This window comes from Bacillus cereus group sp. BfR-BA-01381 (genome assembly GCF_022663555.1).
GTDB classification, from domain to species: Bacteria; Bacillota; Bacilli; order Bacillales; family Bacillaceae_G; genus Bacillus_A; species Bacillus_A pacificus.
In genome coordinates, this window is the sequence record NZ_JAKUFR010000043.1 from 1 (window position 1) to 43626 (window position 43626).

Consider the following 43626-nt stretch of genomic DNA (forward strand, 5'->3'; position numbering starts at 1 on the left):
CAGATTTAATTGGGCGTACAGTTTTCACCCCACTTGAAATTCCAGCAGGGGTATTTACATCAGCAATTGGTGCACCTTATTTTATTTATTTACTTTATAAAAGTCGGAATTCATAAAGGGAGATGAATATGCAAAAAGCATTGGAGACGAAACGTTTGACGTTGTCTTATGGTGAAACAATTATTATTGATGAGTTGAATTTAGAAATTCCAAAAGGCGAAATTACAATCTTCATTGGTTCTAACGGTTGCGGGAAATCAACTTTATTACGTTCACTAGCTAGATTATTAAAGCCAACAACTGGTGACATTTTGTTAGATAATCAAGCGATTCAAAGTATGCAAACGAAGCAAATTGCCCGTCAAATGGCAATTTTACCGCAAGGACCGCAAGCGCCAGAAGGTCTTACAGTATTGCAACTTGTAAAACAAGGGCGTTATCCATATCAAACATGGCTGAAACAGTGGTCAGAAAAAGACGAAGAAATGGTACAGAAGGCACTTGCAGCAACAGGGATGACAGAATTTGCTGAGCGTGATGTGCATGCTCTTTCAGGTGGACAACGACAACGCGCTTGGATTGCAATGACGCTTGCACAAGATACAGATATTATTTTATTGGATGAGCCTACTACCTATTTAGATATGACTCACCAAATTGAAGTACTAGATTTATTATTCGAATTAAATGAAACAGAACAAAGAACAATTGTTATGGTACTACACGATTTAAATTTAGCCTGCCGTTATGCAGACAATATTGTAGCCATCCAAGATAAACAAATATATGCACAAGGTAAGCCAGAAGAAGTAGTAGATGAGAAGCTAGTACGTGATGTATTCCGAATGGAATGTCAAATCAGTAGGGATCCATTATTTGGGACGCCACTTTGTATCCCACATGGAAAAGGAAGACGTGTGCGTAAAGAGATTGCTCAGACAATGAGATAATGAAAAGACGATGAGAGGGTCATCGTCTTTTTTATTTTCGGCAAGAGAATAAGAGGAATAGGGGGATACGTAAACGCCGTTCATATTCTTCCGCGTTTTGAAAATAAGTTTGATCTGGTGTAGCTTCTTTTAAATTTGTAATTGTAAATCCAGCTTGTTGTAATAGTGTAAAATATTCTTCCGTTGTACGATGGTATTTAATAACTTCTTGGTCAATCCATGGTTCAACCCGTTTGCCTAGTTTAAAGTAATCATCGACGAGCCAACTCGTTCTTTTGCCGCTCGTTTGCAAGCTTTCAAATGAAGAGGTAATAATAGGGTGTTGAACGCTAAAAGTAAAGGTTCCATTTGTCTTTAAAGTTTCGTACACATTTTGAAAAATGATAGTAAGATGTTCGATATAATGTAAGGCGAGTCTAGATGTTACTAAATCAAAAGTAGAAGGAGGGTATGTGTAGTCTTTGAGGTTTAAAAAATGAACGGCGCCATTTTTGTTTTCTAGTTGTTTTTTAGCTTTTTCATACATAAGTTCGGAGCCTTCAATACCAGTGTAAGAGTGGCAGCCTTTTTCTAATAACTCCTCACCGAACTTAGCATCACCGCAGCCTAAATCGAGAATTCGCTTTCCTTTAACATCACTAATGAGTTGAAAGAAGGCTGGTTTTTCAAGTGACTCATTTGGGCTATTTTCTCGATATCTTCGCTTCATATATTGTTCAAAAAATGCTTCGTTATTATATACATCTGATTCAGTAAATGCCATGATTGAAGCCTCCTTAAATATTTTTTTTATTCTACCAAATATGAAAAGTAAATGATAGATTTCTTGTAATGAATCATATATAATCTAGAATTGTAAGCGGTTACTTTAAACTATTTTTCTATAATAAATTCTGAAAACGTGTTAAGCTAGTAGAGGGATTATTAGAACTATTAAGACAATAATTCGCTTACATGAACGATGGGAGGCTTCACGATGTCTAGTAAAACACTTGCAAAATTTTTAGAAGAAAATTTAGAGGATTTAAAATCAAAGGGGCTTTATAACGTAATTGATCCGCTTGAGAGTTCAAATGGACCGATCATTACAATTGGCGGAAAAGAATATATTAACTTATCTTCAAACAACTATCTTGGATTAGCAACAGATAGCCGTTTGCAAGAAGCAGCAATTGGTGCAATTCATAAGTACGGCGTTGGAGCAGGAGCTGTTCGTACAATTAACGGTACTTTAGATTTGCATATTAAATTAGAAGAAACACTTGCAAAGTTTAAACATACAGAAGCAGCAATCGCTTACCAATCAGGATTTAACTGTAATATGGCAGCGATTTCAGCCGTTATGGATAAAAATGATGCGATCCTTTCAGATGAGTTAAACCATGCTTCTATTATTGATGGTAGTCGTCTATCAAAAGCAAAAATTATTGTTTATAAACATTCTGATATGGAAGATTTACGCCAAAAAGCAATCGCGGCGAAAGAATCAGGGCTTTACAATAAATTAATGGTCATTACAGACGGTGTCTTCTCAATGGATGGAGATGTTGCAAAACTACCAGAAATCGTTGAAATTGCAGAAGAGTTAGATTTAATGACATATGTAGATGATGCACACGGTTCAGGTGTACTTGGAAAAGGTGCAGGAACTGTAAAGCACTTCGGTCTATCTGATAAAGTTGATTTCCAAATTGGTACATTATCAAAAGCAATTGGGGTAATTGGTGGATATGTAGCAGGGAAACAAAACTTAATTGACTGGTTAAAAGTTCGTTCACGTCCATTCTTATTCTCTACAGCATTAACACCAGCTGATGCAGCTGCATGTATGCGATCCATTGAAATTTTAATGGAAAGCACAGAGTTACATGATCGCCTGTGGGAAAATGGTAGCTATTTAAAACAAGGGTTAAAAGAACTTGGCTTTAACATCGGAGAAAGTGAAACGCCAATTACACCTTGCATTATTGGTGACGAAGTATTAACACAAGAATTTAGTAAACGTTTAAATGAAGAGGGCGTATATGCAAAATCTATCGTGTTCCCAACTGTAGCTAAAGGAACAGGACGTGTTCGTAATATGCCAACAGCAGCTCATACGAAAGAAATGTTAGATGAGGCAATTCGTAAGTATGAAAAAGTAGGGAAAGAAATGGGCATCATTTAAGTAAAGACATCTTTTGAATAGCTTGCAAATGAGGAGTGGGGAAAATGAAAAAAATTCTAGTAACCGGTTCTTTAGGGCAAATTGGTTCTGAACTAGTAATGAAACTTCGTGATGTATACGGCGCATCAAATGTTATTGCAACAGATATTCGTGAAACAGATAGTGAAGTAGTAACATCTGGTCCATTTGAAACGTTAGATGTAACAGATGGACAAAAACTACATGATATCGCAAAGCGTAATGAAGTAGATACAATTATTCATTTAGCAGCTTTACTTTCAGCAACAGCAGAAAAAAATCCATTATTTGCATGGAATTTAAATATGGGCGGACTTGTAAATGCATTAGAAGCAGCTCGTGAATTAAACTGTAAATTCTTCACGCCAAGTTCTATCGGTGCATTTGGTCCATCAACACCGAAAGATAATACGCCACAAGATACAATTCAGCGTCCTACTACGATGTATGGGGTAAACAAAGTAGCAGGAGAATTACTATGTGATTATTATCATCAAAAATTTGGCGTTGATACGCGCGGTGTACGTTTCCCAGGTTTAATTTCTTATGTAGCTCCTCCAGGAGGCGGAACAACTGATTATGCAGTTGAAATTTATTATGAGGCGATTAAAAAAGGCACATACACCTCATATATTGCAGAAGGAACATACATGGATATGATGTACATGCCAGATGCTTTACAAGCGATTATTTCATTAATGGAAGCTGATCCAAGTAAGTTAGTGCATAGAAATGCATTTAATATTACAGCAATGAGCTTTGAGCCAGAGCAAATCGCAGCATCAATTCGTAAACACATCCCGGCGTTTACGATGGATTACGCTGTAGATCCTGCTCGTCAAACAATCGCTGATAGCTGGCCAAACTCTATTGATGCAACAGCAGCAATGAAAGAGTGGGGCTTTAAAGCAGAATACGATTTAGACAAAATGACAACGGACATGTTGGCTAAATTAAAAAAAAAGCTCACAGCTGAGTTAGTGATGAATTAATAGGAAGGGTCGATTCTTAGGAATCGACTCTTTTAATTGAAGGAGAAAAGGAACATGCAAAGAGTTGACGTCGTATATGCACTAATACATGACGAAGAAACGGATAAAGTATTAATGGTACATAATGTAGAACAAAACGTTTGGTCATTGCCAGGCGGGGCTGTTGAAAAGGGTGAAACGTTAGAGGAAGCTTTAGTAAGGGAAGTAAAAGAAGAGACAGGTTTAACAGCTACGGTAGGTGGGCTTGTTGCGATCAATGAAAAATTTTTTGAAGAATCCGGGAATCATGCACTATTATTTACATTCCGAGCGAATGTAGTAACAGGTGAACTTATGGCAGAAGATGAAGAAGAAATTTCTGCAATAGAGTGGGTGGACAGAGCAATTGCAAATGAACGATTCCCATTCTACGATGGTGGATTCGAGGCATTATCAGAAGTAGCCATTCCATACAAGTTTCAGCCAGAAACAAAGTGATTGAAAGAAAAAACAGGAGCGCAAAGCTCCTGTTTTTCTATTCAATCGTCTTCAGTAATAACTTTTTCAATAGTGGTTTAATCTTCAGACGTAAATCTTCAGCGTGATTTGCAACTAAGAAGTGATGGTTATAAATGTTCTTCATTAATTGATAAGTTGCTTCTTTCGCTTCGCCTTCTTCGATAAAAATACCAATTACTTCCATACCGCTTTTGCGAGCAAGTTTGACAGCTTCGTGCGTATCTAAAATACCGTCTTGTTGATAGTCTAGAGCAGAAGGTTCACCGTCTGTGAAGACAAGTAAGAATTTATGCTTTTCGGGTCTTTTTGCAAGCTTTTCTGAAACGATACGAATAATATATCCGTCGCGATTATCTTCTTCTTCGCGAAGCTGCATAATTTCGGGACCAACGTTTGGTAATGTTGAGTTTTTATACGTTACAACTTCATGGATAACGTTCGGTTTATCTTCAGGTTTAGCACTAGAAGCATCTTCCCAAAATCCGCTAATAGCATGCGGGATTTTTAACGATTTCAACGCTTCATGGAATAGGACCACACTCTTTTTCGTTTCTTCCATTTTGTTATACATAGAACCAGAGCAGTCCACTAGTAGTTGGAATGCAACGTCGAGCTCTTGTGATTCTTGCCCTTTTTTATAAAACATGCGAGGCTGCTTTTCAGTATAAATACGAAGGAATTTCTTACGAAGTCTTCCGTAATATTTATCACTATTTGCGTTTGTTTTATTTTCAATCGTTTTTTCGATAATTTTCTTTAATTCTTTTACATCTTTATTAACGACTGATTTAATAGCTTGGTAATCCTTTTTCTCGTCAGGATTTGGTTTACGTGCTTCTTTAAATGTATGAGAAGCGCCAGTGTTATACTTACCGTATGCACCATCATTTTGACTAGAAGCGTGAGAAGCTCTTGCTTCCTCTGTATCAGCACCATCAAAGTTGGATTGTGTACTTTTTTGAGAAGTACCTTGTACAGAGCCAAGCGCTTGGTCACCATCTTCTGATTCGCGAGCAGTATCACCCATCATATTTGTTTTTGTTCCGCTTTCTAATTCAAAGCGTAAAAAGTTCTCGTTTTCGTTATTTTTATTTTCACGATGCCATGTGGAGAAACTTTCATCCATTTTGTTTTTATTTTCATCATCATCTATGAGTTGTGTATCATCATTTGCTAAATCTTCGACGCGACAGTTCCTTTCGTCTGCAATAACAGATAAGTAGAGCGGAGCATGTCCGAAATAATTGTTTAGCATATCACTTTCAAGAAGTCCTTCTAAACGATAGCGGATTTTCTCAACGATATACATAATATCTTCCGTATTACGAGCTTGGAATGTTTCATGCAGAATAGCTTCAATTTGCTCGAAATATTCATTATTAAACATTTCATATTTATCGCTCGTTAATGAAAGATAGCATAGACAAAATAGACGATCACCGTGATAGTTACGAACGCGATTGATTTCATTTTGTGAGCTAAAGTAATTGCGATACATTTCTTTTCTTCTTTTAAAAACATGCTTTGTGCCAGGGCGTAAGTTTTTTACGATTTCCTCAACACGTAAATCTTCTAATAGAACAAATAATTGTGTTAAAAACTTTTTTAAGGGTGATTCTTGTAATTCAATCGCATAAGAACGAATTAAAGTCATGTCCGAGTAATGTTTATTACCAAGTGCTTTTAAAAACACTTCGCTTTTTAATCCGATTACTGTATCCTCTTCTTTTCGATCATCCCAAAAGTGACTAATGACAACCTTTTTTTCAATTTCGTCGTAGTATGCTTTATAGCCATACTCAAGGTAGGCATCATCTTCTTTGAGAAGGGCATACATTAAGTTTTCCATTTGTAGAAACAGCGACGCATCAATTTTTTTGTCACTAAAAATTTGTCTCATGAATTATCCCTCAAAGAAATAACTTTCTGCTAATTCACGGACAGTCATTTGTTCTGTTTCATCGTTTAATTTTGCGATAATACTACGTTCAATTGCGCGCATAACAGGAATATATACACCTAAATCACATGCATCGATAATGCCACGAATACTTGCGGCTTCTTCACTTACGCGGCCATCACGAGCTAAAGGCATAAGATCGCTTGCAAAAGCAACGAACTTTTCAATTGTTGCAACATCTTTTAATTTTGATTCTGCTAATAATAATTCTTTTAATGTATCACCTTGGATGTAAGGAACTTCAATAATAACGAAACGGTTTTTTAACGCTTCGTTTAGTTCACTTGTTCCAACGTAACCTTCATTAATTGCTGCGATTACACGATACTCATCATCACCGTATACAACTTCTTGTGTAAACGGGTTTGTAATCATTTTACGGTAATCTAATGCACCGTGAAGAAGTGGTAACGTTTCAGGTTTTGCCATATTGATTTCATCAATATATAGGAAATGACCGTTCTTCATTGCTTTCATAAGAGGACCGTTAACGAATGTAACTTCAGATGCGCCATCTTTCGTTTGTAGTGTGTTGTATCCTAAAATACCTTCTACATCTAGGTCGACAGAACAGTTAATGCTATGCATTGGTTTTTGGAATAAAGAAGAAAGAGTTTCAGCTAGTACTGTTTTACCACTACCAGTTGGCCCTTTTAATAGAATGTTTTTGCCAAGAAGAAGTGCTGTAATGGCATCTTCGATAATGCTATTATCAGATGCTTTATATATTTTTGTACCGATTAAATGTGCATTTTCACCAGCTTCTTGCTTATTCTTTTCGTGAATTGTAGAAAGCTGCTGTTTTAAATCAGCATGTATATGAAATTGTTCTAACATGTATTTCCCACCTAACATTATTTTCATAAAGTAATACATCTTATGATAACTTGTTTTAATATGGTATGCAAAGAAAAGGAGAGGGGACAAATATAAAAGAAAAAGCAATCAATAGTACATTGATTGCTTATAGTAAAGGAGAAATGAGCCTCATAAAAGACTCTAATATTCGTTTTTTGATACTTCTTTTTTGGAAAGCGTTCCATTTAATTTCAGTGGAATGCTTAAAGTCTTCTTCAAAATCACGTTTAATATCATGAACAGTTTCTGATTCATACAGTACGCTAATAATTTCGTAATTCAATTCAAAGCTTCGTACATCCATATTTGCTGTTCCGATTGTTGCAATTTTGTCATCAACAAGTACAATTTTTGCATGCATAAAGCCATCTTTATAACTATAGATGGAGGCACCAGCTTTTAAAAGTGGAGTGAAGTAGGACTGGGATGCTTGATCACTAATAATACTATCACTTTTACCAGGATATAAAATGCGTACATCTATGCCAGATATTGCACTTAAACGTAATAATGTTAAAGTTTCTTGATCTGGAATAAAATATGGTGTAGCAATCCAAATAGATTTTTTTGCAGAGCCCATAATAGCTAATAACGTATTACGAATGCTCTTATCATCTGAGCTTGGTCCGCTTGCTACAATTTGCACAGCACCTTCTGCACTTGAAATTTCTTTTCCTGGGAAGTATTGTCTATTCATAAATTGATCCCAGGAATAGGTTTTCAAACCACTAGATGCATAGAGCCAGTCCTCTAGAAAAATTGCTTGTAATTTATATAACGCTTTTCCTTCGATTTTTAAATGACTATCACGCCAAACGGGAAACTTTTTTGAACGGCCAAGATATTCATCACCGACGTTAAGTCCTCCAGTAAAACCAATTTCCCCATCGACAATGACGATTTTACGGTGGTTACGATAATTAACTGTTTCAAGTAACCAAGCTGAAAAAATAGGGTCAAATTCAACAATTTCAATCCCAGCTTCTTTCATAGGTTTTAAAAAGCGTCTTCTTAACGTATTACTTCCTAATCCATCATAAAGGAAGCGTACAATAACACCAGCTTTTGCTTTGTTTATTAAAGCATCTCGGACTTTTGTACCAATCTCATCAGATTTATAAATATAGTATTGAATATGTATGTGATGTTTTGCTTGCTCGATAGCTTGCAAAATTTCTGAAAATGTTTGATCTCCGTTTGTTAAAAGTTTTGTAGTTGTTCTATCTGCGGCAGGCCCGCCTCCAAATTTTTGTACAACCTCTGTTAAATGGGCAGAGCGTTCACTTAATGGGACTTTGAGTGATAACTCTAGTCGTCTTCCTTCTAATATTTCACGGAATAATTTTCTCTGTTCTTCTGAACGATGGAGATGCTTTTTTCTTCTCCAACGACTACGCCCGAAAATAGAGTATAAAAGTACACCTACAACGGGAAGAAGTGCTAATACTAAAAACCACGCTAAGGTACTTTGAGGAGACCTATTTTCGATAAAAATAACGAATGAAATTCCTACAATTGTGATGGACCAGAGAACGCCGACAAATGTATATAACGAAATATACGATGTATTTAATAGGAAAAGAACGATAGATACAATTGTAAATATTAATAGTAATTGGACAATAGGTTTCTTCATTTCTATATAATTCCTCTAATCTTTCTTCAATATAGACTTCCTAAATAGCAGATGTAATGTGACATTTTTATTATAAAGTGTTTTTTGTTTTTTACAAAATGTAGGTATTTCCCCATACTTTCCGCATTTGTCCTACATACAGTGTATTGTTACGTTTTTTAAGAGAAAAGGAGGGTGAATAAAATGTATAGTCGTCCAATTGGAGGATTTGGTCACGGTGGTTTTGGACATTCACCATTTTTGGGGGGAGGTTTCTTCCCAGGTTTTGTAGCAGGTGCTTTACTCAGCCCTGGGTTTGGTTATGGCGGATATGGTTATCCGTATTACTCGGATTATTCTTATTATACAGGTTACCAACAAGATCCATATTATTCATACAATACCTATTAAGATGAGAACATGAAAAAGGAGAGGAAAAACATGAATTATATAGAAAATAACGGATTGTATTATCGTCATAATCATGGAGGTCACCATCATAATGGGGGACATCACCACCATGGAGGGCACAATCATCATGATTACCACCATCATCATCACGGAGGTGGATGGGGCTGGGGTGGAGGCTCATGGGGCGGTGGATTTTTCCCTGGAAGTTTTGCTGGAGGTGTGTTAGGTGGGCTTACAGCAGGTGCATTAACGGGTGCAGCAGGTGGAGGATACTATCCAGCACCGTACCCAGTAACTTATCCAGCGCCATATCCAGTTCCATATCCAACACCATATCCGGGGTATCAACAAACGCCATATCCGTATTAAATAAAAAAAGAGGCTATCCTCTTTTTTTGTTTAATACGGTATGTATTTATAAAATACTTCCAAAATTAAGGTGAAAATATGTTAATATTTTGTTATTATAATTCAAAAAACATATATAATAATTTTAATTTATCACGCATTAACGGGCAGTAAGACCCCTACCTCAAAATTCAGCGGAAGCAAAGAAGTTAGGCGGAGATCCCCCACTGATTAAAGTTTCACTATATATATGTTCCTGAAGAGTTGTATAGAGTTAGCTATAAGAAACTACTACGTATAATTGAAACGGTATTATATTGCTTTTTATTACAAATAATATTATGTTATTTTAATCGGCATATTTCAAAACATGATGTATGTAAAGGGCGATTATTAGGAAATGAAATATCTCTATTTCTATGAAAAGAAACAAGTTGTGTTTTAGTCAGATAGGAAGCAAGGAGAGATGCGCATGCTAGAACAAAGAGGTCATGCATTATATGAATCTTCATTGCGAGATTTAAAGTTAGCATTAGATGAGTCTTCAATTGTTGCGATTACAGACCGAAAGGGTCTTATTACATATGTAAATGATAAGTTTTGTGAAATCTCCAAATATACACGAGAAGAGTTAATAGGGAAAGATCATCGTATTTTAAATTCAGGACATCACCCGAAAACATTTTTTCAAATGTTATGGAAGCGTATTTTGAGCGGAAAAGTATGGAGAGGTGAGATTCGAAATCAAGCAAAAGATGGTACATATTATTGGGTTAAAACAACAATTGTTCCATTTTTAAATGAAAAAGGAGAGCCATATCAATTTATTGCGATCCGAAATGATATTAGTAGTAGGAAAGAAGCAGAACAGAGGTTACGGTTAAGCGAAAGTCGTTATAGGGAGCTTGCGTATCATGATGCTTTAACGAGTTTACCGAACCGTTTACAATTAATAACGACTGTTAACGAATTAATTGCAGATAAAAGAGAGTTTGGTATGATTTATTTTGATTTGGATCGTTTTAAATTAGTAAACGATACGCTAGGTCATATGATAGGAGATTTACTTTTAAGCGAAGTTGCTTCACGGTTGCATTATGTGCTAGGAGAGAAAGATGTTCTGGCTAGGCTGGGTGGCGACGAATTTGTGTTGTTAACAAAAAATCATACACAAGATGAGATGAGGCAGCTAGCGACATCTGTGCTGTCATGCTTTCAGGCGCCATTTATACTTGAAGGTCATGAAGTATACATTTCAGCTAGTCTAGGACTGTGCTCATATCCGCAAGATGGACAAGATGTAGAAACTCTATTGAAGAATTCAGATTTAGCTATGTATAGTGCGAAAGAACAGGGAAGAAATGCAGCGTGCTTCTTTACAGATGAGTTACGTGCGAAAATAAATCGTAGAATGAAAATTGAATTTGCTTTGCAAAAGGCAATTCGTGATGAAGAGTTAGATGTGGCACTGCAGCCTATTATTGATTTGAAAACGAAGAAATATACTGGTATTGAAGCTTTAGCGCGTTGTTCGACAGAAGAAGGACCTATTTCACCAGGCGAATTTATCCCAGTGGCTGAAGAATCTGGACTTATTATAAAATTAGGAGACTGGGTATTAGAAAAGTCATGTCGCTTGTTTAAAACATTGCCAGAGTACGAAGAAGGACTAAAGTTATCTGTGAATTTATCCATACAACAATTAATGCAAAAGCGTTTTATTTTATCTGTACGTAGCATTTTAAGGAGAACTGGATTTCCACCGAATCGTTTAATTTTAGAAATAACGGAAAGCATTGCTGTTCGTCATTTTGATTATATTATTGCTACATTACAAGAATTAAGAAATATGGGTATTTTAATTGCTTTAGATGATTTTGGAACGGGTTATTCTTCCTTATATTATTTAAAACAACTACCGCTAGATATAGTAAAAATTGATCGTAATTTTATTCGTGAATTTCATTATGATCATGCACAACCAGAGCGAACGATTGTAAAATCTGTTATTGAAATTGCCCATAGCTTACATTTAGCAGTAGTTGCTGAAGGGGTAGAGACAGTAGAGCAAGAAAGTTTATTACAATCTATGGGTTGTGATTATGTGCAAGGATTTTATTATGCGAAACCTTTATCTGTAGGAGAGTTAAAAGAAAAGTTAACTACAGATTTCATATAAAAAAGAGAAGCGTAGCTTCTCTTTTTTAATTCATTTTTTGTGAGTTTTTCATTAGTATTGGATAGAGAATAAGACCTAATACGAACAGTCCGATTCCTAAGAAGAACGTTTTTAAATCAGCAGTTCCCGTTTTGATAACCCAAATAGAATATATGAATGCTAATGTAGTAATGATGCCGTCCTTTATTCGAGAGCCAGGCATTATATCATACGTTTCTCCTGTAATAACTAATTTGAATTGGTACAGCGTAGAAACAAGGTATGGAATTAAATAAGCTAATGTTGCTACAACGATAGCGAAATTATAAGCTTCTGATACGGTACCAGAAATCGTTGAGAATAAGAAAATTTGCGTCATTACATTTGTAATCAATAATGATTTTGAAGGGCTACCTTTTTTATTTGTTTTCGCGAAAAACTTAGGGAAAAGTCCATTTTTTGCTGCCTGGTAAGGTACCTCTGAACTAACAACGATCCAGCCAACTGTAGATCCAAATAAAGATACAAGTGCAAGTAAAGCCATTATATATGCACCTTTATTGCCAATTGCTAAATTTAATGCGTCTACTAATGGCTTTTGAGACTCTTTTAAAGCATCTTGCGGGAGAGCGCCCATTGTAAGTAGAGTAATTGACATGTAAATAAGAAGAGCGATAATTAATCCAAAAATGGTAGCTTTTTTTACATCGCGCTGAGATTTTGCACGATTAGAAAGCATGACCGCCGATTCAATACCGATGAACGCCCAAAGTGTTGCAATAGCAGCTGAATTGATTTGTCCACCTAAAGAAATGGATTGTCCTGCTTCATTCATAAATGTTTGCCCATCTCCGAAATTAGAGGCATTGAAAATGAATAATGTGATTACAATAAACATTGTAAATCCGATAATTTTTGCAATAGTAGCAAGAAGATTCATATTTCCAGCACGATCAATATTTTGAGAAAGAATATATTGAATTCCCCATAACATAAGGCTACATACGAGGAACGTTAATCCTTTTCCAAGTTCTAGTGAAAATCCGTTCGTTGAAAAGAGAATTTGCTTACTTTGTAAAACTGGAAAGAATGTTGATAAATATCCAGCAAAGGAAATAATAACAGATGCTGTTGCAGCCCAGTTCGCAGCCCAATATCCCCATGCCATACTATATCCTGCAACTTTACCCGCTTTTTTTGAAGGAAACATCGCTTGAGCATAGCTTTGTGGCCCCGCTTTTAATTCTGGTTTTCGGATTGCTAAATTTCCAAATACGAGTGCAATCATAAATACGCCAAGTCCTGTAATACTCCATGCAAGTGTAGAACCCATTGAACCTGATACTTGTGCTAAATTTGCTGGGAGCATAAATACGCCACCACCAACCATATTTCCGATAACAAAAGCTGTTAAAATCCATAATCCCCATTTTTTCGTTTCCATTTTTGTTAACTCCTTTGTAGTAAGTTTTGCTTAAATATCATTTTTTACTAGCTTTTTGGCAATAAAAAAAGAGCCATGTAGATAAAAAATACCTACATGGCTCTTCGCCTAACGTAGGTACAACGGGAATAACCCTTGTACCTACGCGTAATTTTTCCGCTAGGTTTCAAGGGTTACGTATGATGATGATGTTTTTGTGCAAATGTAACTACAATTGTTGTATAAGTAAGCATAGTTCTTTGCTCCCTTTCTCCTCTGATTTTGAAGTTAGTATACTACATGTTTTTTTGAATGAAAAGAAAAATATAAAAATTTTTATAAAAATACGTTTTAAAGATTAAATATTTACCTGTATTTTTCCTATACTGGAAAATAAGTGAGAGATTGGCAGAAGAGAGTAGCATGGTATAATACATATAGAATTAGAAGGTGACAAGGGGCTATTGTAGATGATGAGCAAGTATGAACAAATTTATACAGAAATCAGTAAGTCTATTGATAATAAACAATTAAAAGAGGGATGCAAAATCCCATCAGAAACTGAATTAATGAAGCAATATGAAGCGAGCCGAGGTACAGTAAGAAAAGCTGTAGATTTATTACAAGAGCGTGGATATGTTCAAAAAATACATGGAAAAGGTGTCTTTGTTTTAAAGCGAAAAAACATTGAATTCAACTTTGGTGGCATTGTAAGCTTCCAAGAAGAAAATGAACGTTTAGGACGCCATTGTATTACAGAAGTCGTGGAAATGGAGAAAGTAAAAGCGACAAAAGAGGTTGCAAAGCTATTAAATGTGAAAGAGAAAACAGAAATAGATCATATTAAACGCGTACGGAATATTGATGGAGAAAAAGTAATTTTAGATATTAATCATTTTGTATCGGAATATATCCCTGGATTAACGAGTGAAATTGCAGCGCAGTCCATTTATAAATACATTGAGAAAGAACTAGGTCTTCATATTAGTTATTCGCAGAGAGTAATTGAAGTACAGCCATGTACAGAGGACGATAGAAAGTATTTAGATTTAAATGGAACAGACTATGTTGTTGTCGTGAAAAACTTTACGCATTTTTATGATGGAAGTCAGTTCGAATATACAGAATCCCGCCACCGCTTAGATATTTTTCATTTTTCAGATGTGGCGCGGAGAAAATAAGGAGATGGAACGTAATAACGTTTCATCTCTTTTTTTATAAAAAAATGACAAACTCGTATATACGAGTGTTGACTAACTTATATATACGAGTTAATATGTAATTGTAAACGGTATCAAAAAAAGAAAAGAGGGACGGGAATATGGGGAAAGACTATCGTAAAACAGCAGAGGAAGTGTTGCAGTATATTGGTGGGAAAGACAATATTGAACAAGCTGCACACTGTGTAACGAGACTCCGTATCGCTTTAAAAGATGAAAGTAAAATAGACAACGATAAATTACAATCTGTTTCATTAGTGAAGGGAGCGTTCCATAACGCTGGGGTATTTCAAATTGTAATCGGTCCAGGAGATGTTGATCGAGTATATGCTGAATTGATAACGCTTGCAGGTATGAAGGAAGCGACAGTAGCTGACGTAAAAGATTCTGGAAATCAAAAGTTAAATCCAGCTCAAAAGTTTGTAAAAGTATTTTCAGATGTATTTATGCCGATATTACCAGCAATCGTAACAGCTGGTTTACTAATGGGAATTAACAACCTATTAGGGGCGAAGGACTTATTTTTTGAAGGTAAAAATTTATTAGATGTGTATCCAAACTTAAGTGGGCTTTGGGATTTAATTAATATGATGGCGAATACAGCTTTCGTATTCTTACCAGCACTTGTCGGTTGGTCAGCAACGAAGCGTTTTGGTGGTAGTCCGATATTAGGAATTGTTATGGGATTAATGCTTGTGCATCCAGCATTATTAAACGCGTGGGATTACGGAAAAGCAGCAACTGGTTTAGATGGACAAAAGATTGAGTACTTCGATATTTTAGGATTATTTCAAATTGAAAAAGTAGGGTATCAAGGTCAAATCCTACCGGTCTTAGTAGCAGCATTTGTATTAAGTAAAGTGGAGATCTTCTTAAAGAAACATGTACCAAATGCAATTCAATTGTTAGTTGTACCAATTACAACGATTGTCGTAACAGGTGTGCTAGCATTAGGGATTATTGGTCCAGTTACACGTCATATTGGAGATTTATTAACAGCTGGATTAGTAGGTGTATATGAAACAGTACCAGTAGTTGGAGCAGTATTGTTTGGAGCATTATATGCACCGCTTGTAATTACAGGTATGCATCATATGTTTATTGCTATCGACTTACAATTAATTGCACAACACGGAGGTACATTCATTTGGCCAATGATTGCTCTTTCTAACATTGCGCAAGGTAGTGCGGCACTTGCGATGTTCTGGATTTCTAAAAATCAAAATGATAAAAGTATGGCATCTACATCAGCAATCTCAGCATATTTCGGTATTACAGAGCCAGCTATGTTTGGTGTAAACTTACGAAATAAATTCCCGTTCTATGCCGCAATTATAGGATCGGCTGTGGCAGCAATATTTATTACGTTAAATGGTGTATTAGCACCGGCTATCGGAATTGGCGGATTACCCGCATTTATTTCTATCATTCCGAAATCGATTCCAATGTTTATTGTCGGAATGATTATCGCAGTTGTAATCCCATTTACGTTAACGTGGTTATTTGCAAAGCGAGTAAAACAGAAGTAGGAGGAAGTTAAACATGAAGGATTGGCATAAAAGTGTAGTTTATCAAATTTATCCGAAGAGCTTTAATAGCTATTACAATAAAGAAACCGGTGATATAAAAGGGGTTACAGAGAAACTAGATTATTTAAAAGAACTCGGAGTAGATTATATTTGGTTAACACCGATATACCAATCACCACAAAATGATAATGGATACGATGTAAGTGATTACTACCGTATTGATCCATCTTACGGAACGATGGAAGAGTTTGAAGAGCTTTTAGAGGAGGCGAAAGCACGTAATATTGAAATTATGCTTGATATCGTTGTAAATCATAGTTCGACGGAGCATAAGTGGTTTAAGGAAGCGAAGGAAGATAAAAATAGTCCATATCGAAATTATTACATTTGGCGTGATGAAAAAAATAATTGGCAATCTAAGTTTGGTGGATCTGCTTGGAAATATGATGAGAAGACAGAGCAATATTATTTACATCTATTTGATGAAACACAAGCGGATTTAAACTGGGAAAATGAAAAACTTCGTGAAGAAATATATGATATGATGCGCTTTTGGCTTGATAAAGGGGTAACTGGATTCCGATTAGATGTTATTAATTTAATTTCAAAAGATCAACAATTCTTAAATGATGACGGAAGTACAGCGACAAGCGATGGACGTAAATATTATACAGATGGCCCGCGTGTGCATGAATATTTACAAGAAATGAACCGAAATGTTTTTGAAGGGAAAGATGTAATTACAGTTGGAGAAATGTCATCTACGACAATTGATAATTGTATTAAATATTCAAACCCTGAGCGTAATGAATTAAGTATGACGTTTAGTTTCCATCATTTAAAAGTTGATTATCCGAATGGTGATAAGTGGACGAAGGCTGATTTTGATTTTATTAAATTAAAAGAGATTATGTCTAATTGGCAAATTGAAATGCAAAAGGGCGGGGGATGGAATGCGTTATTCTGGTGTAATCATGACCAGCCTCGTATTGTGTCACGCTTTGGTGATGATAAAGAGTATCGAAATGAATCTGCGAAAATGTTAGCGACAGCCATGCATATGTTGCAGGGCACACCTTATATTTATCAAGGTGAAGAAATCGGCATGACGAATCCTAAATTCGAGTCTATTGAGCAATATCGCGATGTAGAATCGTTAAATATATACGATATAAAGCTGGAAGAAGGATTATCAAAAGAAGAGATTATCGGGATTTTAAAACAAAAATCTCGTGACAACTCCCGTACTCCAATGCAGTGGAATGAAAATATGAACAGTGGCTTTACAACAAGTACACCTTGGATTTCGGTGGCTGAAAACTTTAAAGAAATAAATGTAGAGAAGGCACTAGAAGATAAAGAGTCTGTATTTTATCATTATAAAAAGTTAATCGAACTTCGAAAAACGTATGATGTAATTGCAGAAGGAGAATATGCTATTTTGGATGAAAATGATCCTAAAATTTGGGCATATACTCGTACTACAGAAAGTGAAGTGCTACTTGTTATAAATAACTTCTATGGAGAGGAAATAACGTACTCTGTTCCAGCGCACGTTCAATTAGATGGAATGAAACAAGAAGTATTACTGTCGAATTATAAAGATTCCAGCAAGGATATTACAAACCTTGACTTAAGACCATATGAATCAATTGTATATCGATATACGAAATAAAAGGTTGTATGCCTGCGTGGCATACAACCTTTTATTTTAAGACACCACTATACAAAATGCTTACTTCTACCTCAGGCTTAAATTTTACTTTTGCATAATCTTTATTCCAATTTTTTTTCTTCCATAGGTCAGGATGATAAGCGATAAGATGTCTACCAATTCCGAAAGCATCACAATTTGCCTTTTGTAAATTTTTCGTTATTTTTTTCGCTTCTTTCGTGAGCTGTTTGGATAGTTCCTTATTTAGTTTTTTTCTTTCATCCATTTTGTAAAGATTATCTCTCGGAGCTTCAAGGGCTATAACTTTTAATTGAAGCTTAATGTGAGCATAAACATTTCCTTTTTTATCTGTTGTTATTTTTAAGTCTCGTTTTAGTTTTCTATTGCTAATTTCCATTGTTAAATAATCGGATGTCTTCTTCGATTCATCACTAGTAAGTTTTTGAGTTATACGTGCGCTTGTTCCCATTTTTCCAGTTAATAAAACGAATAAAACAGATTGTTTCAAAGGTAAATGCCCAGTTAATTTGTCTTTATTAAATAAAGCCAACCCGTCTGTAATAACTTCTTTTCCTTTTATTTTTATAGAAGGGAGGGTAAAGTCTTTACCGGGGTCTAACATTTTTGTAGCGGCTGTCTCCAAAGTTTCTTTTGGAAATACACTCATATCTTCTAAGCTTTTCACTTTTTTCTTTAGAAAATCTCCAATTAGTAAATTTCCTACTTTCTTTTTTTCTAGTATCTCGGATGTTTCACCATCTACTGCAATAAGTTTTACTAAAGCAGTTGGGTTTGTTGGGTCCCGAAAGCTGACATCTAAATAAGGTAATATACCTTTTTTTAGAATTTTGGTTCCTAGTAATTGAACACCATATTTGAAATAGCGAATATTTCCAGTCACATTTTTTTTTAGAGCATCGCTTGTATCCCTTATGTTATGCCCCGTTGCTGAATGTATTTCATTCTCAAATGAAGATTGCTCGCCGCTTGAACTTTTTACGAGCTCAATTGTTTGCTGGAGTTTATTCTCTTCCGTAATATCAGATCCAATACTATAAGCTAACCTTGCTTCTCTTAATGGTTCTTGATCCCAACAGCCAGAAAGGAGGGAACTAGCACATAATATAGAAAGTAATTTAGCTTTTCTTTTGAACATACTGTTCTCCTTTCTTATTTCGTATCACAGAATAAAGTAGAAATAAAAGAGGGAGGACAACTATGAAAATATAGGTGAACTTATCAGTGAAAGTTGAGATTACTTTTAATTCTTCCGGTGTATCTATAAACAAGGCTACACTAAAAGCAATAATACCAACGATTGGAACAGCCTTTTTATGATTAGTAAGGTTGAATATATGTCCGATTCCGATAGAAGCAGCACAATAATAACTAGCGATAGAAGCAGCAACAGTTATCATCCAAATTGGTATGAAGAGTAAATCAGTCCGGTCTATAATTCCGATGTGTAAAGAGCGTAATAAGTAAGCAACTGGTTCAGGAATAAGCTCAACTTGTTTCGGACTAAATACGATAAAGCAAATCCAAACAGTAAAAGTATAAAAAAGAGTTACAAATCCATTCGCGATAGAAATTGCTTTTAGTCGTGCCACAGGATTCCCATTTACTTTTGGGAAAGCGATAAGAATAATTTCAAAACCATACATAGCTGTAATTGTTTCCTTGGATGCTTGAATAATATTCCACCATCCGGCTTCTGTAATAGGAAAAATATAAGAAAAATCAGCTCGCGTGAGTCCTAGGGCAATTAAAAGAGCCATTGGAATAATAAGAATAGAGGCCATGACATAAAATCGTACGATGACTTTAAACGTGTTATAAGCTATATAACAGCAAGCTATTGTACATAGTATGAGAATTGCAGACCATGGAGTTGCTTGTAAAACCCATACTTTAATGACATTACAAGCATTTAACATAACTGTCATACCGATAAGCGTAAAATAAAGAACATATAAAAAACCTAATAGTTTTCCGAATTTATTACCAAACATTATAGAAGAAATGTCATACATAGTTGCATCGGGAAATCTTCTTAATAAAAACCACATAAGTAAAATAATAAGTTGAATCGCAAGCCCGGCGATGAGTGCAGAAATCCATCCACCACCTTTTGCTATCGGGTGAAGACGGTTAGGTAGAGAAAGTATCCCCACTCCGATTTGGCATTGAATAACGAAAAAGGTAAATTGAACAAGTGAAATTTTACTTTGCGTGTTTGTCACCATTCTCATCCTCTCTCGTTACGTGTTGGCGTTGCATTTTTTTCGGTTTTGGATCATGTGGTCGTTCCCAAAATGACCAAATTGGTAGTCTTACAAAAGAATCTTTCATATCTTTAATCCGCATTGGTGCAACAGGAGAAAGATATGGTGTATGAAAAGAATGAAGCTGACATAGGTGAACGAAAGTTATAATGAGACCGAATGATATTCCTAAATATCCGAATATGGCAGCAAGAATCATTAATGGAAAACGAAGAATTCGAACTGCTGAACTCATATCGTTTGATGGAACGAGAAAAGATGAGATTGCAGTTAAAGCTACAACGATAATCATTGTGTAAGAAACGAGTCCAGCTTTTACAATTGCATCACCAATTACTAAACCACCTACAATACCGATTGTTTGGCCAACTCGGCTTGGTAAACGAATACCAGCTTCCCGTAATAATTCGAAAATCAATTCCATCAAGAGAGCTTCAAAAATAGGAGGGAGCGGTACTTTCTCTAATGAAGCTTTAATTGTATACACAAGTTCAAGCGGCAATACATCAGGATGAAAGGCTACGGTTGCGATATATATAGCTGGTAAGAGAAAAGCAATCAAAAAACTGACTAAGCGAATCATTCGGACGAAAGAACCGACAATCCAGCGGTTATTGTAATCATCTGGTGATTGATAGAAAGCAAATAACGTAACAGGAACGATAAGTGCTGTTGGATCACCGTCAGATAAAATAGCAACTCGTCCTTCCATTAAATTTGCTGCGACTCTATCTGGACGCTCTGTATTTAATTGCTGCGGAAATGGTGAGAAAGACGTATCCTCTATAAATTCTTGTATATATCCTGGAGGCATAAGTGCATCCGTTTTAATCGTTTCTAATCTTCTTTTCACTTCTGTAATTAAATCGTCATTCGCTATATTTTGCATATAAGCAATTGCCACTTTCGTGTGCATTTCTTCACCGATTGTAAAATACTTAACAACTAAATTTGGACTCTTAATGAGTTTACGAATAGAGGTTAAATTAGTTGCTAGATCCTCTACAAAACCAGTATGTGGACCGCGCACAATCCCTTCATTATCAGGCTCTGCTATATCTCTCTTTAAAGATAAAGCTGTTTCGAAAATACAAAAACTGTCGACGTGTTCATGAAAATATAAGGATTTACCTTGTAATAAGAGCTGCACGCCATAATTTAAATTCGTTTCCTTTTTCATATTTAATGTAGAAAAAGCTTTATCTAAAGCTAAATCTGACCGCGTCAATAAAGGCTCAAGGGCTAATTGATGAATTAGATTTGGGTCTGCTAAAGATTCGATATATAGGATTGTTCCTTTTCCGTTTTGAAAAGGGAGATCTAATTTTTTTATATCGTCTGAATGACAGAACTTATTTTCGATATAATTAATGTTTTCTGAAAGTGATGGAAACATATACTTTTTACTATTATCTTGTTTTGAATTTTCCTGTTCAGTCATAATTTCCACCTCTATTAGAATAAAGTTACTCCTGTTAATTTTTGCTTTTTGTGAGAAATTTATGCTTGGGTTATTTGAAAAAAATAAACTTGAAAGTTACGTTACGTCACCTTCTATACTTAAAGAAACACGGAGTGGAGGGATGGAGTATATGATTTTGAAAAGTATGTGGGGATGGAAAGAAATTTTATATTTATTAGTTTTCGTATTTCTTATTGTCCCAGTAACAGTTGAAGCTCTTTTTTATGAATATGCTTTAAAAATAATAGGGAACTCATTATATGCTGGAGTATTAATGGGATTTATAATGGCAGTGATATTTACTACTGTAGTTTATCTTTTTTGTATAAAAAGATATCAACTGTCTTGGAAAGATATTGGAATTCGAAAGCTTTCATGGAAAGATTTTTTCTGGACAGTTATAGCATTGATTGCCTTAATTGTAGTTAGTATTGCTGTATTAGTGATAATGGAGAAAATGGGGATTTCTTTTGAAAATAGTAAAACGGAGACGGTCCAAAATGATAAATCAATATATTCGTTTTGTATCGCGGTAATTGGAGCAGCGATTATATCACCGATTTATGAAGAAATTTTATATCGAGGTGTTTTTTATACATTTTTTCGTGATAGGTATGGTATGTGGGGCGGTATACTTATAAGTTCCATAATATTTACTGTTGTTCATATTCCAACATATAACACATTACCAGTAAACTTTTTAAGTGGAGTAGTATTTGCTTGGTTATATGAGAAAACAAATTCTATTTTATCGGCTATGATTGTCCACACATTATTCAATTTCATAGCAGTACTTCTCACATTTGTGTCGAATTAAGAAGATATATAGGAGGGATACATATGGAAATAGCAGTAGAACGAGTTTTTACAAAAGAAATTTTAGCAAGAGCAGCAAAGACATTTCATGTAACAGTGGAAGAAAAGCCACTTGGAGATTTTGAAAATTATATTTTTAAGGCAAAGGGTGATCGTGGCGAAGATTACGTATTGCGTTTAACCCACTCTTCTCATCGTTCTAAAAAAGAAGTCGAAGCTGAACTAGATTTTTTACGATATGTTGCGGAGAATGGGGCAAAGGTAGCAGGACCCCTTTATTCAGCATCTCAAAATCTTGTAGAAGAAATCAGAGCAGAGGATGAAACTTTCTTTTTCGCTTCTTTATTTACATATGCAAAAGGTGAGCAAGTAAAAGGAGCGGAATCGCCTTATTGGGGAGACGCTTACTTTGAAGCATGGGGAAAAGCGATTGGACAACTGCATCGCCTTACAATGGATTATTCTAAAACAGACTACCGTGATACGTGGGAAGAAGATGAGAGTGGGATTGTTAATGAATTAGAAGATGATCAAGTGAAAAAGATCGCTGCGGTATTAATGGATGAGATAAAAGCTCTTCCAATTGAAAGAGAAACGTTCGGCCTTATGCATGGGGATATTCATCCAGGAAATTTTCATTATGATGGTAAAGAGCTAACAATCTTTGATTTTGATGATGCGGCTTATAATTACTTTATACACGATTTAGCGATGGTTCTTTATTACTCTGTTCTATTTACACCGTGGACAGCGGAAGAGAAGACCGATTTTGCTCGTAAACAATTACAAGTGTTAAGAAAAGGATACGAATATGAACATAAGCTAGCGGATAGTTGGTATGAATCGTTGCCGTTATTTTTACGTTTACGCGATATAGGTTTATATGGCACGATCCAAAAGAAATTTAAAGGGAAAGATATGCCAGATAATTTCCGAAAGTTATCAGAAGAGCTATACGAAAGAATTATAAAAAAAGAAGCAATTGTGAATATATAATACATTCTGTTCAAAACAAAGTATATAAAACAAATATATACTTTGTTTTTTTATACAAAAATATGTTTATTTTATTAAAATAATATTGTCATAGATTCGGTATACATTTATAATTTTTATATATTCTGAATATTCTTGATAAAAAGGAGGGGGAATATTGGAAGCTTTCGTAAATTGGTTAAATAATATTGTTTGGAGTCCAGCACTTGTTTATTTATGTTTAGGAGCAGGTTTATATTTTTCAATTCGAACGAGGTTTTTACAAGTAAGGCATGTAGGAGAAATGGTGAAGCTGACATTTAAAGGAGAAAAATCAGAGGCGGGTGTTTCTTCATTCCAAGCGTTAGCGCTTTCGTTATCTGGACGCGTTGGAACAGGGAATATAGCTGGGGTAGCAACGGCGGTTGCCTTCGGCGGACCAGGAGCTGTATTTTGGATGTGGGCAGTAGCCTTTTTAGGAGCAGGATCAGCTTATGTAGAATCTACATTAGCACAAATCTATAAGACAAAGCATCAGGGACAGTTTCGCGGTGGACCTGCTTATTACATTGAAAAAGGTTTAGGTGTGAAATGGTATGCTCTAGTATTTGTTGCAGCGACAATTCTTGCAACGGGGCTTTTATTACCGGGTGTGCAAGCAAATAGTATTGCTGTAAGTTTAGAGACAGCTTTTGGAATTAATACTACTCTATCAGGGGCTTTATTAGTTGTTGTATTAGCTCTTATCATCTTCGGTGGAGTAAAGAGAATTGTTAACGTAGCGCAAGTTGTCGTACCGTTTATGGCTGTTGGGTATATTTTAGTAGCTTGTGTTATTGTCGCTATGAATATTGAAAAATTGCCAGAAGCATTTATGTTAATTATAAGAAGCGCTTTTGCATTAGAAGCAGCATTTGGTGGTATTATCGGTTTAGCAATTTCTTGGGGAGTAAAACGAGGTATTTACTCTAATGAAGCAGGGCAAGGAACAGGGCCACATGCAGCGGCAGCAGCTGAAGTATCACATCCAGCTAAGCAAGGTTTAGTGCAAGCATTTTCCGTTTACATTGATACATTATTTGTTTGTTCAGCAACAGCATTTATGATGATTATTACAGGCATGTATAACGTATTTGATGCAAGCGGAAAAAACTTTATCGTAAATAAATTAAATGGTGCTCAGCCAGGGCCGGGATATACACAGGCAGCGGTAGAATCTGTTTTCCCTGGATTTGGAAACGGTTTCGTTGCAATCTCGTTACTATTCTTTGCATTTACAACAATTATGGCGTATTACTACATTGCAGAAACGAATATCGCGTACTTAAATCGTGATAAAGACCGCCCTTGGCTGTCTATGGTACTAAAGTTTGTATTTTTAGGAGCTGTATTCTACGGTTGTATCAAAACAGCAGCAACGGCTTGGGCTTTAGGCGATATCGGTGTAGGAATTATGGCATGGGTAAATATCATTGCGATTTTACTATTACAAAAACCTGCATTAGTTGCATTAAAGGATTATGAAAAGCAGAAAAAAGAAGGAAAAGATCCAGTATTCGATCCAGGGCCATTAGGAATTAAAAATGCTGATTTCTGGGAGCATGAATATGGAAAAGATAAGAAAGAAGAAGTATCGTAATGGAATAGAAATGAAAAAGCAAAGGGGAAATTCCTTTGCTTTTTTTATGGACAAAATGAGGCTGGAAGTTATTTTTTTGCCTATTTTTGAATATAAAAAGAATGTACATGCTTTGTTAGGGGAAGGGGTGAGTATGGTGATAGAGTTTCGTAATGTAAATAAATATTATGGTAACTTTCAAGTTTTAAAAGATATTAATGTGCAAGTGAAAAAAGGTGAAGTGGTAGTAGTTGTTGGGCCTTCTGGATCAGGAAAAAGTACATTACTTCGGTGTATAAACCAGTTAGAGTCAATTACAGATGGAGAGTTAATTGTACAAAATACGGAGGTACACAATGCGAAAACAGATATGAATGAATTACGCCGAAATATCGGAATGGTCTTTCAACATTTTTATTTATATCCACATAAAACAGTTCTTCAAAATATTACATTAGCACCTATTAAAGTAAATAAAATTTCAAAAGAGGAAGCAGAACAAACAGCGATGTTTTATTTAGAGAAAGTAGGAATTCCAGAGAAGGCTAACGTGTATCCACATCAATTATCCGGAGGACAACAGCAACGGGTGGCTATTGCTAGAGGGCTTGCGATGCAGCCGGAAATTATGCTATTCGATGAGCCTACGTCTGCTCTTGATCCGGAGATGATCGGGGAAGTACTTGATGTTATGAAAACGCTAGCTAAAGAAGGGATGACGATGGTTGTTGTCACGCATGAGATGGGATTCGCGCGGGAGGTAGCCGATCGGATTTTATTTATGGATGATGGCAAAATCATTGAGGATACAACACCGGCGCAATTTTTTGCGAGCCCTGAACAAGAAAGAGCGCGTCTATTTTTAAGCCGAGTGTTAAACCATTAAAGGAGGAATTTTATGCTTAAAATGAAAAAGTTGTTTACCTTAATTGTATTTTCATGTTTATTCGTACTTGTCGTTGCTGGATGCGGAAGTAAAAAAGATGAGGCGAAAGAAACCAATACGAAGCAAGGCGGAGCCGTTGAGCAAATTAAGAAGCGCGGGAAGTTAGTAGTTGGGGTGAAGAATGATACGAACTTATTTGGATTGAAAAATCCTTCGACAGGGCAGGTAGAAGGATTTGATGTTGATGTTGCAAAGGCGCTTGCGAAAAAGATTCTTGGGGATGAAAAGAAACTAGAGTTGAAAGAGGTAACATCTAAAACGCGTATTCCACTACTGAAAAACGGTGACATTGATGCGATTATTGCAACAATGACAATTACAGAAGAACGTAAAAAAGAAGTCGATTTTTCAGATGTATATTTTAAAGCAGGGCAATCGTTACTCGTGAAAAAAGGGAGCAATATTAAAAGTATTGATGATGTGAAAAAGGGCGTAAAAGTGTTAGCAGTAAAAGGTTCAACATCGACAAATAACATTCGTCAAAAATCACCAGAAGCGACTGTATTAGAATTTGAAAATTACAGTGAGGCATTTACAGCGTTAAAAGCAGGAAAAGGTGATGTTTTAACGACAGATAATGCAATTCTTTACGGCATGGCAAAACAAGATTCAAATTATGAAGTTGTCGGGAAAATTTTTACGGATGAGCCGTACGGAATTGCAGTGCAAAAAGGTGCAGATGATTTAACGAAAGAGATTAATAGCTTAATTAAAGACATGAAAGCAAGCGGAGAGTATGACAAATTATATGAGAAATGGATTGGGCAAAAACCAGAGAAGTAAAGTGATAAATAGTAAAAGTGAGAGGATGAGAGTACTCATCCTCTTCTTGTAAAGAAAGAGGGGAGAATATGTGCCTGATTTTTCTATATTAACGAATAACATTGATATGTATTTAGAGGGTTTTAAATATACAGTGTTGTCTAGTGTAATCGCATTAATAGGCAGTTTTATTTTAGGGGTAGTATTGGCGGTAATGCGTATTGCACCGATTCGCATTTTAAATTGGTTAGGAGCTGCTATTGTAGAATTTGTAAGGAATATTCCGCTCGTATTAATTGCATTTATATTCTATTTCGCTTTACCTGTAATAGGAATTACTTTAAATGGTCTTGTAGCAGGAACAGTTACGCTTACCATATATACTGCAGCGTTTATTGCGGAAGTTATTCGAGCTGGTATTTTATCAGTTGCGAAAGGGCAAATGGAAGCAGCGCGTTCTTCAGGACTGACGTATACGCAAGCAATGTACTATGTCGTTTTACCCCAGGCGATGAAAATTGTAATCCCTCCTCTAGGAAATCAATTTCTCAATTTAGTAAAAAACTCTTCCATACTCGGAATTATCGCTGGTATGGATTTAATGTATCAAGGAGATTTAATTTCAACGAAGACGTTTGTTACGTTCGACGTTTATATATTTGTCGGGATGTTTTATTTAATATTAACAATTCCGCTCAGTATGCTAGTGCGTTATTTAGAAAAACGCTTAGCAAAGGAGGCGGTGTAAATGGATTTTAAGGGAGCAATAACAGGTGATCATATTCTGTTTTTATTAAAAGGATTACTTATAACGTTAGAGGTAGCGCTCGTAGCGATTATACTTAGCTTTATTATCGGTAGTGTAATAGGGATATTGCGCTACATGAAAATCCCTATCGTCTCACAAATATTAGGAGTTATCGTTGAAGTAATTCGAAACTTACCACTACTTTTAATTATATTTTTCACGTATTTTGCACTTCCAGAAGCAGGCTTGAAATTAGAAATTATAACGGCTACAATTGTTGCTTTAACAATATTTGAATCAGCAATGATATCTGAAATTGTTCGAAGTGGCCTATTATCTATTGAAAAAGGACAGATTGAGGCTGCAAGATCTTCAGGATTAACGTATGTGCAAGCACTTTGGCACATTATTTTACCACAAGCATTAAGAAGAATGGTCCCGCCACTTGTCAGTCAGTTTATTTCATTGCTGAAAGATACAGCACTAGCAGTCGTTATATCACTACCGGAGCTTATGCATAATGCTCAAATTATTAGCGGACAAAATGTAAATTATATGATTCCAACGTTTATAGTAGTAGCTTGTATGTACTTTATTGTAAACTATAGTTTATCAATTTTATCGAGAAGGTTAGAACTTCGTTAACTCTTACAATATATGTAAGGGTTTTTCCTTGTTTCTCCTTATTTTCCTCTAAATAGAATCTAAATCTTGCAATAATTCGATTTTTTATATTATTTTATCAGAAAAGTTTTAATTTTATATAGAAAATGTAATCGCTTTCGTGTATATTTTTATTATCAGAAAATTTTAACAAGATATAGGGGTATTGGTAGGGGGAGGATTTAGATGCAGCAACAAACGAATGAGAAATTACATCGTACGATGAAGAGTAGACATTTATTTATGATCGCACTAGGTGGTGTAATCGGAACTGGTTTTTTCTTAGGTTCAGGTTACACCATTAATCAGGCTGGACCAGGGGGAGCCATCCTTTCCTATTTAGTAGGCGGATTTATTATGTATTTAACAATGCTTTGTCTGGGAGAGTTAACGGTAGCAATGCCAGTTTCAGGTTCTTTCCAAAAGTATGCGACGAAGTTTATTGGACCAGGAACGGGATTTATGATCGGCTGGCTATATTGGCTTGGCTGGGCAGTAACAGTAGGACTAGAATTAACGTCAATCGGTTTAATGATGAAAAGATGGTTTCCGAATGTTGATGTTTGGGTATGGTGCCTTGTATTCGGCGTTATTTTATATGCTTCAAACGCTATCTCAGCGAAGAGTTATGCTGAATTAGAGTTTTGGTTCTCTAGTATTAAAGTAGTTACAATTCTTGCATTTGTTGTTCTTGGTGGTAGTGCATTATTAGGGTTTATATCATATGACGGAAAAGAAGCAGCACCTCTTTTCTCTAACTTTGTAAGCGATGGTGGATTATTCCCGAATGGACTAGCTGCCGTATTACTTACAATGATTACAGTTAATTTCTCGTTCCAAGGAACAGAGTTAATCGGAATTGCAGCGGGAGAAAGTGAAAATCCAGAAAAAACAATTCCACGTGCAATCCGTAATACAGTATGGCGCATCATGTTATTCTTCATTTTAACAATGACGATTTTAGTAGGATTAATTTCTTGGAAGGAAGCAGGCGTAATTGAAAGTCCATTCGTAGTCGTATTTGATAAGATCGGTATTCCATACGCAGCTGATATTATGAACTTCGTTATTATTACTGCGTTATTATCTGTAGCGAACTCTGGATTATATGCAGCGACGCGTATACTATGGTCACTTGCAAATGAAGGAATGGCACCAGCATCTTTCCAGAAAGTAAATAAGCGTGGTATTCCAATTACAGCACTAGTTGTAACAATTGCTGTAGCTGCTTTATCTTTATTAACAAGCTTCCTTGCAGAAGATACAGTATACATGTACTTATTATCTATAGCTGGTTTATCAGCTGTTTCAAGTTGGATCATTATTGCTTTATCGCAACTTCGCTTTAGAAGTCAGTATATAAAAGGCGGAGGAAAGTTAGAGGACTTAAAATATAAAACACCATTATATCCAATTGTTCCCATTTTAGCTTTAATTACAAATAGTATCGTTGTTATTAGTTTAGCGTTTATTCCAGAACAAAGAATGGCGTTATATTGTGGTATTCCATTTATCATTTTCTGCTACATATATTATTATATAAATAAGAAACGGCAGAAACCGATGAAGGTGGAGACAACAAATGAAACTAACCATCAAACAAGATGATATTGAGGCAGATTTATCGTATGGTCAATTAGCGATTGGAAAAGAAAACGGGTATTCACCTTTACAATTACTCGTTTCTTCTATCGCAGGATGCAGTGCAATTGTCTTTCGAACAATTTTAGAAAAGAAACGTATTACATACGATACGTTTACAATTGAAACGGAAATTGGTAGAAGTGAAGCTTTATCAAAACCAGTTGAAAGTGTTCATTTGCACTATAAAATTAAAGCACAAAACATTACAGAAGAGCAGTTGGATAAGGCACTGCAACTGGCAGTGAAAAATTGCACGATTGTTCAATCTGTAAAAGATAGTATAAAGGTTACGGAAACAATTGAACTAATAAAATAAAACATAAAAACGTGAGAATACGGCTCTCACGTTTTTATGTTTTTAATAAAGGGGGAAATATGATGGAATGTTTAGGGTGTAAATTAGCCAACGAAGAAGAAATTATATATAAAATATATGAAGATGACTATGTAACATGCTTTCTAGATCATGAACCTTTCTATACAGGACATACTTTAATTGTGCCAAAACAACATGTTGTAGAAGTGGACGAATTAGATGACGTTGTAGCGAAATCCATTATGGATGTTTTTAAGATTATTGCAAAAGCGATTAAGGCAGTATATAAACCAGATGGAATTACAGTTTGCCAAAATGGTGGAATTTTTAATGAACTTACGCACTATCATATGCATGTCGTACCAAGATATAAAGAGCGCTCGTTTGCTGAGTTTTATATGGTACAATCGGGAGAAAAACAGAATCATAACTTTGAAGAGACAAAGCATTTATTAAAAGAAGCGATAGAGCAAATACTACATATTGAAAAGGTGTAAAAGAATTTTTCTTAGAGATACAGTCAGGAAAATTCTAATATTAAAAAGCCCAATTTCTCAGTTAAAATAGAGAAATTGGGCTTTTGTTTATTCTATTATTAAATTTTATCTATAAAAAGATTTTACAGTGTCACAAAGTTTAGCGCTCATTCGTTATATAGAGTGAGAGGAGGAATTATATGAAAGTTACAAACAACGATTATGAAAAGATGGAAGAGCTATATGAGTTGTATGAACAAAAAGTTTATTATGTAGCGTATTCTATTTTAAATAATATTCAGCAGGCCGAAGATTCGGTTCAAGAGACGTTTATTACTCTTTATAAGAACTTGGAAAAGCTCCATAGCTTGAGTACTGAAGAGCTTAAACGATACATTTTGAGGGTTGCGAAAAACAAGGCGATTGATAGCTACCGGAAAAATAGACGACATGAAACATTTTTAGAAGAATATGAAAGAGAATCAACAGAAACAGTAGATGAAAATATTGAAAAGTGGGAAAAACGTGTAATGTCCGAGGTTCAAATTGATACATTGCTAAAAGAGTTAAATGAATCTAACAGACAGGTGTTTAAGTACAAAGTCTTCTATAACTTAACGTATCAAGAAATTTCAAGTGTCATGGGGATAACGGAGGCCAATGTCCGCAAGCAGTTTGAACGCGCTCGAAAACGAGTCCAAAATATGATAGGAGGTATACAACATGACGAATTCAAAGAACTCCAAAGAAATATATGAACTTGCTGAAAAAATTGCTTTAGATGATTTCGATAAACTCGAAGAACAACATGAATTTTCACATACATATACGCGCAAAAAGAAACAGTTTATGGAGGAAATGAAGCTGAAAGATGGACAACCTCAGAAAAAGCGTAAAAAACATCGTATGTTAATCGCTGCTGCTTGCTTATTAATTGGTATGCCGACAACAGTTTTTGGTGCAGTAAAAGTCTACAATATGATTGTCCAAAAACAAAATTACGAAGTAAATGTTTCGGTAACAAACAAGGACTCAAAAAAGAGTGATAAGTGGTATAGGTTGAAAATAGGTAAATTGCCAGAAAATATGGAAGCAATTGATGATTCTGCTATGAAATATTCATTTAAAGATAACGACGCAATGGGTGGATTTTCATTCGCTCTTTCGAGAGTGGGAGAAAATGCGGATTTTCAAACTTTATATTCAAAAAGTTATGAAGAAAAAGAGATAAATGGTAGGAAAGCAGTAATTGTTCATAAAGAAACTGGAAAGAACAACGTAATGTTTGACAGAAAGGTCTTTCTCTTTTTTGAGAAAGAAGGGATTATGTTAGAAAGTTATATTGGATCCGATGTAAACGAAGAACAAATGATAGATGTGTTAGGGAGTATTTCACTTGAGCCTACGTCAAAAGAAAAGGCATCATATATAGCAGATTATGATGAAAATCGCTTTACCAAAGCAGCTGAACCGAAAGAAAATAAGGTGATTCCATTGAAAAAAGATAGTAAACGACTATTTCATATAGGACAAAAGGTGCCAGTAACGATATCTATGGATAACAGCCAAATTGAATATGTGATAGAAAAAGTTGAAGTCTTTGATTCAATCAAAGATTTTAAACAAGAGAACTTTAATGAACTTGGCCTAGAGATATTAAGCAAGAATAAGGCTTTAGATCAGACGGGAAAATTACTATCGTACAGACGAGATGAATATAAATTAGGGAATGGTAAAGATTCAATTGATACATTAGTAGATTCGAAATTAGTTAATGTTAAATTTGTCTATTTAACAACAACAGTGAAAAATATTGGTAAAAAGTCGACAGAAGAAATCTATATGCATCCATCTATAAAACAGCTTAAATTTGAAGGGAATGCATGGAACTACGCTAAAGAAGAGGGAATGGACGCAACGCGTATTATGACGGGTGAAGTTGATTACTTGGAACCTCACGGAGACGGAAAAAGCTTTTATAATATTGGCAGTATCCGACCAGGACAAACGGTGAAGGTTAACTTAGGTTATTTTGTAGATGAGGATAAACTAAATTCAATCTTTTTAGATGCTTTCCATTACAGAGGGAATGGCGACACTGAAAATATGAATGCGAAACATCGTTGGTGGTTTGATATTCGTCAACAGTCAAAATAATAGAAACAAATGGACGAAAAAGGCTGCTTATATTTTGCAGCTTTTTTCGTCTCCATACATATGTAAAATTTCTTTCGCACGTATACGTAAACCATCTATCAATTCTATCGGTTCTAACACTTGCGCATCTTTTCCAAGCCTATAAAATAAAGGCGTAATAAAATTGATTTCTCCTTTATCAATTGTTGAATGTATATATCCTGTCCCGTCCTCATTTACTACAACGAATTCTTCAAGGTAAGGCACGCTTTTACATTGGCGCACACCTTCTGTCGTTAATAAAACATGTAACTGAGTAGGAATGTTTATGACGTTAGAGCTAGAGTCAAACCATTCTTCTAAATTCATGAACGTACTTTCACTTTCTTCTTTTGATAATATAGAAAGAATACGATCAACGCGATACAGTAATACTTTTTTTCTACTGAAGTCGTAGGATGGTAAGTACCATAGCCCGTCATGAGCATATACACCGATAGGATGAACATGTTTTGTTTTTACCCCCGATTTAGATTCGTATTGAAAGTGTAAATTTTTATTTTCAATAGCCGCGGTTAACACTTCATTTAAAAGAGGTGTATCAATTGTTCTCTTCGGATTCCAGAAAGCAATATAAGAGCGTATTTTATCAACTTTCGCTTTCGCATCATGTTGTAGAGAGCTGTACAGTTTGTGTGTAACGGAATCGATTTCTGTATTAAAAGGTAAGTCTCGGTAGTAGCTTAAAGATTGAAATGCAAAAAAGATGGAGACTGCTTCTTCTTCCGTAAATAAAATAGGTGGAATGACTCTATTCGTTAATACTTTATAGCCGCCGTTACGACCTTGTTCTGCGTAAATGGGTAATCCCATATCACTCAAGTCTAAAATATATCTATGAACCGTACGAACGGAAATATTAAATTCATCAGCTATTTCTTGCGCTGTAAATGTCTTTTTTGCAGAAGCAAATATAAGAATATCTAATAAGCGTTTAGCTTTTGACAAATGTATCACCTTTTTCTTTTTAACATGACATAAATTGTCATGTTTTATTGTTAGTATATTGTTTACATCATATATTATCAAGATGAGATGCAAGGAGGAAAAGAGATGTCACGTGAAATTGTTTTATTTATTGCGGCGAGCTTAGATGGATATATTGCCAAAGAAGATGATGATTTACAGTGGTTAATGGAAACAGAAGGAGAGGGAGATAACGGTTATACAGAAATGTATGAAACAATTGATACGATAATCATGGGAAAAAGAACGTACGATTATGTAGTAGAGCATATGGAAACATTCCCGTATGTAGATAAAAAATGTTATGTTTTCTCTAACTCAGAAAAAGGTTCAAATGAATACGTGGAGTTTGTAAGTGAAGATGTAGTGGAGTTTACAAAAAGGTTGAAAGAGCAAGAAGGATCTAAAATATGGATGGTCGGTGGAGGGAGTCTACTGAGGGAGTTCTTTAAGAATAATTTAATTGATGAATATGTTGTTACGATTACACCTCATATATTAGGTTCTGGAGTTCCGTTATTTCAAGATAAGAATCCCGAAATTCATTTAACTTTAACGGATACGAAACGTTTTGGGCAATTTGTAAATTTATATTATACAGTAAAATGATAAAGAAACACGACTACTGATGGTAGTCGTGTTTCTTTACAGATGGTAATGAAATGATAAAGCAAGATCCGTGATCGACTTCGCTCGTTACAGTAATAGTTCCACCGTGTAATTCTACAATTTCTTTCACGATAGATAATCCTAAACCAGTTCCGCCTGTAGCTCGTGATCTCGCTTTATCAACTCGATAAAAGCGGTCGAAAATGTGAGGGAGGTCTTCAAGCGGAATACCTTCACCTTCATCTTCAATTGTAATGGAAATACTTTTATGTTCTTCAGTAACAGCAATGTGGATAAGAGAATACTCTTTTGAATGTCTATAAGCGTTATTTAAAATGTTCACCACAACTTGTTCGAAGCGTTGTTCATCTAGGTTCACTAGCAGTGTAGGAGGACAAGAGAAAGAAACTCTAATGTTTTTTTCTTTATATATGGCATTTACTTTTTCGGCTATGCGAGTCAGGAAGGTGTGTAAATATACTTCCTTTACTTGAATAGAAAAGTTATGTTGTTCCATTTGTGCCAGTGAAAACAAATCTTGAACTAAGTTTGTAATGTAATCAGACTCATCTTTTATAATAGATAAATATCGTAAACGTTGCTTGGGAGATGTGGTTTCTTTTAAAGCAATGTCTGCGTAACCTCTTACGTATGTTAAAGGTGTTCGTAATTCATGAGCAACACTTGCTAGAAATTCACTTCGCTCTGTTTTCATATAGTGTAAATCATTAGCAAGCGTTTGAATTGATGAGGCTAGTTCACCAATTTCATCATTTCGAGTAGTCGTTAACGAAACGGATAAATCGCCTTTACTCATTTTTTCAGTGGCATGTTTCATGTGTAACAATGGTTTTGTTAATAACCGAGATAAAAGAAAAATGGTAATGACTGTGAGTAGAAATGTGATGGCACCAGCAATAATGAATTGTTTCGTTAATCCATTTACCAACTTTTCAATGGATTCTGTCCCAAGAAACATATACACATACCCTTCATGTTTTCCAGCTACTATGATAGGACTAACTGTACATATATAATTAGATGTTTTCCAATGATTTTCTATAATTGCTCCGTCATGATCTGTCCGTGTTTGCATCTTTTCAATATGCTTTTTTATAGTAGTATTTATTTCATTGGATTTAGCTAGTACTTCCTTATTTGCATTTGTAATAACAACAGTCGTTTCGGCTTCGGATTCCATTAGCGCAACATGGGAGATTGTTTGCTTATCAAAATACTTTTCAAGGACATCTCTGTGACTATTTCCGCGCTTTAATAAAGCTGTCATTTCTTCATTTACTCTATTGTTGACAAGGCTATAATAAAGCAAAACAAATAGAACACTTTCAATTAAAAGTGTAACAATTAAAAAATAAAATCCGAGCTGAATAGAAATTCGCTTCATTGCTTTGCTCCTTAATCTAAAGTATCAACCCATCGATATCCGATTCCGTACACAGTTTTTAAATGATTATCAATAGGGAAATTTACTTTTCGTAATTTATCACGCAAATTACGAATATGTGAATCGACTGTTCGATCTTCTGTATTTGTATTTAATCCCCAAATTCGTTCAATGAGCTGATCGCGGCTCAATACGTAGTTCACATGACGTAAAAATAATCCAAGTAAAGAGAATTCGATTGGAGTGAGAAGAAGTTCTTCATTATATACAGAAACGAAATGCTTTGCCTCATCCCATAAAATGCCGTCATATTGGATTTGCGCGTGTTGATTTGTTCGCCTTAAAACAGCTTCAATTCTTGCGAAAAGCTCTTCTTCATGGAAAGGTTTCGTTACGTAATCATCCGCTCCGAGTTTTAATCCTTGGACGACATCGATGGTTTGATCACGAGCGGTAACCATAATAATAGGAACGTTACTAAATGAACGGATTTTTTTGCACGTTTCCCATCCGTCCATCTTTGGCATCATAATATCGAGTAAAATAAATTTAAAGTTTTGATTTTCTATATGTGAAATCGCTTCTTCTCCGGATCGTGCACATATGCAGTTATATCCAATTGGAGTAAGATAAAGCGTTAATAATTCAAGCATTCTCGGTTCATCGTCTACGAGCAGTATATCAATCATAGAGGGCCCTCCATATATAATCTTTACTTAAATTGTAATGCAAAATCATGAAGAAATGGTGCAGATTGTAATGCGTCTGCATAATTTCTTCAGAATTGCTTGTTATTGTAAAGTTGAAATTCCATTTTAGGTAATGATATTGGCTCGAAAATGATTCATACGGAGGCGGTATAGTGAAAAAAATGACCCGAGTTTTTGGGATAACAATAATTACAGCAGTTGGTCTTGCGGCATGTGGACAAACAAATACAGATCATAAAAATCATGAATCTAAAGAAGAGAAGAAAACAGAGCAGAAGGAAATGAAAATGAATCAGGAGGTAACTGCACCGAAAGAAATGAATCAAGGTGCATCAAATGATTTATTAACGACAAGTTTAAAAAATGTAACGAGATTAAACACAAATGATCCTCTTCAAATGGCAGTATTAACTTCGCAGACGATATGGCCAGCAACACATAAAGAGAATCAGCCAGGCGCTGTTATTTTAGTACCAGTAAACGACTGGCAATTAGGTATTGCAAGTGCAGACCTTATTCATCATCCGAATAACGGACCGATTCTATTTATAGAAAAAGAAAAGGTACCCGAGATGACGTTAAAAGAAATAAAACGGCTAAATCCGCTCGGAACGAAAGATGGAACACAAATTATGTTGATGGGTGATATAGGCGGAGTCGCACTCGAACAATTAAAAGACTATAAAGTAAAGCAAATAAAGGAAACGAATCCAGCTATCTTTGCAAAAGATGTGGATAAAGAATATGCCGATATAACAGGAAGCTACCCAAATAGTGTTATTATCGGTTCGTCTGAAGAAGAAGGGCTTTTATATACAACACCAGCTGTAAACTGGATTTCTCATATGCCAGAACCATTACTTTATACAGAAAAGAATAAAGTGCCAGAAGCGACGATAGAGGCATTAAAGATGAGAAAAGATAAAGCAAATATATATGTACTAGGACCAGAAAAAATCATTTCAAAAGAAGTAGAAAAAGAGTTAAGCAAATACGGGAAAGTAACGCGTATTAGTGGAGAGACTCCAGTAGAAAATTCTATTGCATTTGCAAAGTTTAAAGATGAAAAAACAAAATTTGGATGGGGGTTCACAAAACCAGGTCACGGTGTATCATTTGTTTCAAACAAAACACCAGACTTAGCAGTTGCAGGAGCACCATTTTCACATATGGGTAAACATGCACCTGTTATCTTATTAGAGGAAGGAAAAGCTTCACAACCAGTGTATGATTTCCTTGCTACTATTCAACCGAAGTTTAAAGATGATCCAACACTTGGTCCGTATAACCACGGCTTCTTATTAGGGAGTACGAGTGATATTTCATTTGAAACACAAGGTATATTGGATGAGAGGTTAGAGATTGTGCAAGAAAGTGGTCAAGGTCACGGTGGACATTAATAAAGGGAGCAAAGGCGCTACTGAGGTAGCGTCTATTTCGATAGGAAACTTTTACATAGCAAAAATCTCTCTACTCGTTATATAATAGCCTTCGTGCAGTCGGCTTAGATTTTCTTATGGAGAAAATCAAATGATAAAAGAGTAGAGGAGTGGTATTTTGTTTCAGACGATAAAAAATGACTGGTTCTCCAACGTGAAAGGAGATGTGCTATCAGGAATTGTCGTTGCTTTGGCGTTAATCCCTGAAGCAATTGCTTTCTCTGTTATTGCAGGCGTGGATCCGACCGTTGGGTTATACGCAGCCTTTTGTATTGCAGTTACCATTTCATTTGTTGGCGGAAGAACTGGAATGATTTCAGCTGCAACAGGTGCAATGGCATTGTTAATGGTAACGCTTGTTAAAGATCATGGTTTGCAATATTTATTTGCTACAACAATATTAACGGGGATTGTCCAAATTATTTTTGGTGTGTTCAAACTGAGCTCATTTATGAAGTTTGTTCCGAAATCTGTTATGAGTGGTTTTTTAAATTCACTTGGAATTTTAGTTTTTACAGCGCAATTGCCACATTTTAAAAATGCAACTTGGCAAATGTATGCACTTGTCGCATTAGGACTTGCAATTATATATGTATTTCCACGTATTACGACGGCTGTACCGTCTACACTTATTTCAATTATCATCGTGACAAGTATTGCACTTATGAGCGGATTACAGTTAAAAACAGTCGGGGATATGGGAAGTCTGCCGAAAGAATTACCGTTCTTTAGCATGCCTGACGTGCCTTTTACACTTGAGACATTAGGGATTATTTTACCGTACGCAGTTATGCTTGCAATTATCGGTTTACTAGAGTCATTATTAACAGCTTCAGTTTTAGATGATATGACGCATACGGAAAGTGATAAACATAAGGAAGCACGTGGACAAGGGATTGCAAACATTGTTGCTGGTTTCTTCGGAGGAATGGCAGGATGTGCAATGATTGGACAATCTGTTATTAATATTAAATCAGGTGGACGCGGGCGATTATCGACGTTTGTAGCGGGCGGATTTTTAATCATATTACTATTTGTTTTAGGTGATTATGTCGTTCATATTCCGATGGCAGCTTTAGTTGCAGTTATGATTATGGTTTCAATTGGAACATTTGATTGGAACTCTGTAACAACGATTCATAAAGTGCCAAAAGGGAATGCATTTGTTATGATCGTAACAGTTGTGGTTGTCTTAATTACACATAATTTAGCATTAGGTGTAATTATCGGAACAGTAATTAGTGCGGTTTTATTTGCATTCAATATGGCAAAGATTCACGTGAAACATTTATATATTGAAAATAAGAAAATATACGAAATTCATGGTCAACTTTTCTTTGCATCTACGGCAGATTTTATAAATAATTTTTCATTTGAGGAAGATGTAAAAGAAATTGAGTTGAATTTTTCTCACGCACACATATGGGATGATTCAGCAGTGGCATCAATTGATAAAGTTATTATGAAGTATGAACAAAGTGGCGTGAAAGTAAGTATAACGGGATTAAATGAACGTAGTGCAAAACTTGTTACTAATTTAGCTACTTATAATAAAAGAATTGCTAGTTAGAAGCCTCCTTTTTAGGGGGCTTTATTATATAATACGAGTAGGATAACGAAAAGGGGATTCAGCATATGTATAAACAAATTATATTAGCATGTGACGGTTCTGAACATGCACTTCGAGCAGCGGAACATGCAACATATATTGCGAAATGTAGCGAAGAAGCAAATGTTGAAGTTGTGTACGTAGTAGATAATAGAACAGCAAAATCAGATATTATACAAGGTCAAACGGATTTAGAAACAATATCGGCTAGTCGAAAAGATAAATTGAAAGAGATTGAAGGTTTATTAAAGAAAGAGAACATTTCTTATACAATTACGATATTACATGGAGATCCAGGAGATACGATTGTTCAATATGTAAATACAGGAGATATAGATCTTGTTATTGCTGGAAGTAGAGGATTAAATACATTGCAAGAGATGGTGCTTGGTAGTGTGAGTCATAAAATAGCAAAGCGTGTGAAATGTCCGGTGATGATTATCAAATAAATTGAGTGAAATATTTTGTAGTGTAAGCAAGACCTTGATATAATTCGAGGTCTTTTTTGACGTATAAAAAGGGAGAGTGTGGACATAATAGATACATAATTTCTAGAAAATATTAACTTACAAATTTGTAAGTTTGTTGTCAGAAAAATCGATGTTATGAAAATTATTCCATTGGTAAAATAAACATATCGAAGGGGAGATAGGGAGGATGAAAAAGATGAAAGCACTTCAAAATTTATCATATAGCCAAGGTGTCGGTCTTATTTGTTTAGGGGGATTTGCTGCATCTGTTACGTTAGCTGTTGTAATAAAGATAATTCATCAAATCTTTTGATTTTAGAGTGGGGAAGGAATTGGTTGTTATAAATAGTAAGAGAAGGATTGTAAATAAAAAATAGCTCCTGGCATGTATCTCAGTGCCAGGAGCTATTTTTTATTTTTCTGTTTCTGCTTTATCGCTTGTTACTACAACGTCTTTCCATGTTAATTTTGCACCAGGAGCAACATCATAGTTTTTCACACGATTATTTACGCCTGTTAATTCAAATTGATAGTGAAGTGGGATCATAGGCGCTTCATCATGGATTAATTTTTGCCATTTATCGTATACTTCTTTACGATATTTTTCATCACCAGATTTTTCTGATAAACCTTCGTTTAATAATTTAGTGTTTTCATCGTTTACCCAGCGACCGTAGTTGAAGCTTGCATCTTTTGCCCAAAGACCAGATAAGTCAGGATCAGAACCAGTACCCCAAGCTCCACCAAAGATATCAATCTTTGGATCATCTTTCTTAATCATATCATAGAATGAGTTAAACTCGTGTAGACGACCATCAACAAGCTCTACTTTTAAGCCGATATCTTTCCAAGATTGAATAAAGAATTTTGCAAGTGGTTCACTTGTATCGCTACCGCTACTAGCTAAGTAATTAATTTTGAATTCTCCGCCCTTTGGATCCTCACGGAATCCATCACCGTTTTTATCTTTATAGCCAGCTTCATCTAATAATTTCTTCGCTTTTTCTACATCGAAGTCATATGCACCAGCTTTGTTATTATGGAACTTCGGCATAGATGGCGGAATTGGTGAGTTAGCTGGGAAGCGAAGGCCATGATATACCTTCTGTCCAAGTTCTTCACGATTCACTGCATATGCCATCGCTTGACGTAAACGAACATCTTTAAATTTATCTTTATCCATTACAGCTTCTTTTTTGTCTTTGTCCATATGTCCAAATTTAAATCCGATATAGCTATAATATAAGTCTGTGACACCGATTAATTGTGTATTCTTTAGTTTGCTCACATTTGGATATTGATCTGCAGTAACTTTTGCGATATCAATGTCACCTTTTTTCAGTGACGCGTTTACGATTGCAGGGTTTACTACTTTTAAAGTTACATTTTTTAATTTAGGTTTACCGCCCCAGTAGTCATCGAAGCGCTCAAATTCAACTGATTCACCAGGAACAATTTTCTTCACTTTAAATGGCCCAAATCCAATTGGATTTTTACGAACTTTATCTGATTCAGCTAATTTTTCAATTGGTACATCGCCTAAATATTTTTTAGAGGTAGGATATGTCCAAATACCAGTTTTTAAAGATGGGTTAACAGTTTTATAAGTAATAGAGATTGTTTTTGGATCAACAACTTTAATACCTGAAATTTTATCGGCTTTTCCAGCGTGGTATTCTTCCATTCCTTCAATCATTTGCATTTGTGTGTCGTAACGTACTCCAGTGTATTTATCATTACCAATTATTAAGTAAGAAAATTCTAAATCCTCAGCTGTTACAGGGTTACCATCATGCCATTTTACATTATCTTTAATTTTAATTGTAATTGTTTTTTTATCTTCAGAAAGTGTATAAGTTGCTGGTCCTTCATTATTGATTTCCCAGTTTTTATCTGTATATAATAAGCCTTCATCGAAGAAGTTAATAACTTCAGCATCAGGATTACCATCATATACAACTCTACTTAAAACACCTGCGAATGGTGTATTTGAAACAAGAGCGTATGTTAATGAGCCGTCTTTAATTTCTTTTTTATCATTTTTAACAGCAGCATTAAATTTTTGCGTATCTACTTGTTTATTAGTGCTAGAAGTGCTAGTCTTTTTGCTTCCACTATCGGCACCCCCACATGCAGATAGTAGTAGTGTTGAAGCTGCTAATGTACTTAATACTTTGTAAAGTTTTGGCTTATTCATAAATTCTCCACCCCTTATCCTTTTCTTTGTCTTGCATCAGCCGAACGTTTTAACGCTTGACCAATAAAATTTATACACAGCATCAACACTAAAATCATGATTGATGCAGGTAACCAAATCCACCATTTCTCTTGTAAAACATCTGGGTTTGTTGCATAACTTACGAGTGTACCAAGGCTAGGTGTACTTTCTGGTAGACCGAATCCTAAGTAAGTTAAACCAGATTCAATACCGATGTTCCCTGCAAGGTTTAATGTAACACTTACGATAATAATAGAACTTAAGTTAGGTAACACTTGGAAAAGGATAATCTTCCAGTTAGGTGTTCCCAATGTTTTTGATGCAGCTACATAATCGAGTTCTTTTTCAGTTAATACTTTTGAGCGAATTAATCGCGCTTTTCCTGTCCATAAGAAAGCAGTCATAATTAGAATAAACGTTGTGATATTAAAAGTAGGTACAAGTGTGATAAATACGATAATAAGCATTAATGTTGGTAGTACTATTACGAAATCAATGAAGCGCATAATAGCATTATCAACTTTCCCTCCGAAATAACCTGCAATTAATCCGATAGAAAGGCCAATTAAACAAGAGAGAATCGTTATTGCTAGTCCGATAGTAAATGAGTTTCGTGTACCAATGATAAGTTGTCCAAAAATATCACGTCCTCCATAATCAGTGCCTAACCAATGTTCAGCAGAGGGAGGTGCGTAGATAGAAAACAAATCTACGCGTACAATATCTTCTTGCTTCATAATAAAAGATGTTACATAGACTGCTAAAAGTAAGATTGCTAGAAAGACTAGTGAAAACATTGCTAATTTATCTTTACGAAATTCGCGCCACATAATGGAGAAACCAGAGGGGCTTTTCTCGTAATGAATGACTTCGGTTTGTTTTTCAGGATTTGCTAACATGATTTTTTCCTCCTTCCCATTAATCGATTCGAATACGTGGATCAACGATGCTTAAAATGATATCGGAAAGAAGTGTTCCGAGTAACGTTGCGAATCCAGTAAATAAAACAATGGCAGTTACTACACTAAAGTCACGTTGTCCCATAGATTGGATGAATAATTGTCCAATTCCTGGATAGCTAAAGATATTCTCTAAGAAGAGTGCTCCAGTAACTAAACCTGTAATTTCATAACCTAAAAAGGCCGCAATTGGTAAAAAGGAATTTCGTAAAATATGTCGTGAATAAACTTTAGATTCAGGAACACCTTTTGCTCGGACTGTTCGTACAAAGTCTTTATGTTTCGTATCAATAATTTCACTACGTAAATATTGCACAGTACCTACAGTGGCAATTAACGCACCTGATAGGGCCGGTAATAAAAGGTGATTAAATTTACTTACATAATAAGCAAATGTACCAGTATCAATTTGTGGATCTACGCTACCCCCGGTTGGAAAAATTGGAAACTGGAATCCGAAAAGGAAGAGCATAATTAATCCGAAAATAAAGAGCGGTGTAGCAAACCCTAAA

At 35.3% G+C, this 43626-nt stretch carries 42 protein-coding genes; 28 read left to right on the forward strand and 14 right to left on the reverse strand.

Features of this window, described 5'->3' with window-relative positions; translation table 11 throughout:
* Both MR079_RS15905 and MR079_RS15910 read left to right on the forward strand, forming a co-directional pair.
* A partial coding sequence (locus MR079_RS15905; protein WP_242294288.1) for an iron chelate uptake ABC transporter family permease subunit occupies window positions 1-116 on the forward strand: 116 nt, incomplete at its 5' end.
* 6 nt (window positions 117-122) lie between these two features.
* Window positions 123-950, forward strand: coding sequence for an ABC transporter ATP-binding protein (locus MR079_RS15910; protein WP_242294265.1), 828 nt, complete (start codon window positions 123-125; stop codon window positions 948-950).
* Window positions 951-981: 31 nt separating this feature from the next.
* Here MR079_RS15910 and MR079_RS15915 read toward each other — a convergent pair whose 3' ends face one another.
* On the reverse strand, window positions 982-1713 hold the full coding sequence (locus MR079_RS15915) for a class I SAM-dependent DNA methyltransferase (protein WP_000885952.1): 732 nt from the start codon (window positions 1711-1713) through the stop codon (window positions 982-984).
* A 213-nt stretch (window positions 1714-1926) separates the two neighbouring features.
* Here MR079_RS15915 and MR079_RS15920 point away from each other — a divergent pair, with 213 nt between their 5' ends.
* From MR079_RS15920 to MR079_RS15930, 3 genes are read left to right on the forward strand one after another with little or no spacing between them, the layout of a single operon-like run.
* Window positions 1927-3117, forward strand: coding sequence for a glycine C-acetyltransferase (locus MR079_RS15920; RefSeq protein ID WP_242294266.1), 1191 nt, complete (start codon window positions 1927-1929; stop codon window positions 3115-3117).
* A gap of 44 nt (window positions 3118-3161) precedes the next feature.
* Window positions 3162-4127, forward strand: coding sequence for an L-threonine 3-dehydrogenase (locus MR079_RS15925; RefSeq protein ID WP_000723136.1), 966 nt, complete (start codon window positions 3162-3164; stop codon window positions 4125-4127).
* A gap of 54 nt (window positions 4128-4181) precedes the next feature.
* The gene (locus MR079_RS15930; protein ID WP_139869380.1) at window positions 4182-4604 is read left to right on the forward strand and encodes an NUDIX hydrolase; all 423 of its coding nucleotides are present in this window, start codon (window positions 4182-4184) and stop codon (window positions 4602-4604) included.
* Window positions 4605-4641: 37 nt separating this feature from the next.
* Here the strand turns inward: MR079_RS15930 and MR079_RS15935 are convergent, their stop codons facing one another.
* The 3 genes from MR079_RS15935 to MR079_RS15945 form a co-directional block, all read right to left on the reverse strand.
* Window positions 4642-6525 carry a vWA domain-containing protein gene (locus tag MR079_RS15935; protein ID WP_139869381.1) on the reverse strand — a complete coding sequence of 628 codons (1884 nt, stop codon included), beginning with the start codon at window positions 6523-6525 and terminating at the stop codon, window positions 4642-4644.
* Window positions 6526-6528: 3 nt separating this feature from the next.
* Window positions 6529-7422 carry an ATP-binding protein gene (locus MR079_RS15940; RefSeq protein ID WP_000892978.1) on the reverse strand — a complete coding sequence of 298 codons (894 nt, stop codon included), beginning with the start codon at window positions 7420-7422 and terminating at the stop codon, window positions 6529-6531.
* A gap of 127 nt (window positions 7423-7549) precedes the next feature.
* Window positions 7550-9079, reverse strand: a complete 1530-nt coding sequence (locus MR079_RS15945; protein ID WP_048552748.1) for a cardiolipin synthase — start codon at window positions 9077-9079, stop codon at window positions 7550-7552.
* Between the two features lie 183 nt (window positions 9080-9262).
* Between MR079_RS15945 and MR079_RS15950 the strand changes: the two genes are divergently transcribed.
* From MR079_RS15950 to MR079_RS15960, 3 genes are all read left to right on the forward strand, one after another.
* On the forward strand, window positions 9263-9469 hold the full coding sequence (locus MR079_RS15950) for a hypothetical protein (protein WP_242294267.1): 207 nt from the start codon (window positions 9263-9265) through the stop codon (window positions 9467-9469).
* Window positions 9470-9499: 30 nt separating this feature from the next.
* Complete coding sequence (locus MR079_RS15955; RefSeq protein WP_048552750.1) at window positions 9500-9838, forward strand: hypothetical protein; 339 nt, start codon at window positions 9500-9502, stop codon at window positions 9836-9838.
* Window positions 9839-10289: 451 nt separating this feature from the next.
* Window positions 10290-11996: a putative bifunctional diguanylate cyclase/phosphodiesterase gene (locus MR079_RS15960; RefSeq protein ID WP_000893366.1), complete on the forward strand. Its 1707-nt coding sequence runs from the start codon at window positions 10290-10292 to the stop codon at window positions 11994-11996.
* A gap of 25 nt (window positions 11997-12021) precedes the next feature.
* On the opposite strand, the gene MR079_RS15965 is transcribed toward MR079_RS15960, so the two are convergent.
* Window positions 12022-13419: an amino acid permease gene (locus MR079_RS15965; protein ID WP_242294268.1), complete on the reverse strand. Its 1398-nt coding sequence runs from the start codon at window positions 13417-13419 to the stop codon at window positions 12022-12024.
* A gap of 449 nt (window positions 13420-13868) precedes the next feature.
* Between MR079_RS15965 and treR the strand changes: the two genes are divergently transcribed.
* The 3 genes from treR (at window position 13869) to treC (ending at window position 17822) form a co-directional block, all read left to right on the forward strand.
* The gene (treR, locus tag MR079_RS15970; RefSeq protein ID WP_001976171.1) at window positions 13869-14579 is read left to right on the forward strand and encodes a trehalose operon repressor; all 711 of its coding nucleotides are present in this window, start codon (window positions 13869-13871) and stop codon (window positions 14577-14579) included.
* Window positions 14580-14719: 140 nt separating this feature from the next.
* Window positions 14720-16147, forward strand: a complete 1428-nt coding sequence (gene treP / locus MR079_RS15975; protein ID WP_000513952.1) for a PTS system trehalose-specific EIIBC component — start codon at window positions 14720-14722, stop codon at window positions 16145-16147.
* Between the two features lie 13 nt (window positions 16148-16160).
* Complete coding sequence (gene treC, locus MR079_RS15980; RefSeq protein WP_139869384.1) at window positions 16161-17822, forward strand: alpha,alpha-phosphotrehalase; 1662 nt, start codon at window positions 16161-16163, stop codon at window positions 17820-17822.
* A 31-nt stretch (window positions 17823-17853) separates the two neighbouring features.
* Here treC and gerKC read toward each other — a convergent pair whose 3' ends face one another.
* From gerKC to gerKA, 3 genes are read right to left on the reverse strand one after another with little or no spacing between them, the layout of a single operon-like run.
* Entirely contained in the window at window positions 17854-18978 is a 1125-nt protein-coding gene (gene gerKC, locus MR079_RS15985) for a spore germination protein GerKC (RefSeq protein WP_242294269.1), read from the reverse strand.
* Window positions 18959-20065: a GerAB/ArcD/ProY family transporter gene (locus MR079_RS15990; RefSeq protein ID WP_242294270.1), complete on the reverse strand. Its 1107-nt coding sequence runs from the start codon at window positions 20063-20065 to the stop codon at window positions 18959-18961. The genes gerKC and MR079_RS15990 overlap by 20 nt, the downstream gene beginning before the upstream one ends.
* A complete protein-coding gene (gene gerKA, locus MR079_RS15995; RefSeq protein ID WP_242294271.1) occupies window positions 20046-21548 on the reverse strand; it encodes a spore germination protein GerKA in 1503 nt (500 codons plus the stop codon). The genes MR079_RS15990 and gerKA overlap by 20 nt, the downstream gene beginning before the upstream one ends.
* Window positions 21549-21699: 151 nt before the next feature.
* Between gerKA and MR079_RS16000 the strand changes: the two genes are divergently transcribed.
* The 12 genes from MR079_RS16000 (at window position 21700) to MR079_RS16055 (ending at window position 32690) form a co-directional block, all read left to right on the forward strand.
* On the forward strand, window positions 21700-22386 hold the full coding sequence (locus MR079_RS16000; protein WP_242294272.1) for a CPBP family intramembrane glutamic endopeptidase: 687 nt from the start codon (window positions 21700-21702) through the stop codon (window positions 22384-22386).
* A gap of 23 nt (window positions 22387-22409) precedes the next feature.
* On the forward strand, window positions 22410-23381 hold the full coding sequence (locus MR079_RS16005; RefSeq protein WP_242294273.1) for a phosphotransferase enzyme family protein: 972 nt from the start codon (window positions 22410-22412) through the stop codon (window positions 23379-23381).
* A 157-nt stretch (window positions 23382-23538) separates the two neighbouring features.
* Complete coding sequence (locus tag MR079_RS16010; RefSeq protein WP_000387151.1) at window positions 23539-24999, forward strand: alanine/glycine:cation symporter family protein; 1461 nt, start codon at window positions 23539-23541, stop codon at window positions 24997-24999.
* A 136-nt stretch (window positions 25000-25135) separates the two neighbouring features.
* Entirely contained in the window at window positions 25136-25864 is a 729-nt protein-coding gene (locus MR079_RS16015) for an amino acid ABC transporter ATP-binding protein (RefSeq protein ID WP_167496996.1), read from the forward strand.
* Window positions 25865-25876: 12 nt separating this feature from the next.
* Complete coding sequence (gene glnH / locus MR079_RS16020; protein WP_000916487.1) at window positions 25877-26707, forward strand: glutamine ABC transporter substrate-binding protein GlnH; 831 nt, start codon at window positions 25877-25879, stop codon at window positions 26705-26707.
* A 70-nt stretch (window positions 26708-26777) separates the two neighbouring features.
* Window positions 26778-27434 carry an amino acid ABC transporter permease gene (locus tag MR079_RS16025; RefSeq protein WP_242294274.1) on the forward strand — a complete coding sequence of 219 codons (657 nt, stop codon included), beginning with the start codon at window positions 26778-26780 and terminating at the stop codon, window positions 27432-27434.
* Window positions 27435-28079, forward strand: coding sequence for an amino acid ABC transporter permease (locus MR079_RS16030; protein ID WP_242294275.1), 645 nt, complete (start codon window positions 27435-27437; stop codon window positions 28077-28079). It abuts the gene before it with no gap.
* A gap of 204 nt (window positions 28080-28283) precedes the next feature.
* The gene (locus MR079_RS16035; protein ID WP_242294276.1) at window positions 28284-29705 is read left to right on the forward strand and encodes an amino acid permease; all 1422 of its coding nucleotides are present in this window, start codon (window positions 28284-28286) and stop codon (window positions 29703-29705) included.
* A complete protein-coding gene (locus MR079_RS16040; RefSeq protein WP_000778865.1) occupies window positions 29680-30057 on the forward strand; it encodes an OsmC family protein in 378 nt (125 codons plus the stop codon). The genes MR079_RS16035 and MR079_RS16040 overlap by 26 nt, the downstream gene beginning before the upstream one ends.
* A gap of 11 nt (window positions 30058-30068) precedes the next feature.
* Window positions 30069-30554, forward strand: a complete 486-nt coding sequence (locus tag MR079_RS16045) for an HIT family protein (RefSeq protein ID WP_396022962.1) — start codon at window positions 30069-30071, stop codon at window positions 30552-30554.
* 179 nt (window positions 30555-30733) lie between these two features.
* Window positions 30734-31291, forward strand: a complete 558-nt coding sequence (locus MR079_RS16050) for an RNA polymerase sigma factor (protein ID WP_242294278.1) — start codon at window positions 30734-30736, stop codon at window positions 31289-31291.
* Window positions 31257-32690, forward strand: coding sequence for a DUF4367 domain-containing protein (locus tag MR079_RS16055; RefSeq protein ID WP_242294279.1), 1434 nt, complete (start codon window positions 31257-31259; stop codon window positions 32688-32690). Before MR079_RS16050 ends, MR079_RS16055 begins: the two co-directional genes overlap by 35 nt.
* Window positions 32691-32717: 27 nt before the next feature.
* On the opposite strand, the gene MR079_RS16060 is transcribed toward MR079_RS16055, so the two are convergent.
* On the reverse strand, window positions 32718-33677 hold the full coding sequence (locus MR079_RS16060) for a helix-turn-helix transcriptional regulator (RefSeq protein ID WP_277933094.1): 960 nt from the start codon (window positions 33675-33677) through the stop codon (window positions 32718-32720).
* Between the two features lie 105 nt (window positions 33678-33782).
* Between MR079_RS16060 and MR079_RS16065 the strand changes: the two genes are divergently transcribed.
* The gene (locus MR079_RS16065; RefSeq protein ID WP_242294281.1) at window positions 33783-34304 is read left to right on the forward strand and encodes a dihydrofolate reductase family protein; all 522 of its coding nucleotides are present in this window, start codon (window positions 33783-33785) and stop codon (window positions 34302-34304) included.
* A 13-nt stretch (window positions 34305-34317) separates the two neighbouring features.
* Here the strand turns inward: MR079_RS16065 and MR079_RS16070 are convergent, their stop codons facing one another.
* Both MR079_RS16070 and MR079_RS16075 read right to left on the reverse strand, forming a co-directional pair.
* Window positions 34318-35709: a sensor histidine kinase gene (locus MR079_RS16070; RefSeq protein ID WP_242294282.1), complete on the reverse strand. Its 1392-nt coding sequence runs from the start codon at window positions 35707-35709 to the stop codon at window positions 34318-34320.
* An 11-nt stretch (window positions 35710-35720) separates the two neighbouring features.
* Window positions 35721-36398, reverse strand: coding sequence for a response regulator transcription factor (locus tag MR079_RS16075; RefSeq protein WP_242294283.1), 678 nt, complete (start codon window positions 36396-36398; stop codon window positions 35721-35723).
* Window positions 36399-36571: 173 nt separating this feature from the next.
* Here MR079_RS16075 and MR079_RS16080 point away from each other — a divergent pair, with 173 nt between their 5' ends.
* The 4 genes from MR079_RS16080 to MR079_RS16095 all read left to right on the forward strand — a co-directional run bounded on the left by MR079_RS16080 (window position 36572) and on the right by MR079_RS16095 (window position 40250).
* Window positions 36572-37819 carry a cell wall-binding repeat-containing protein gene (locus MR079_RS16080; RefSeq protein WP_242294284.1) on the forward strand — a complete coding sequence of 416 codons (1248 nt, stop codon included), beginning with the start codon at window positions 36572-36574 and terminating at the stop codon, window positions 37817-37819.
* A 157-nt stretch (window positions 37820-37976) separates the two neighbouring features.
* Window positions 37977-39428, forward strand: coding sequence for a SulP family inorganic anion transporter (locus MR079_RS16085; RefSeq protein WP_242294285.1), 1452 nt, complete (start codon window positions 37977-37979; stop codon window positions 39426-39428).
* Window positions 39429-39493: 65 nt separating this feature from the next.
* Complete coding sequence (locus tag MR079_RS16090; protein ID WP_000277992.1) at window positions 39494-39916, forward strand: universal stress protein; 423 nt, start codon at window positions 39494-39496, stop codon at window positions 39914-39916.
* Between the two features lie 208 nt (window positions 39917-40124).
* On the forward strand, window positions 40125-40250 hold the full coding sequence (locus MR079_RS16095) for a DUF4027 family protein (protein ID WP_000738298.1): 126 nt from the start codon (window positions 40125-40127) through the stop codon (window positions 40248-40250).
* Window positions 40251-40349: 99 nt separating this feature from the next.
* Here the strand turns inward: MR079_RS16095 and opp4A are convergent, their stop codons facing one another.
* The 3 genes from opp4A to MR079_RS16110 all read right to left on the reverse strand — a co-directional run.
* Window positions 40350-42134 carry an oligopeptide ABC transporter substrate-binding protein gene (opp4A, locus tag MR079_RS16100; protein WP_242294286.1) on the reverse strand — a complete coding sequence of 595 codons (1785 nt, stop codon included), beginning with the start codon at window positions 42132-42134 and terminating at the stop codon, window positions 40350-40352.
* Window positions 42135-42148: 14 nt separating this feature from the next.
* A complete protein-coding gene (locus MR079_RS16105; protein ID WP_029437468.1) occupies window positions 42149-43054 on the reverse strand; it encodes an ABC transporter permease in 906 nt (301 codons plus the stop codon).
* A gap of 19 nt (window positions 43055-43073) precedes the next feature.
* Window positions 43074-43626 (reverse strand): ABC transporter permease (locus tag MR079_RS16110; protein WP_242294287.1); only part of this gene is annotated, 553 nt, incomplete at its 5' end.

What these genes read in the sequence shown, in the direction of transcription:
- MR079_RS15925 (WP_000723136.1), top strand. Translation starts at nt 3,162, where the DNA reads ATGAAAAAAATTCTAGTAACCGGTTCTTTAGGGCAAATTGGTTCTGAA.
- MR079_RS15910 (WP_242294265.1), top strand. Translation starts at nt 123, where the DNA reads ATGAATATGCAAAAAGCATTGGAGACGAAACGTTTGACGTTGTCTTAT.
- MR079_RS15930 (WP_139869380.1), top strand. Translation starts at nt 4,182, where the DNA reads ATGCAAAGAGTTGACGTCGTATATGCACTAATACATGACGAAGAAACG.
- MR079_RS16065 (WP_242294281.1), top strand. Translation starts at nt 33,783, where the DNA reads ATGTCACGTGAAATTGTTTTATTTATTGCGGCGAGCTTAGATGGATAT.
- gerKC (WP_242294269.1), bottom strand. Translation starts at nt 18,978, where the DNA reads ATGTTCAAAAGAAAAGCTAAATTACTTTCTATATTATGTGCTAGTTCC.
- MR079_RS16035 (WP_242294276.1), top strand. Translation starts at nt 28,284, where the DNA reads ATGCAGCAACAAACGAATGAGAAATTACATCGTACGATGAAGAGTAGA.
- MR079_RS16000 (WP_242294272.1), top strand. Translation starts at nt 21,700, where the DNA reads ATGATTTTGAAAAGTATGTGGGGATGGAAAGAAATTTTATATTTATTA.
- opp4A (WP_242294286.1), bottom strand. Translation starts at nt 42,134, where the DNA reads ATGAATAAGCCAAAACTTTACAAAGTATTAAGTACATTAGCAGCTTCA.
- MR079_RS15965 (WP_242294268.1), bottom strand. Translation starts at nt 13,419, where the DNA reads ATGGAAACGAAAAAATGGGGATTATGGATTTTAACAGCTTTTGTTATC.
- gerKA (WP_242294271.1), bottom strand. Translation starts at nt 21,548, where the DNA reads ATGACTGAACAGGAAAATTCAAAACAAGATAATAGTAAAAAGTATATG.
- MR079_RS16075 (WP_242294283.1), bottom strand. Translation starts at nt 36,398, where the DNA reads ATGATTGATATACTGCTCGTAGACGATGAACCGAGAATGCTTGAATTA.
- glnH (WP_000916487.1), top strand. Translation starts at nt 25,877, where the DNA reads ATGCTTAAAATGAAAAAGTTGTTTACCTTAATTGTATTTTCATGTTTA.
- treC (WP_139869384.1), top strand. Translation starts at nt 16,161, where the DNA reads ATGAAGGATTGGCATAAAAGTGTAGTTTATCAAATTTATCCGAAGAGC.
- MR079_RS16030 (WP_242294275.1), top strand. Translation starts at nt 27,435, where the DNA reads ATGGATTTTAAGGGAGCAATAACAGGTGATCATATTCTGTTTTTATTA.
- MR079_RS15960 (WP_000893366.1), top strand. Translation starts at nt 10,290, where the DNA reads ATGCTAGAACAAAGAGGTCATGCATTATATGAATCTTCATTGCGAGAT.
- MR079_RS15935 (WP_139869381.1), bottom strand. Translation starts at nt 6,525, where the DNA reads ATGAGACAAATTTTTAGTGACAAAAAAATTGATGCGTCGCTGTTTCTA.
- MR079_RS15915 (WP_000885952.1), bottom strand. Translation starts at nt 1,713, where the DNA reads ATGGCATTTACTGAATCAGATGTATATAATAACGAAGCATTTTTTGAA.
- MR079_RS15950 (WP_242294267.1), top strand. Translation starts at nt 9,263, where the DNA reads ATGTATAGTCGTCCAATTGGAGGATTTGGTCACGGTGGTTTTGGACAT.
- MR079_RS16050 (WP_242294278.1), top strand. Translation starts at nt 30,734, where the DNA reads ATGAAAGTTACAAACAACGATTATGAAAAGATGGAAGAGCTATATGAG.
- MR079_RS16095 (WP_000738298.1), top strand. Translation starts at nt 40,125, where the DNA reads ATGAAAAAGATGAAAGCACTTCAAAATTTATCATATAGCCAAGGTGTC.
- MR079_RS16055 (WP_242294279.1), top strand. Translation starts at nt 31,257, where the DNA reads ATGACGAATTCAAAGAACTCCAAAGAAATATATGAACTTGCTGAAAAA.
- MR079_RS15940 (WP_000892978.1), bottom strand. Translation starts at nt 7,422, where the DNA reads ATGTTAGAACAATTTCATATACATGCTGATTTAAAACAGCAGCTTTCT.
- treR (WP_001976171.1), top strand. Translation starts at nt 13,869, where the DNA reads ATGATGAGCAAGTATGAACAAATTTATACAGAAATCAGTAAGTCTATT.
- MR079_RS16040 (WP_000778865.1), top strand. Translation starts at nt 29,680, where the DNA reads ATGAAACTAACCATCAAACAAGATGATATTGAGGCAGATTTATCGTAT.
- MR079_RS15955 (WP_048552750.1), top strand. Translation starts at nt 9,500, where the DNA reads ATGAATTATATAGAAAATAACGGATTGTATTATCGTCATAATCATGGA.
- MR079_RS15945 (WP_048552748.1), bottom strand. Translation starts at nt 9,079, where the DNA reads ATGAAGAAACCTATTGTCCAATTACTATTAATATTTACAATTGTATCT.
- MR079_RS16005 (WP_242294273.1), top strand. Translation starts at nt 22,410, where the DNA reads ATGGAAATAGCAGTAGAACGAGTTTTTACAAAAGAAATTTTAGCAAGA.
- MR079_RS16070 (WP_242294282.1), bottom strand. Translation starts at nt 35,709, where the DNA reads ATGAAGCGAATTTCTATTCAGCTCGGATTTTATTTTTTAATTGTTACA.
- MR079_RS15920 (WP_242294266.1), top strand. Translation starts at nt 1,927, where the DNA reads ATGTCTAGTAAAACACTTGCAAAATTTTTAGAAGAAAATTTAGAGGAT.
- treP (WP_000513952.1), top strand. Translation starts at nt 14,720, where the DNA reads ATGGGGAAAGACTATCGTAAAACAGCAGAGGAAGTGTTGCAGTATATT.
- MR079_RS16090 (WP_000277992.1), top strand. Translation starts at nt 39,494, where the DNA reads ATGTATAAACAAATTATATTAGCATGTGACGGTTCTGAACATGCACTT.
- MR079_RS16105 (WP_029437468.1), bottom strand. Translation starts at nt 43,054, where the DNA reads ATGTTAGCAAATCCTGAAAAACAAACCGAAGTCATTCATTACGAGAAA.